Source organism: Marichromatium bheemlicum, assembly GCF_012276755.1.
Lineage (GTDB): Bacteria > Pseudomonadota > Gammaproteobacteria > Chromatiales > Chromatiaceae > Marichromatium > Marichromatium bheemlicum.
Genome location: NZ_JAAXKX010000002.1, coordinates 55501 through 112201, shown reverse-complemented (window position 1 = coordinate 112201; position 56701 = coordinate 55501). Strand labels below are relative to the sequence as shown.

The window sequence follows — 56701 nt, the reverse complement described above, 5'->3', positions numbered from 1 at the left end:
CATCACCTATGCGGTGATGGCCACCGGCGCCTTCGGTATCCTCATCATCCTTAGTCGCAAGGGCTTCGATGCCGAGCGCATCGAGGATCTCAAGGGGCTCAACGAGCGTGACTCCTGGTATGCGGCGATGATGGCCCTGGTGATGTTCTCGATGGCCGGGGTGCCGCCGCTGGTTGGCTTCATGGGTAAGCTGTTGGTACTCGAGGCGGTGGTACGCATCGGCTTCGTGTGGCTGGCGGTGGTGGCGGTGATCTTCTCGATCATCGGTGCCTTCTACTACCTGCGGGTGGTGCGCTACATCTACTTCGACAAGCCCGAGGAGGATGCGCCGGCGCTGGCCAGCAGCGGCGGGGTGCGGGTGGCGATGTCGCTCAACGGGTTGGCGTTGCTCGCGCTCGGGGTGTTCCCGGCGACCCTGCTGGCGTTGTGTCAGTCGGTCTTCGGCGCCTGATCCAGGCACGCCACGGCGATCGTCGTGGTGTGTCGCTCGGCATTCCTTGTCTCATGGTGATGACGCGCGGCGTGGCGGTTGTCTCGACGCGTTCGCGCAAGCTACCATGACCGCTTTGCTCTAATGGAGTCCACGCATGTTACGCGGCAGCATCGTTGCGTTGATCACGCCCATGCACGCCGATGGCACGGTCGATGAAGAAAGCCTAGGCGCGCTCATCGACTGGCATGTCGAGTCCGGGACCACGGCGATCGTCGCCGTCGGTACCACCGGCGAGTCGGCCACCCTCGACGAGGATGAGCACTGTGCGGTCATCCGCCGTTGTGTCGAGTTCGCCGCTGGGCGTATCCCCGTCATCGCCGGTACCGGCGCGAACTCGACGCGCGAGGCCATCGCGCTGACCCGTTGCGCCCAGTCGGCTGGGGCCGACGCCGCGCTGCTGGTCACCCCCTACTACAACAAACCGACGCAGGAAGGACTCTATCTGCACTTCAAGGCGATCGCCGAGGCCGTCGACCTGCCGCAGATCCTCTACAACGTCCCTGGACGGACCGCCTGCGACATGCACACCGAGACGGTGGTGCGACTGGCCACGATCGATAATATCGTCGGCATCAAGGACGCGACCGCAGATCTCGCCCGGTTGCCGGCGTTGCGCGCGGGTTGCGGGCCGGACTTCGCCCTCTACAGTGGTGACGACGCCACCGGCTGCGAGTTCATGCTGCGTGGCGGTGACGGGGTGATCTCGGTGACGACCAACGTCGCCCCGCGCCAGATGCAGGCGATGTGCGCTGCGGCGCTCGCCGGTGAGCGCGAGCAGGCGTTGGCCCTCGATCAGGCGCTCGCCGGCCTGCATACCGAGTTGTTCGTGCAGTCCAACCCGATCCCGGTAAAATGGGCCGTCTCCGAGCTGGGACGCAGCCCGCGCGGGATCCGGTTGCCGTTGACCTGGCTCTCCGATGAACATCACGGACGCGTCAGGGCCGCCATGGAGCGGGCTGGTCTCCTCTGATCCCCACGCCAGGCCCGGGGCGTGTCGTCTGCCGTGACGGCGTGTCCCGGTTGGCGCCCCACGCGTCCCCCAACTCCACTGAGAGGTTGCCGACGTTGAGAGCAAGTTTCTGGCTGCCCGGTGTCTGTGCCGTGGCGCTCCTGGTCCCCCTGATAGCCGGTTGCGGTATGTCCGCCATCAATGAGGCGCTACCCGATCAGCGTCTCGCCTACAAGCACCAGCGTGAGGCGGGTGAAAACCTCGAGATCCCACCGGATCTGGTCGGTAGCAGCTTCGACGACGCGCTCGATGTGCCTGGGGTCGTGGGCGGCACCACCACCTACTCCGAATACTCCGGTTCGCGCGCAGCGCGCTCTCGTATCGCCGCCTCGGGGTCGACCGAGGTCCTGCCCGAGGTCTCCAATGTCGATCTCGAGCGCCGGGGCGACGAGCGTTGGCTCGAGGTCGAGGGCTCGCCGCAGCAGGTGTGGTCGCGGGTCGTCGCCTTTTGGCGCGAGCAGGGCATCCTGCTGCTCGAACAGGACCCGACGGTCGGGGTGATGCGTACCGACTGGCTCGATAATCGTGCCGAGATCCGCAAGGACTTCGTCACCCGGATGCTGAGCAAGGTCGTCGAGGGCGTCTATGCTACCTCGACCCGCGACCAATATCGGGTGCGTATCGAGCGCGGGATCAAGGCGGGGACCACCGATATCCATCTCAGCCATCGCGGCATGGAAGAGAAGCTGGTCACCAATACCCTGGGCGACAGTGAGCGCACCGTCTGGGAGCCGAGCGGGCGTGATGCCGATAAGGAGGCCGAGATGCTGCGCCGGCTGATGGTCTATCTCGGGGCCTCGCAGCAGCGTGCCGCCACGGCACTCGCCGCCCGTGGTGGTGTGGCCGAACAGCCGCGAGCCCGGCTGCTCGATCGAGACGGTGTCCAGGTGTTGGCGATCGACGAAGAGTTCCGCCGCGCCTGGCGCCTGACCGGTTCGGCGCTTGATCGCGCCGGATTCGCCGTCGAGGATCGCGATCAGAGCAACGGTCTCTACTATGTCCGTTACGCCGGCGCGACCGGCGAGGGGCGTGGGTTGGCCGACGAACAGCCGGGGATGTTCTCGCGCCTGGCCTTCTGGCGCGACAAGGACAAGGATGGTGTTGGGGTGCAGCGCTATCAGATCCAGGTCGAGGGCGACACCCAGACCTCCCGCGTGCGGGTGCTCGACGACAAGGGGCGGATCGATGATTCGACCAGCGCTGAGCGTATCCTCGCACTGTTGCAGGCCGAGATCCGCTGACGCTATGACTGGCGGCCGAAGGGGCGCTGCGTGAGTGGGGTTACCGCCCTCGGCAACCCCTTAGCTGCCGCCATTGCGCCGACTGGTCTCTGAGCCGGCGGGCTCCGGGACCCTCGCCGCACCCCGGTCGCCCCGCCGGTCGATCGCGGGGTGTGGTGTTCGGACGGCCCAATCCAAGCCCCCAAGACCCAGTCGTCTTCCCGCCTTCCGGTGCCCTCGGGGCTAGGCCGGTGTGCGGTCTCGCTTAGTCCTCGGCCTCGGCCAGCCAGCCCTGCAACGCGTTGACCAGTGACTGTGCCTGGGCGCGGCTGGAGATATTGAACTTCGACTGCTGTCGATACTCGCCGCTGCGCTTCTGATAGCGGCGGATGGTGAACTTGTCCGGGCCATAGCTGTTCTTGGCGCGGTCCCAGTCGCGATAGCGGAAGACGATGGTCGTCCAGCTCCCCTTGGTGAGGATCACCTTGTCGAGCTCTTGGGTGGTTTCGATCCCGTCCTCGACATAGCGCACGGACAGGTCATCGACCGTTTCGGTCATTGCATGGATCTCCTTGATGATGATGGGCGGGCCGGGCTCAGTCGTCGCCGTGCGCGCCGTTGCGCAGCAGCAGTCGCTCGATGTTGCCGGCGTCCGCGCCGACCCCGGGCTGGCGTGCCAGCTCGAGGGGGAGGCGTCCGTTGCCATCGGCGCGGTTGACGTCCGCGCCATTGTCGATGAGTCTGGAGACGGCGTCGAGATGGCCGCCGGCGATGGCCAGGTGCAGCGCGTTGCGCCCTTGGTCGTCGGGCTGATCGATGGCGGCACCCTGCGTGAGCAGGAAGGCATGGACATCGCGGTCGGCGTTACCGGCGGCGGCCAGGTCGAGTAGCAGTTGTTGCGGCTCGAAGTTGGCGCCGGCCTCGATCAGCATCTCCGCGAATAGGATCTTGCCGTTGCCCAGCGCCACCTCGAGCGGGCTCTGGCCGGCGTGGTTGGGCCGTTCCGGATCAGCGCCGTACTCGAGCAGGACGCGCCCGATACTGACGCGGTTGGTGCGGGCGACGATATGGAGTGGATAATCGCCGGCCGCGTCGGGCTGGTCGTCGATCCCCTCCCAGTAGAGGTGGCGCTTGACCTGGTCGAGGTCGCCGACCTCGAGCGCACGGAATAGGTTGAGCGTCGGCGGTGGCGGTTCGCTACAGGCGCCGAGCAGGACAACGAGCAGGATGAACAGTAAACGATGCATCGGATGACGGGTGAAATCGCCGGCGACAAGGCTCGGTCGATGGTAAAGCCAGCCCTCGGGGCGGCGCAAGCCGCGCGTCGGCGCGCTGGAGGTGAGCGATGATCGGTAAGTTACTGCTGACCCTGGTGGTGATCGTCGGTGCCTCACTGGTGTTGCGCTCGCGTTGGCGGCGCGCTGCCGGGGTGTCGCAGGGGCGGGCGCCGGTGGTGCCGGCACGTGCACTGCGTTGGACGGCCGCTGGGCTGGTGGTGGTGATGGTCGGTGCCAGCACGGTCTATCTGCTGCGTGACTGGCACCAGGACCACGCGGTGGTCGAGGTGCGGGTGATCAATGTCGCCAGTGGTGCCGAGACCCGCTACCTGGCGCGGCGTGGGGCGGTCGAGGGTCGTCGCTTCCGCACCCTCGAGGGCATCGAGGTGCGGCTGGCTGACGTCGAACGCATGCTCCTGCTCCCGACGGCTCAGGTCGATGCCCCTGGGCCGTAGTGCTCGCCGCCGCTGGCGGCATAGTGTTCGAGCACGGCGATTGCGCGCGGGCGCAACAGGTCGCGGGTGACGGTGATGCCGCGTTGCGCATAGCCGGCCACCCAGTTCTCGGGCTTGTCGCCCTCGTCGAAGCCGATCGCGCGCACGTCGCTGTCACGTGCCCCACAGCACAGTGCCTCGACCCCGCTCCAGGGGATCGCCCCCATGCACATGGCACAGGGTTCGGCGCTACTCACCAGCACGCAACCGCCGGGACAGGCGCGCCCCAGGTCGTCGTCGCCGAGGCGTTGTTGTGCGCTCGCCAGGGCCAGCATCTCGGCATGGGCGAGCGAGCAGTGGCTGGGGCCGACCCGATTCACCGCGGCGCCGAGCAGTTGGCCATCGGCGCGTGTGAAGACCGCTGCGGCGAAGGGGCCGCCGCTGTGCTGGCGCACAGTCTCCTCGGCGAGGGTGAGTACCAGCGCCATCTGCGCAGTCGGGTCGGTGAGGGTCGAGGGCTGGTGCGCGAGCAGGGCGGGCAACCAGTCGGGGTGGGTGATGTGGATCGCTTGCATGATGATCGACTCGAACGGGTCAACGGACCCCTCGATACTGGCATGCGCCGCCCCCTTGGGGAAGGGGGCTTGAATTCCGCCTCTGACCCTTAACCTCTCTGACTGATCGCGCCGCCGGTGGCGGTGTCGGCACCCATGATCAGTTGGAAGGGAGATGATGATGCGTGATTCGATCCGTGCCCTGACCTGTGCCGGGCTGCTCGTCGCGACCCCGGTGCTGGCCGACTGGACGCTCGATCCTGAACGCTCGCGGCTGAGCTTCGTCTCGATCAAGTCCGGTGATGTCGGTGAGGTCAACACCTTCGAGGAGGTGCATGGCGTCGTCGGTGACCAGGGGGATGTCACCGTAACGCTGATGCTCGACAGCGTCGAGACGCTGATCCCGATCCGCAACGAGCGGATGCGCGAGCTGTTGTTCGAGACCACCGATTATCGCGAGGCGGTGCTCGAGGCCAAGGTCGATCCCGAGCTGCTAGCCGGGCTCGAGGTCGGGGCGATGATGCCGCTGACCGCCGAGGGGCGGCTGTCGCTGCACGGTGAGCGCCAGCCGATGACCATCAGCATGCAGGTTGCGCGACTCGACGAGACGACCTTGATGGTGGCCAGCACCAAGCCGCTGATCGTCGATGCCGAGAAGTTCGGGCTGAGTGATGGGGTGGAGCAGTTGCGTGAGATCGCTGGGCTCGAGCGCATCGCTCGGGCGGTGCCGGTGACCTTCGTGGTGACCTTTGTCGCCCAGCCTCAGGCGCCGGAGTGACTGGTGTCAGCGACCGACGACCATCCTGGCATCGCTTGACTTGTCTCGGCCGAGTTTGGACACTCGGCAGACGCGGCCGAGCCGCGTGGCGGTCTCGGCGACCGGCGCGCGGGGTCAGACCCCGGGGCATGGTGCCGTGGGGCGCGGTCGCGAGCGTGACGAGGTTCGTTTAGCCATGAAGTGGTATGCCATCCTGCTGGGTGCGGCGATCGGTGCGATCGGCGGCATCGCGGTGGGTTATTTCCTGATCCCGCACCTGCTGCCCAGCAACGACGCGACCCAGCCGCTCGAGGGCGCGTTGCCCAGTGCGCAGCCGGCCGTCGCTGTGATCGCGGCGATGCCCGTGCAGCAGGCAGCCTGATTCCGCCTGGTGCACCAACGCCGACCTCGGCCGGCGTTGGTGCACACCGTTCTCCACGTCCCCTCAGAATCCCTCGGTCGAGGTGAAGAGTCCCACGCGCAGATCCTTGGCGGTGTAGATGGTGCGACCGTCGACCTGGACGATGCCGTCACCGATCCCGAGTACCAGTTTGCGGGTGATCACCCGCTTCATGTCGATGTGATAAGTGACCTTGCTCGCCTGGGGCAGGACCTGGCCGGTGAACTTGACCTCGCCGACGCCGAGCGCGCGCCCGTGCCCCGGGTTGCCGATCCAGGCCAGGTAGAAGCCGACGAGCTGCCACAGTGCATCGAGCCCGAGACAGCCGGGCATCACCGGGTCGCCGGGGAAGTGACACTGGAAGAACCACAGGTCGGGATTGACGTCGAGTTCGGCGAGGATCTCGCCCTTGTCGTGGCTACCGCCGAAGTCGGCGATGCGCAGGATGCGGTCCATCATCAGCATGTTGGGGACCGGCAGCTGGGCATTGCCGGGCCCGAACATCTCACCGTGGCCACATGCGAGGAGTTCGTCCCGGTCGAAGGAGGCTTCTTTGGTCATGATCGTGATTCTGCTGTCAGGAATGGGCAGCGGCGGCGCCGTTGACGACGCCGCCACTCGAGGAACGGCGCCATGCTGGGCCGTCAGCGGGGCGGGGGGGGGGTTGCCGCCCCACCGCCGGGTCAGGCGGTCTGCTGCAGGCGCTCGCGCACGAAGTCGACGATGGCTTCGACCGCAACGAGCTGCATCTCGGCGTCACGACGGCCCTTGTACTCCACCATGCCCTGGTCGAGTCCCTTGTCACCGACGACGATGCGATGGGGGACGCCGATCAGCTCCATGTCGGCGAACATGAATCCGGGGCGGGCGTCGCGGTCGTCGAGCAGGACGTCGACACCGGCCTTGCGCAACGCGTCGTAGAGCTGCTCGACGGTCTCGCGCACCCGGTAGGACTTACCCATGCGCATCGGTACCAGGGCGACCTCGAAGGGGGCGATGGGCGCTGGCCAGCAGATGCCCTTGTCGTCGTGGTGCTGCTCGATGGCGGCGGCGACCACGCGCGAGACGCCGATACCATAGCAACCCATGGTCATCGCAGTGGCGCGTCCGTCCTCGCCGAGCACCGTGGCCTTCATCGCTTCGCTGTATTTGCGTCCGAGCTGGAAGATGTGACCGACCTCGATGCCTCGGGCGATGGTGAGGGTGCCCTGGCCGTCGGGGCTGGGGTCGCCCTCGACCACGTTGCGCAGGTCGGCGACCTCGGGCAGCGCCAGGTCGCGCTCCCAGTTGAGCCCGAACCAGTGCTTGCCGTCGCTGTTGGCGCCGGCGGCGAAGTCGGCGGCGACCGCCACGGCGCGGTCGACGATGCAGGGGAGCGGCAGTTCACGCGGGCCGAGCGAGCCGGGGCCAGCGCCGATTGCGGCGCGGATCTCGGCCTCGCTGGCCATGCGCAGCGGGCTGGCGACCTGGGGCAGCTTCTCGGCCTTGATGGCGTTGAGTTCGTGATCGCCACGCACCACCAGTGCGACCAGCTCGGCCTCGCAGTCCTCGGCGGCGGCGACCACCAGGGTCTTGACGGTGCGCTCGATCGGTACCCCGAAGCCTTCGACCAGATCGGCGATGGTGCGGGTGTCCGGGGTGTCGACCAGGCGCGCCTCCTCGCCCGGGGCGGGGCGCGCGGCGCGCGGCGCGACGGCCTCGGCCAGCTCGACGTTGGCGGCATAGTCGCTAGCATCGGAGAAGGCAATGGCGTCCTCCCCGGAGCTGGCGAGGACGTGGAACTCGTGCGAGGCGCTGCCGCCGATGCTGCCGTTGTCGGCCTGTACCGGGCGGAAGTCGAGTCCGCAGCGGGTGAAGATGCGGCTGTAGGTGGCGTGCATCTCGCGATAGGTCCGCTCGAGCGAGTCGTCGTCGAGATGGAAGGAGTAGGCGTCCTTCATCAGGAACTCGCGTGAGCGCATCACCCCGAAACGGGGGCGGATCTCGTCGCGGAACTTGGTCTGGATCTGGTAGAAGTTGATCGGCAGCTGTTTGTAGCTCTTGATCTCGTTGCGTGCCAGGTCGGTGATGATCTCCTCGTGGGTGGGGCCGAAGCAGAACTCGCGCTGGTGACGGTCACGCAGCCGCAGCAGCTCCGGGCCGTACTGTTCCCAGCGTCCCGACTCCTGCCACAGCTCGGCCGGCTGGATCGCGGGCATCGAGACCTCGAGCGCGCCGCTGCGGTCCATCTCCTCGCGCACGATGCGCTCGACCTTGCGCAGCACCCGCAGTCCCAGCGGCAGCCAGGTGTAGAGGCCGGCGGCGAGCTTGCGGATCATGCCGGCGCGCAGCATCAGCTGGTGACTGGCGATCTCGGCGTCGGCAGGGGTTTCTTTGACGGTGTGCAGTGGGAATTGGGATGTGCGCATTGGGGCAGGCGTGAGGACGTAAAATGCGAGAGTTTAGGGTGCAACGGGGGTGAGCACAACGGGCGTGCCGATAGCACGCTCGTCTTCGGATGCTTGCACCCAGGCGATACCTTCTTCATTGTGTTGCTCTGTGCGCGTTCCGCACAGGACGTGCAGTCTATAATGAAGGGATAATCATCATACGCGGAACCAGCCGGGCTCCGTGTAGTTGGCGCAATGTGATCCTCTCGATGAGCAAGCAAGCAGAGTCCAGTTACCACGAGCGGCGCACCCAGGCACGGATTCACGCCGAGATTCCCATCAAGGTTCGGCTGCCTGGACGTGATCGATCCGTCTCTGCGCTCAACCAGGATCTCTCCTGGGGTGGGGCGCGCTTCATCATCACCGACAAGGCGCTCAATGGTCAGCTGCCGAGCCGTGAGGGCGGTCCGCTGACGTTGTTGCTGCCCTGGACCGGCGGTGGCCAGATCACCGCCGAGGCCGATGTGGCCCGGGCGCAGCGTTTCGCCGACGGTCGCTGTCAGGTGGCGGTGCGCTTTCGCAGCCTGTCGCCGCGCAGTCAGGCGCGGCTCGAGAAGCTGCTCAACATGCTCTGTCCCCGCGACGGGGGGAATGGCCCGGCGTTGGTGCGTGAACTCAACATCACCATGGCTGATGCCAGCGACATGCGCCATACCCTCAAGCAGGTCGTCACCGGCGAGGTCGCGCTCAGCGCCTTCGAACGCTATGACGTCGACCAGAGCATCCGCCTAGTGATCCGAGGCGATGGCGACCTGCCGTCGCTGCGGCTGCGGGCCCGGGTGCTCGAGGTCGACGAGGCGCGTAGTGCCGATGCCAACTGGCCCGCCCTTTATTCCCTGCGCTTTGCCATCGAGCACCCGCGCCCGATGCTCAAGAAGCTCGTCGAGTTGCTGCTCGAGCAGCTGCCGAGCGATTGGAAGAGCCAGGAGTCGAGCTATGCCGAGGCCCCGGACTGGTTGCGCGGCGCGCATCTGGCCAGTCCCAGCGAGGTGGTGCCGGTCTCGGACGATGTCTGTTCGGCGCTCGAGGCACGTTATCCCGATGCCCTCAACTATCTGGCGCTGGTGTGGGGTGATCCTGAGGCCTTCGACCTGCGTTTCCAGGACCTGATCCTCGGTGAGTATGCCGAACCCGGTGGCTGGCCGGAGGATGCCTGGGAGGAGCTGGGTCTGCTTCAGGATGTCCACGATCTGGCCTTCGGGGTCCCGAGCGTGCGTGACAACCCGTTGCGTGGTGGGCGGGTGATCTGAACCTCGGCCTGGCTTGACCCCCGTGCTGGATGCCTGTAGTTTCGATCCTTTTTCAACCATTTTCACCTGTTTCCCCTGGCGCCGCCCTCGGCCCCGCGTGCTCGACCGTATCGTGGTCGAGGTGGTCGCTGTGGTTCGTCGAGCGTCGTGGTGTCGGGGTGGGTGATCGGAGGTCGTAGAGGTGACACTGTCAGTGGAGCCGGATGAGATGGGCGCGGACGCGGCCGAGGGGCTGTCTGGACCGCTGTTGAGTGGCGGCGAGATCGTCGTCCAGGCACTGGCCGACGAGGGCGTCGAGTGCGTATTCGGCTATCCTGGTGGCGCCGTTCTACACATCTACGATGCGCTCTTTCGGCATGGCGCGTTGCGTCATATCCTGGTGCGCCACGAGCAGGCTGCGGCCCATGCCGCCGATGGCTATGCCCGTTCCACCGGCAAGTGTGGTGTCTGCCTGGTCACCTCGGGACCCGGTGCGACCAATGTGGTCACCGGTATCGCCACCGCTTACATGGACTCGATCCCGATGGTGGTGCTCACCGGACAGGTCTCGACCCCGGTGATCGGCAGCGATGCCTTCCAAGAGGTTGACACCGTCGGCATCACCCGGCCCTGTGTCAAACACAACTTCCTCGTCAAGGATGTGCGCGACCTGGCGCTGACCATCCGCAAGGCCTTCTACATCGCGACCTCCGGACGTCCGGGACCGGTGGTGGTCGACATCCCCAAGGATGTTACCGACCCCGGTATCAAGGTCCCGTATCACTATCCGCGCGAGGTGCGGATGCGCTCCTACAGCCCCATCGAGAAGGGGCACTCGGGGCAGATTCGGCGCGCCGTGGAGCTGATGCGTGCGGCCAAGCGTCCGGTGTTCTACACCGGCGGCGGGGTGGTGCTTGGCGAGGCCTCGGGGTTGCTGACCGAGTTGGTGCGTGAGACCGGCTTCCCGATCACCAGCACGCTGATGGGGTTGGGGGCCTATCCGACGACCGATGAGCAGTTCCTCGGTATGCTCGGCATGCACGGGACCTACGAGGCGAACATGGCGATGCACGAGACCGATGTGCTGATCGCCATCGGGGCGCGCTTCGACGACCGTGTCACTGGCAAGATCGAGCACTTCTGCCCGAATGCCAAGATCATCCATGTCGACGTCGATCCCTCCTCGATCTCCAAGAACGTCAAGGTCGATGTGCCCATCGTCGGTCAGGTCGGCAAGGTGCTCGAGGAGATGCTGCGGCTCTATCGCGAGCATCCGGTCGGTGCCGAGGCCGACACCGCGCGTGCCGCCTGGTGGGAGCGGATCGGGCAGTGGCGCGCGCTCGAGTGCCTCCAGTACGACCGCACCAGCTCCGCGATCAAGCCGCAATTTGCCATCGAGACCCTGCACAAGGTCACCAAGGGGGATCTCTACCTGACCTCGGACGTCGGTCAGCACCAGATGTTCGCGGCCCAGTTCTACCCCTTCGAGAAGCCGCGGCGCTGGATCAATTCCGGCGGACTCGGCACCATGGGCTTTGGTCTGCCGGCGGCCATCGGCGTCCAGCTCGGCCATCCCGATGCGCAGGTCGCCTGCGTCTCCGGCGAGGCGAGTATCCTGATGTGTATCCAGGAGCTGGCCACCTGCATGCAGTACGGACTGCCGATCAAGGTGATCCTGCTCAACAACGGCTACATGGGCATGGTGCGGCAGTGGCAGGAGTTCTTCTACGATGGCCGCTACGCCCACTCCTACGTCGACGCGGTGCCCGACTTCGTCAAGCTCGCCGAGAGCTTCGGTCATGTCGGTATGCGTGTGGAGCGCCCAGAGGAGCTGGAGTCGGCGATGCAGGAGGCGTTCGCGATGACCGACAGGTTCGTGTTCCTCGACGTCGTGGTCGATCCCACGGAGAACGTCTATCCGATGATCGCCGCCGGCAAGGGCCAGCACGAGATGCAGCTCTCCCCGAGCCTGTCCGATCGAGAACTGGCCTGAGCGCTGCGCCGATACAAGACGAGAAGATCACATGAGACACATCATCGCCGTGTTGCTCGAGAACGAGGCGGGCGCGCTGTCGCGCGTCGCCGGGTTGTTCTCCGCCCGTGGCTACAATATTGAATCCCTGACCGTCGCCCCGACCGACGACCCCACGTTGTCGCGAATGACGCTGGTGACCACCGGCAACGACGACATCGTCGAGCAGATCAAGAAGCAGCTCAACAAGCTCGTCGACACCGTCAAGCTGCTCGATCTCTGCGAAGGGCCGCACATCGAGCGCGAGATGATGCTGATCAAGGTGCGAGCCGAGCGGCGTGACCGCGAGGAACTTAAGCGCCTGGTCGACATCTTCCGCGCCAAGATCATCGACGTCACCGACACCAGCTACGTCATCGAGCTGACCGGTGCGACCCACAAGCTCGACGCCTTCATCGATACCGTGCCCGAGGGGCTGATCATCGAGGTGGTGCGCTCCGGGCCGACCGGGATCTCCCGTGGCGAGAAGGGTCTGACCATCTAGCCCTGGCTTCATGCGGCGCTCGTACCACGGTGTCCGGGCGCCTTCTTCTTCCATATCCGTCGCCGCGCGGATATCACCATCCGATAGGATCCACACCCAATGAGCATCAACGTTTACTACGACAAAGACGCCGACCTGTCCCTCATCCAGGGCAAGCAGGTCGCCATCATCGGCTATGGCTCGCAGGGCCACGCCCATGCCAATAACCTCAAGGACTCTGGCGTCTCAGTGACCGTGGGCCTGCGCGAGGGTTCGTCCTCGGCGGTCAAGGCGACCAATGCCGGGTTGACCGTGAAGTCGATCGAGGAGGCCGTCGCTGGTGCCGACGTGGTGATGGTGCTCGCCCCCGACGAACACCAGGGCGCGCTCTACCGCGACCAGATCGCCCCTAACATCAAGCAGGGCGCAGCGCTCGCCTTCGCCCACGGCTTCAACGTCCACTTCGGCCAGATCGAGCCGCGTGCCGACCTCGACGTCATCATGATCGCCCCCAAGGGCCCCGGCCACCTGGTGCGCTCGACCTACACCCAGGGCGGCGGCGTGCCGAGCCTGATCGCCGTCTACCAGGACGCCACCGGCCAGGCCCGCGACATCGCCATGGCCTACGCCTCGGCCAACGGTGGTGGCCGTGCCGGCATCATCGAGACCAGCTTCCGTGAGGAGTGCGAGACCGACCTCTTCGGCGAGCAGGCAGTGCTCTGCGGCGGTCTGGTGTCGCTGATCCAGAACGGCTTCGAGACCCTGGTCGAGGCCGGCTATGCCCCTGAGATGGCCTACTTCGAGTGCCTCCACGAGGTCAAGCTGATCGTCGACCTGATCTACGAGGGCGGCATTGCCAACATGCGCTATTCGATCTCCAACACCGCCGAGTATGGTGATCTCACCCGTGGTCCGCGCGTCGTCAACGCCGAGTCCAAGGCCGAGATGAAGCGGGTGCTCGAGGAGATCCAGTCGGGTCAGTTCGCCAAGGAGTTCATCCTCGAGAACCAGGCCGGCGCGCCCTCGCTCAAGGCCCTGCGTCGCATCGGCGCCGAGCACCAGATCGAAGAGGTCGGCGAGCGTCTGCGCGAGATGATGCCCTGGATCCGCGAGCAGAAGCTGGTCGACAAGACCCGCAACTGATCGTCCCCGCTGGGGTGGTCGCGCGACCACCCCTCACCCGCGCCCTGCCGGGCGCGAGGTCCTCTCCCTCATCCCCCGCCGTCTTTGTCCCCGTCGGTGAGTGCCTGTGGTGGCAGCTCGACGCGGATGAGTTGACCGCCATCCTCCACCAGCAGGGTGCCTCCCAGCGCCTGTAGTCGCAGCTCGAGTAACTGGCCGAGCGTCGTCCCCGGGAGCGCGTTGGCCGTTGCTGGCGCAGCGATCACCAGGCTGATCTCCAATCCTCCTCGGGGCGCGTCGGTAAAGCGGATCCGTGCCAGCGGATAGTGCTCGAGCAGGGTGCTGAGCGTGTCGAACATCAGCAGCCGGGTGCGACGGGTCGTGATCGCAGGCCCGGCCTCGAGTTCGAGAGAGGGGGGGGGACGCCCTGCTGACGTTTCTACCAGGACCAGGCGTGAGAGCGCCTCGGCCAGACCGAACTCGTAGAGCAAGGGGGGGCTGAGTCGGGCACAGACCGCACGCATCGAGCCGATGGCGTCGTTGATCAGTTGATAGACGCGGTGCAGCGTTTGTTGGGAGGCGGTGTCGCTATCGCGCGCCAGGCGCTGGGTGGTGAGTGCTGCGGCGGTGAGTAGTTGCATCGGGTCATCATGGAGGGTGCGGGCGAGGCGATGGGCCTCCTCTCCCTGGGTGACCCGTTCGTGATCGAAGCGTCGCACCAGGTCACGCATCGTCTCGTTGGTTTCGCCGCGCAGGCGGACCTGCGCGACCGCCAGTGGTAATGCAATCCCGATCAGCACTAGCAGCACCTGATAGAGCGGGGTCAGCGTCGGGGTGCCGAGCAGCCCGATGGCGAACAGGGTCAGTAGCTCGAGGACGCACAGCAGCACCAGGGTGGTGCGTGGTCCGAGGGCGGCGCCGAGCACCACCGCCAGTGGCAGCGTCAGCAGCATCGCCGCTGGCGCCAGCGCGAGCAGGTCGTGCCCGGCCAGGGGGGTGGCCAGGAGTGCAAGCAATAGCGCCAATCCCAGGGTGGCCTGCATCGCCTCGCGTAGCGAGGGCAAGGGCTGGCGTGGGCTGCGGCGATGCTGGCGCAATGACAACAGCGCTGCGGTGACCAGCAAGGAGATGAAGATCGCCCCGGCCTCACCGGGTGGGCGGGCCTCGGTGTCGGGCAGGAACGGTGCCTGCACCGCAGTGGCCACGAGTGCGGTGGCGGCGATGGTCAGCAACGCGGTGATCGAGGGGGTGGGGGAGGAGCGCCCCTGGCTCAGCCAATAGCCGAGTGCACCATAGAGGGGTAGGGGGGCGAGTGTCGCGACCAGGTTGGTCTCCGCGCTGCTCAACAGCGCCGTCACCAGGGTGGCGAGCAACGGCAGTAGCAACGCCCGCACGCCGCCGAGCATGACTGCCGCCAAGGTGAGGGCCGCCTCGGGGGCGCAGAGTGGTCCTGCGGGCCAACCTGGGGTCTGCTGCAGCAGGATCCAAAGCGGGACGTAGCTCAGCGCCAGGAACAGCGCGCGCACGATCATCCTCCTGGAGACGCCAGGCGCCCTGGGGCGCTTCGGTATCCGTTCAGCCGCGCTCGCGGGCGCGGCCGACCGGGCACATGGAGCGGCTAGGATAGAAGAACGACCGGCAAAAGGCGATTGCGCGATCAGCGATTTCGAGGTCAATTCACCAACAGCGCGCCCTGGGCGCGCTCATGGCAGCGCTGTTCCCCCTGTGCGAGCAGCGCCTCCGGGGTGATCGCCTCCTCGGGGTAGCAGGCAAAGCCGACTCGGGGGTGGAACCGGTGGGCGGTGCCTGCCAACTCGATGGGGGTGGTCAAGGTGGCATGGATACGCTTGGCCACGCGCGCGACCTTGGTCTGGCCGGTGATGTCGCTGAGCAGGAGTGCCAGGCGGGTGGTGCCGATTCGGGCCAGATGGTCCTGGCGTCGGCGGCCGTGCTGCAGGCGTTGGACGCAGGTTAGCACCAGCGGCTCGATCCGTGCGGGATCGGTGCGGCGGCAGGCATGGTCGAGATCGATCACCAGCAGTGCGCAGGCGTGGTTGAGACGACGGTGCTGCTGCAGTAGGCGATCGAGCAGTTCAATGAAAAGGGGTTGCTCGAGCCGGGGGCAATGGCTGCGATCGGCATCGCGTCGTGGGACCTGGCGCAGCACCAGCGTGTAGCCGCTGGTGCCATCGGGTGCGGGGAGGATGCGACCGTCGATGGGGAACAGGGCGCCGTCGTGGTGCTGCCCGAGCAGTCCGGCATGGCTGAGGTCGATCCCGTCCGGATGAGGGCTGCTGTCGAGTTGTTGTAGCAGGTCGCTGAGGCGCTGCTGGCTCTGGCGTGCGACGAGGTGCTTCCAGGAGGCGCCGTGGAGTTGGGTCGGGGTGTGGCCGAACAGGTACTCGACACCGCGATCACAAAGCTCGATTCGTTCCTGTGCGTTGATGCAGACGAAGACCTCGGGCGTTGTCTGCGGTGGCGCATAGGGCGCGTGGTGTGAGGCATGCACCACCCTGGCGTAGGGTGGCGTGCCGACTTGCCCCGGATGATGGTCGGACTGGACGTCGGGCGAGTTCATGGGTGAATGGTGTCTTGCTGCAACTGGTTGGGCATTGGTCCCCGCTGGGCGGGGTGCTCGTGCGCCGCGCCGGCTCTCGGGGCGGGGCTGGACGAGCCAATGTATTCGAGTTTCATTGTCCCAGTGCGGCGATGACGCTAAGATCAGGGATCCCCTGATGCCGGCATCGGGGGATTATCTCGATCGAGTCCTCCTGTCTGGGGCGATCTTCACGAAACGTGTCTTGATCGGTGGCATACCTGCAAGTGAACGACCCCGTAAAACGTATTCTCATCGTGGATGACCATCCGCTGGTTCGGGCCGGTCTGGCGAGCCTGATCGCCGCCGAACCGGACCTCGAGGTCTGTGGTGAGGCCGAGACCCTGCGCGAGGGGCTGCGATTGGTGCGCGAGCTGACGCCCGACCTGACCATCGTCGACCTCTCGCTCGAGGATGGCAATGGTCTGGAGCTGATCAAGCGGCTCAAGGTCCACGATGCGGAGATCCGCATCCTGGTCTGCTCGGTGCACGAGGAGGCGCTGTTCGCCGAGCGCGCCATCAGCGCCGGTGCGCTCGGCTACATCAACAAACACAAGGGAATCGACGAGGTGATCGCCGCGGTGCGCCAGACCCTGGCCGGGCGGATCTATCTCAGTGCCGATATGCAGCAGCGCTTCGTCGAGGGGTTCGCCCAGAAGCGGGCGCCGGCGCAGTCGCCGGTGGAGCTACTCACTGACCGCGAGTTGCAGGTGTTCATCCTCATCGGTGAGGGGGTGTCGAACGCTCGCATGGCCGAGCGGTTGCATCTCAGCGTCAAGACCATCGAGACCCATCGCGAGAAGATCAAGCGCAAGCTGCAACTCTCCTCGGCCGCCGAGCTGGTGCGCTACGCGGTCCAGTGGCAGCTCGAGCAGGGGTGATCGAAGGGGCTGCATTAGCCACGCACGAAGGACATGAACTCGGCGCGGGTGCGCTGATCACTCTCGAAGGTGCCGCGCATCGCACTCGAGACCGTGGTGCTGCGCTGCTTCTGGACCCCGCGCATCATCATGCAGGTATGGCTGGCCTCCATCACCACCGCCACGCCGTGCGCGCCGAGATGTTCCATCAACGCGTCGGCGACCTGATTGGTCAGTCGTTCCTGGACCTGTAGCCGGCGCGCGAAGGCGTCGACGACGCGCGCGATCTTGCTCAAGCCCACCACCTTGCCGTTGGGCAGATAACCGACGTGCGCGTGCCCGAAGAAGGGCAGCATGTGGTGCTCGCACATCGAGTAGAACTCGATGTCGCGCACGATCACCATCTCCTTGGCATCCTCCTCGAACAGCGCCTTCTTGATGATCTCCTCGGCCGACATCTGGTAGCCGCTGGTGAGGAAATCGAGCGCCTTGGCCACGCGTAGCGGGGTGCGCTTGAGGCCCTCGCGCTCGGAGTCCTCGCCGAGTGCGTCGAGCATCTCGCGTACCAGTCCCTCCTTGCGCGGATCATAGACCTCTGTCTCCGATTCGGCCTCGAAGCTGGTGGCGTAGTGACTGTGGGTGACGATCTTCGGGGCGCTCGCTTGTTCTGCCATCTGATGCCTGGTCCATTGCTGATCTGAAAGACGTGACCGGGCCGGTCTCGGGGCTTCGGGACCGTGCTCGATCCAGCTCCGACAATGGGGATGGAAAGAAAAAACGGAATGGTCGCTGACCCTTGTTGTGGGTCGTACACGTCGCGTCGGTGGAAACACGTTTCGGTGTCGGTTACCATAACTGCCCGATTCTTCGCGAAATCCAAGATCTGCGGACGAAAGGCCATGAGTGCTCAGCCGATCGGTCCAGCCAGTCTCCCCACCCCCACCGCGTGTTGCGGTGCGGTCCGTTCCGGGGTCACGAGCCGTTGATTTTCAATGGCGTCGTGTCTACGCCCCTCGGTCATTGCGGGCCACCCCTCGTGGATTGGCCGTCCTCTCGTTTCGAGTCCGACCCCGGTCGGCTGCCGTGGATGTCTTCGCCCAATCCTAGGAGAACCTGACTATGTGTGGTTTCTGCGGTGAGATCCGCTTCGACGACCTCCCGGCGAACCTTGACGCCCTGAGTGCCATGAATGCGGCCATGACACCGCGGGGCCCCGACGGTCATGGGGTCTGGCAGCAGGGCGCGGTGGCGCTCGGTCATCGTCGGTTGTCGATCATCGATCTGAGCAACCATGCCGCGCAGCCGATGGTCGACAGCCAGCTTGGTCTCTCGATCGCTTTCAACGGGTGCATCTACAACTACCGTGAGCTGCGCAGCTCGCTCGAGGGCAAGGGCTATCGCTTCTTCTCCGAGGGTGACACCGAGGTGGTGCTCAAGGCTTTCCACGCCTGGGGCGATGCCTGTGTCGAGCGTTTCCACGGCATGTTCGCCTTCGCCATTGCCGAGCGTGACAGCGGGCGGTTGACCCTGGTGCGCGATCGGCTCGGCATCAAGCCGCTCTATCTCGCCGAGGTCGCCGGCGGGCTGCGCTTTGCCTCGACCCTGCCGGCGCTGCTCGCCGGCGGCGGCGTCGACACCGAGATCGATCCGGTGGCGCTGCACCACTACATGCACTTCCACTCGGTGGTGCCGGCGCCGCACACCATGCTCGCCGGGGTGCGCAAGCTCGCGCCGGCGACCATCCGCGTCGTCGAGCCCGATGGCCGTCAGCGCGATCGCTGCTACTGGTCGCCGAGCTTCGAGCCGTTGGCCGAGGAGCGTGGACTCGGCTACGAGGACTGGCAGGAGCGCGTCCTCGCGGCGCTGCGCACCGCCGTCGAGCGCCGTCTGGTGGCCGATGTCGACGTCGGTGTGCTGCTCTCCGGCGGGCTCGACTCGAGCCTCATCGTCGGCCTGCTCGCCGAGCACGGCCAGCGCGGACTCAACACCTTCTCGGTCGGCTTCGAGTCGGTCGGCGGCGAGGCCGGTGATGAGTTCCAGTACTCCGACATCATCGCCCGTCACTACGGCACTACCCATCACAAGATCCGTGTCGACTCGGCCGCGCGGCTGCTCCCGGAGCTGCCCAACTGCGTGCGGGCGATGTCCGAGCCGATGGTCAGCCATGATGTCATCGGCTTCTACCTGCTCTCGCAGGAGGTGGCCAAGCACGTCAAGGTGGTGCAGAGCGGGCAGGGGGCCGATGAGGTCTTCGCCGGCTATCACTGGTACCCGCCGATGGTCGGCAGCAGCGACCCGGTCGGTGACTATGCCCGCGCCTTCTGCGATCGTAGCCATGCCGAGTTCTGCGAGGCGGTCGATCCGCGCTTCCACGGCGCCGACCACAGCCGCGCCTTCATCGCCGCGCACTTCGCCGGCGCCGGCGCCAGCGATGCGCTCGACAAGGCACTGCGGCTCGATCAGCAGGTCATGCTGGTCGACGACCCGGTCAAGCGGGTCGACAACATGACCATGGCCTGGGGGCTGGAGGCGCGCGTGCCCTTCCTCGATCACGAGCTGGTCGAGCTGGCGGCGCGGATGCCCGGCGAGCACAAGCTCACCGACGACGGCAAGGGCGTGCTCAAGGCGATCGGGCGCAAGATCATCCCCAGCGAGGTGATCGATCGGCCTAAGGGCTATTTCCCGGTCCCGGCGCTGAAGTATCTGCGCGGCGAGGTGCTGGAGACGGTGACCGACCTGGTGCGCTCGCGCCGTGCCCGCGAGCGCGGGCTGTTCCGCTCGGAGTATGTCGAGCACCTGCTGGCCGCGCCGGACGAGCACATCACCCCGCTGCGCGGCTCGAAGCTGTGGCAGGTGGCGTTGCTCGAGCTGTGGCTGCAGGAGCACGGGATCTGAGCGCGGGTGGCGTCAGGGAAAGACACCTGCCGGGCCGCCCGGCATGCGTTGAATCATGCGCTCGCAGCCGCCGCGCGGTGACTGCGAGCGCTTGGCCAGGGGTTCGGCCGGATGTCTTCGAGCGGACCTCGCCCTGGCGCCCGAGCGACGTCATCCGATCCATGCCAGTGACGCAGACAGGACAGCCAGCATGACCATGAAAGAGCGCATCCACCACCGCCTCGAACGCAGCCGGGCCCCCTCGGTCAAGAACTGGGACCGCCAGCCACGGGCCGATCAGACCCTGGGGCAGTCGGCCAGTGTCGACTGTGGCTGGGGCCGGTTGCTGTTCGGGCAGACCTTCACCGACCCGGCCGAGATCGCGCGCGCGCTCCAGCAGGAGCGCCCCGGCACTCGCGATGTGGCCCTGTACCTCAATGAACCCCACGTGGTGTTGGCGCAGGCACCGCAAGACCTCTTCCTCGACCCTTCACACACCTTTCGGCTGTGGTTCGAGCGCTATCAGTCCTGTCATCGCCGACCCAAGGGCTTCCACATTCGCCTCTTGAACTGCCATGCCGACGCCGAGGCGATGCAGCGCCTCTACATCAGCCGTGGCATGGTGCCGCCAGGGGCAGACTTCATCTGGGCGCATCGCACCTCCAAGGTGCTGACCTACTGGATCGCCGAGGACGAACAGGACGGCTCGCTGCTCGGCGTGGTCAACGGTGTCGATCATGCCGCCGCCTTCGATGATCCCGAGAACGGTGCCAGCCTGTGGGCCCTGGCCGTCGACGCCCAGGCCCCCTATCCGGGGATCGGTGAGGCGCTGGTGCGTCAGGTCGCCGAGTCCTATCTAGCGCGTGGACGTGCCTTCCTCGATCTCTCGGTGATCCACGACAACAGTAACGCCATCCGGCTTTATCAGAAGCTCGGTTTCGAGCGTGTCCCGGCCTTCGCGGTCAAGAACAAGAATGCCTTCAACGAACCCCTGTTCATGGGGCGTCAGCCCGAGGTCGACCTCAATCCCTACGCCACCATCATCGTCAAGGAGGCGCGGCGGCGCGGTATCGGGGTCGAGGTGATCGATGCCGAGGCCGGTTACTTCGCGCTGACCCTCGGGGGGAGGCGGGTGGTGTGTCGCGAGAGCCTCAGCGAATTGACCAGTGCGGTGGCGATGAGCCGTTGCGACGACAAGGCCGTCACCCATCGGCTGTTGCGTCGGGCCGGGCTACGGGTGCCGGAGCAGACCCGCTTCCAGGCGCTCGACCAGGCCGAGGCGCTGCTCTCGCGGCTCGGCAGCCTGGTGGTCAAGCCGGCCCGCGGCGAGCAGGGGGCGGGGATCAGTGTCGACATCCGTGACCCGCAGGCGCTGGAGCTGGCGATCGCCGGGGCCAGGCGGGTCTGTGACACGGTGATCCTCGAGGAGTACGTCAAGGGTGACGACCTGCGCGTCATCGTCATCAATTATCAGGTGGTGGCTGCCGCCATCCGCCGCCCGGCACACGTCGTCGGTACCGGGCGGCACAGCATCCGCGACCTGATCCAGGCGCAGAGCCGGCGCCGACGCGCGGCCACCGGTGGCGAGAGCAGCATCCCCATGGATGACGAGACCGGCCGTTGTGTGCGCGAGGCCGGCTGGGTGCTCGACGACATCCTCCCCGAGGGGCGCGTATTGCAAGTGCGCAAGACCGCTAACCTACACACCGGCGGCACCATCCACGATGTCACCGCTGCGCTGCACCCGACGCTCGCCGAGGCGGCCGAGGCGGCGGCGCGCGCGCTCGATATCCCGGTGACTGGGCTCGACTTCATCGTGCCCTCGGTTTCCGAGCCCGAGTATGTGATCATCGAGGCCAACGAGCGCCCGGGGTTGGCCAACCACGAGCCACAGCCGACCGCAGAGCGCTTCGTCGACCTGTTGTTCCCGCAGACCGCGACCCGGGAGGAGTCCACTTGAAGCTACCTGCCATCGACTCGAGTTATCTGGTCGATATCCTGCTGAAGCTGTTGTTCACCCCCAGTCCCTCGGGCTATACCGACCGGGTGGTCCATCTGGTGTGCGAGGAACTCGAGCGCCTCGGCGTGCCCTTCGAGCTGACCCGGCGCGGTGCCATCCGCGCCACCCTCAAGGGCAAGGTCTCTCAGCCCGATCGCGCCGTGGTCGCCCATATCGACACCCTTGGCGCCATGGTCAAGGGACTCAAGGACAATGGCCGGTTGCAGTTGGTGCCGGTGGGACACTGGAACGCGCGTTTCGCCGAGGGCGCGCGCGCGACCTTGTTCACCGATACCGGCCAGCTGCGTGGCACCATCCTGCCGATGAAGGCCTCAGGGCACACCTTCGCCCCCGAGATCGATAACCAACCGGGCGGTTGGGACCATGTCGAGTTCCGGATCGATGCCCGGGTCTCGGACCTCAATGGGTTGTTGCGCCTGGGTGTCCATGTCGGCGACTTCCTCGCCATCGACACCTGTCCAGAGCTGACCGATACCGGTTTCATCAACGCCCGTCACCTCGACGACAAGGCCGGCGCCGCGGTGCTGCTGGGGGCGATCGAGGCGGTGCAGCGCGAGCGCCCCGAGCTGCCGGTCGACTGCCACCCGTTATTCACCATCTCCGAGGAGGTCGGCTCCGGCGCCTCGGCGGCGTTGCACCAGGATGTCGCCGAGATGCTCACCATCGACAACGGCACCACCGCGCCGGGACAGAACTCGAGCGAGTTCGGGGTGACCATCGCGATGGCCGACCAGAGCGGCCCCTTCGACTACCACCTCACCCACCGCGTCATCCAGCTCTGCCAGGAGTTCGCCATCTCTCACCAGCGCGACGTCTTCCGCTACTACCGCTCCGACAGCGCCGCCGCGCTCGAGGCCGGCAACGATGTGCGTACCGCGCTGGTGACCTTCGGCGTCGACGCCTCGCACGGTTACGAGCGCATCCATCTCGATGCCCTGGAATCGCTGGCGCGATTGGTCGGGGTCTACATGCAGGCACCGCCGCTCTTTAGTCGCGACCGCTACGAGATGGGGCCGCGCGCCGGCTTCCCGATCCAGCCGGGCTAGTCGTCGGGACCGCCGTAGACGACGCGGTTGCGTCCGGCGCGCTTGGCGCGATAGACGGCCTGGTCGGCACGATCCAGCACCATCTCGAGCGGTTCGTCGGCGCGTCCGCAACCGACCCCGATACTGGCGGTGGTAGGGACGTGGTGATCGCGGCCAATCGCCCGGCGCAGCTTCTCGGCGATACGCCGGGCATCCTTCGCTCCGGTCTGCGGTAGCACCACCAGGAATTCCTCGCCGCCCCAACGCACGCACAGATCACTCTTGCGGGTGTGGCGACACAGCACCTTGGCGAGCCCTTGCAGGGCCGCATCGCCGGCTTCGTGGCCGCAGCTGTCGTTGATGCGCTTGAAATGATCGAGATCGATGAACAGCACCGCATAGGCACAGGTGCGTCCATGGAGGTGTGCCATCGAGCGATCGAGGCCGCGGCGGTTGAGCAGCTGGGTCAGCGGGTCGCGTTCGGCCTGCTCGCGGGCACGACAGTGTGCCAGCTCGGCGTCGGTGATGTCGTGCAGGGTGAGCACGAATCCCCCCTCCTCGGGCAGGCGGCGACACTCGGCGAGCAGGTAGCCCGTCTGGCCCTGGTGATCGACCTGGAGCTTGACCGGTCCGGAGGTCGCCGCCGCCTCGATCCAGGCCGGCGAGGGAGTGAAGGGGTGACCGTTGAGGGTCTTGAAGTAGTGACAGATGCAGCCGCGCTCGCGCTGGAAGCGCTCGAGGTCGGTGATCCCGAAGTACTCACGCAACGCACTATTGGCCTGATGCAGCAGCTGGCCGTCGCTGATCCCGATCATCGCCGGGTTGAGATCGATGATCTGGGTGAGCAGCGCGCGCTCGCGCTCGAGCGCCTGGCGTAGCCGGACCTCCTCGGTGACGTCCTTCTGGTTGGAGAAGAAGTAGCGGATGGTGCCGTCGGGGGCCCGGATCGGGGTGATGTTCCAGGAGACCCAGTAGGGGGTGCCGTCCTTGCGATAGTTGACGGCCTGGCCGGAGAAGTCGTGGCCGTGCTCGAGATCGTGGCGGAGTCGGTCGAGTACCGCGCGTTCGGTGCGCTCGCCCTGGAGGATTCGCGGCGTGCGCCCGATCAGCTCGGCGCGGGTGTAGCCGGTCATGCGCTCGAAGGCCTTGTTGACGTAAAGGATCTGGGGGTGGTCGTCGTCGAGCTCGGCGGTGGTGATGATGACGCTGGTGAGTGCCGCGTCGAGGACCACGAGCAGTTCGTCGGAGGGGATCTCGCCGGCAGTGAGGTCGTGTTCGGCCATGGCTGGGCGTAGTGCGGACACGGGGTCGATCCTGACCGGGTATCCAGGTTCAAGGGTCGGAGTGGCCGTGTCTCCCTGGGCCGGACCTGTGCCGTTGCGCCACCCCTCTGCCGCCGTCGGCGTCAAGACGCCTCTGGTTGATGGTCGAGAATACGTGAGATCCGGGGTCGGTGCATCACCCGGATGTCGATGTTGTGCGCCCGCCCCCCAGGTCGGAGGCCGCCTGGGGGCGTGACCGGTGCTCAGTCCTTGGCGGCGGTGTTGATGCCGAAGGGCACATAGGCCGGGCACCAGCCGATCAGCGCGGTGGCCAGCGGCACCAGGCCGATGGCGCCGAGCCAGTTCTGGGCGATCAGGCCCCAGAGCAGCAGCACTGCGCCGATGGCCAGACGGATGTTGCGGTCGGTGGAGCCGATGTTCTTGGTCATGTCGTTACCTCGTCGATGGGTTGATGGTCGAGAGGTTAACGCGCGGCCTCGTGGCGCTCTGTGACTATGTCACCGAGCGGGGACGGCGAGCAGTCGCTCGACGCCGTGGAGCTGCCAGCGCGCGGCCAGCCGCTCGATGGCGAGTGCTGCGCGCACGCTGTTGCCCGCAGCGTCGAGCCGCGGCGAGTAGGCGGCGATCGCCCCCCAGCCGGGGACCACGGCGAGGATCGCGCCGCTCACCCCGCTCTTGGCCGGCAGCCCCACCCGCTGCCACCACCGACCGCTGTCCTCGTACATCCCGGCGATCGTCATCAGCGCCAGGACGTCGCGGGCATGAGCGGCGGTGATGATGCGCTCATCCCCGCCGGGCGCGATCCCGGCGTTGGCCAGGGTTGCGCCCATGTGGGCGAGCGTGGTGACATCGACGGCGACGATGCAGGCCTCGAGATAACGCGAGACGGCGTCCTCGACCTCGCCCTCGAGTCGCCCGGCCGCCTGCATCTGATAGGCCAGGGCATAGGTCTGGGCGCGTGGCGTGGCGCGCCATGCCGACTCGACGGCCAGTGGGCGGCCGGCCAGTCGCGCGTAGAACCCGAGCAGCCGGGCGCGCTTGGTCGCCGGATCGGGGCCGCGCAGATAGCTGTGGGTGGCGATGGCACCGGCGTTGACCAGCGGGTTCTGCGCCGTGCTCGGGCGGATCGCGCCGGCGGCCAGCGAGTTGTAAGGCAGGCCGGTGGCATTGGTGCCGATCCGCGCGCGCATGAACCCGGCGCCGCGTTGCTCCAGCGCCAGGGCGTAGGTGAAAGGCTTGGAGACCGACATCAGCGGAAAGTGCGCGGCGGTGGGGCCGACCCCCAGGGTGCGACCGTCGACCAGGGTCAGCGCGATCGCCAGGTCCTCGGCGCGGGTTCCCGCCACCGCCCCGGCGTAGACCTCGCCCGCATGGTTGTCGCGCAGCGCGGCGGCGACCGCGCGCAGGTCCGCGTCGAGTCGCCGCTGGGTCGGTGTCGGCGCACCCGGCGCTGGGGACATCTCCGGTGTCGCGGGCGGGGGCGCAGGCGCGGTGCAGCCACCGACCAACAGCGCGAGGACGAGGGCCGACAGTGCGCGCATCGATGACCTCCGTGGTCTCATCAGTCGATCCAACCGAGCAGGTCGCGCGCGATCGACCAGCGTTCGCGTGACTCGGCCACCCCGTGGCCGAGTACCCAGTAGTCGTAGAGGCGGGTGAGTGCGCCGCCCTGCTGTTGCAGCAGCAACCAGTTGTCGAGATAGGCCTTGAACAGGGTGTCGTCGCGGGCGAGCGCGAAGGCCAGCGGGATACGCGCCACTGGCTTGGGAACCACCAGGCTGTAGCGCGGGTGCAGCAGGGTGTGGCTGGAGCCGATCATCGCCAGGGTGACCAGGGCGTGGGCCTGCTCGGGTGTGTCGAAGAAGTCCTCGATGCGCTGCAGACGGACGATCTCGGCCCCGGGCAACAGCCGGCGGATGTGTGACTCGTAGAGCCCCAAGCCACTGAGTACGGCGATACGCAGCCCCGGCTGCTCGCGCAGCCGCTCGACGCTGGCGAACAGCTTGCGCTGCTGGTCCGGGACCACGAAGGCCAGCCCATCGGTGACATAGGGCGTGGTGAAGCTCGCCCGGCGCGCCCGCGCCGGGGTGATGGTCAGCCCGGTACCGATGAGATCGCACCAGCCGCTGTCGAGTCGCTCGACGAAGCGGGTGCGCTCGATTGCAATCAACTCGAGCTTGACCCCCAGGGTGGCGGCGAGACGGTGCATCAGCTCGATGTCGTGACCGATCAAGGTGCCCTCGGCGCCGCGATAGGACTGCGGCAGCAACTCGGGGACATAGCAGGCGCGCAGCAGTTGGCGTGCCTCGATGCGATCGAGCGTCGAACCGGTGCCGGTGGAGGGCGGTGGCGCGTCCGCCTCATCGCGCCCGAACACCTCGGTGCTCGGCCAGGGGGCCTCCATCAGGGTCATGGCGCGCACCGCGTCGTCCTTGGTGTAGCGGTTCTCGACGAAGTGGGTGAAGAACAGATTGATCGCCATCAGGGTGGCGCCCAGCAGCGCCGCCGTGGCGCCGAGAAAGAGCCCGAGCCGGCGCCAGCGGACCTTGAGGATGCCGACCACCGAGGCGGTCACCAACAGCGACAACGCCACCGTGTGGACACCGGCGAGCAGGGTGCCGAAACGCCCGGTGAAGACGTCGACGGTGACGAACAGGTTGAACATGTCCGCCGGGATCTGCATCAGATCGAGCAGGAAGGGCAGGGCGATGACCACCTCGCCGAAGAAGCTCACCAGCCCCGAGGCGAGGAACTCGGGGTATTGTCCCGGGGCGATGTCGTTGCCGGCGAACCAGCCGGCGAAGAGCACGAAGGAGAGCGCGATCAGTTTGCCGAGATTGGGGATGTTGAAGTTGATCGGGGTGATCACGTCGACTACCCCGGAGGCGCGCTCGCGATCGACCCCGGCGCGCTCGAGGATATCCTTGGTCGATTCGGCGAGCAGCGGCAGCACGATCAGCAGCGAGCCGGTGGCGAAGGCGGTCACCAGGGCGTCGCGGGTGCTGCGCAGGGTCTCGGCGAAACCGAACGGGGTCAGCGCCGAGACCAGTCCCGGCACCACCCACAGGCTCAGCAGCAGGGCCATGGCGACATAGGTGACGATATAGACCTGGAGGCGACCGAACTCCTCGACGCTGATGGTGCCGGCGGCGACCGCGGTTAGCGCGAACACCCCGATGGGCGCCAGGCGGGCGACGAACTGGGCGATCAGCATCAGCGCGTGGGCGTACTGCTCGAGGCTCTGTACCACCAGTTGCTTGTCGTCGAGCATCGCCGTGGCCAGCCCCATGGCGATGCTGAACAGCACGATCGCCGGGATCACCCCCTCGGCGAGCGAGGCGAAGGGGTTGGCAGGGATATAGAGCGCGAGCAGGTCGGTCGGTGGTGGCTCGGCGAGCAGGGCGGAGCTGTAGAAGGAGGCCGAGAGCCAATCGGGATAGCCCAGCGGCATCAGTGCCACCACCGCCAGGATCAGTCCCCAGAACACCAGGATCAGGCCGCCGCCCTTGAGCGCGAGCAGCCGGATCTGCGGCATGTGCAGATGACCGATGGCGGCGATCAGCGAGACCACGATGTAGGGGATCACGGTCATCTGCAGCAGGCCGATGAAGATGGTCCCGAGCGGCTCGACCACTGTCACCGACTCGCCGAAGAACAGCCCGGCGAGGAGGCCCGCCACCAGCCCGATGATCACCTGGGTGGAGAGCCCGAGCCGGGGGAGCCGGCGGCGTCGCCCCCGGCTCATCGCGCCACGTCCTCGGGGGTTGGCAGGGCGTTCCACAGACCACGGAATCCGGGGTTCTCGAGCAGCCGTTCGAGCACGGCCGGTGGGAGGCCGGGCTCGCCGCCGTCGGCAACGAGATGGCGCTTGAGCAGCGGGTTGAGCAACAGCGCGTGACGGCCCGCCGCGGCTGCCGCCGTGGGTGCCCCGCGGGCCGTCTCGATCATCGCCAGGGTGAGCCAGGCGGTGTCGTTGCGGGGGTCGAGCCGAGTCGCGCGCAGGGCCTCGGTACGGGCTCGGGCGAGGTCCCCGGCGGTGATCGCCTCGTCCCCGGCGAGGAGCGCCTGACAGCGCTCGAGGGCGAGCTGGGCGAGACGGATGTCGAGCAGGCGCGCGAGTTCGCGGATCGGTGCCGGGTGGTCGTCGACACGCAGGTCGATGAGCCGGTCGCTCTCGCCCTGATAGCCGGCCCCGGCACGCACCACCAGCAGTGCGGCGGACTGGCGTCCGCGCTGGTCGCCGCCAGCGGCCTGACCGGCGGCGAGCGCGGCGACCAGTCGTGAGGACAGGGCGCCCGGGGTCGACTCGAAGGCGGCGGCCATCGCCGCGACCACCTCGGGACCGGCGAGCAGATTGCCCTGGACGGCATAGTGTGCGCCGCTGCGCCCGCCCGACCACGGCAGGGTCTGGTCGCCGCTATGGGTCAGCGGCGCACCCTGGAGTGTGATGATGCCGAGCTGGCGCGCGTTGCGCAGCGGGTCGTCGGCGAGCAGTCGGCGCAGGGTCTCGGTCGGGCCGACCCCTTCGGCGAGCAGTGCCAGGCCACGGCGACCGTGCTCCAAGCTGCCCTGGGCTTGGGTGGCCAGGGCGCCGACCCCGGCGCGGGCGTGGGGGACGACGGTGCCGACGCCGAAGTATTTCGACTGCACCGCAACCCCGAGCGTCGCGGTCGTCGGGTCGCGGGCGACGATCGAGAAGGTGGCCTCGACCGGGGCGGCGATGCCGAGCCCCAGCGTCAGCGCTAGGAGCAAGAGACCGGCACGGGGCGGAGCGGGGAGGAATCGAGCCATGGGCGGCGCCTGTCCTGGCGTGTCAGCGTCGATGGAATCTCGATGGTAACTTTTTGTGTGCGATTTGCCGAGTGCCGATCCAGCCTGGCGCCTATCCCATCGCGTCGCGTGCCTCGAGCAGGCCGGGGTCGAGTAATTCGATACGACCGCGTCCGGTGCGCAGCGCGCCGCGGCCCTCGAGTTCACCGAGCAGCCGGGTGATCACCTCGCGCGAGCTGCCGAGTTCGACGGCCAGCGCCTGATGGGTGGTGTGCAGCATCGCCGGTCGTCCGGCGGCCTGCCAGCGATGCAGCAGCAAGGCCGCGAGGCGCTGATCGAGCGGCTTGAAGAGGATCGCGTCGAGCACCCCGAAGACTTCGCCGAGCCGGTCGGCGACCAGCCCGAAGACGAACTCGCGCCAGGGCGCCGATACGCCCATCCAACGGCGCACGTCGGCGGCGCCGACGACCACCGCCTCGATCGCCGTTTCGCACACCGCAAAGGCGGGGAAGGGCCGCGCGCTGAGGATGCAGGTGGCGGTGACCACACAGCTCTCGCCCGGGCCGATGCGATACAGGGTGACCTCGCGACCGTTCTCGCCGAGCTTGTAGATCCGCGCCGTGCCCGCTAGCGCCAGTGCCAATTGCGAACAGCGGCCACCGTCGTGGCAGATGATGTGTCCGGCCGGCAGCCGCGCGGTAACGGCGCTGGCGAAGAAGGCCGTGCGGAAGTCGTCCCCGGCGTCACGGAGGAAGGCGAAGCGTTCGAGCAGCCGTCTCTGCTGTAGGGGGTCCTGGATCATCTCGGGGTGTCGTGGCGCGGCGCGATGAGATGGAACAACAGCAGTGCGCCGAGCCCGCTGCTGGCCATGCCCAGTAGCAGTGGTGCCGGGCTGGTGGCCTGGGCCAGGCTGACCAGGGTGGCCGCCGTGGCGCCGGCGCCGAAGCGCGCCGCACCGGCGAGCGCCGAGGCGGTCCCGGCCAGACGCGGGAAGAAACTCATGAAACCGGCGGTGGCGTTGCCCAGCACCAGTCCCATCATCCCCAGATAGAGCGCGGTGGTCGGTGCCAGCAGCCAGATCGGTGGTGCGCCGTGGAGTGCCAGCCCCAGTGCCACGAGTGCTACCATCGCCTGGGTGGCGAGCCCGATGGCGAGCAGACGGTCAGCGCCGAGGCGGGGGATCAGTCGGGCATTGAGGGTCGCCGTCACCATGGTCAGGGCGACGTTGGCGGCGAACACCAGCCCAAACTGGCCGGCGCCGAGCCCGTAGTACTCGATATAGACATAGGGCGAGGCGACGATGAACACCATCATCCCGGAGAAGCTGGTGGCGCCGGCGAGCAGATAGGCGAGCGCGGCGCGGTGGCCGCACAGGCGCAGATAGTTGCGCAGGATGTGGCCGAGGTCGAGACGATGACGGTGCTGGTGGTGCAGGGTCTCGGGGACCAGCGTGAGGAATAACACCAGTGCCGCCGCGCCGATCGCCAACAGCGCGATGAACACCGCGCGCCAGCCACCGAGCCCGATCACCAGCGCGCCCAGGGTGGGGGCGATCAGCGGCGCGAAGGACATCACCAACATGATCAGTGCCATGACGCGGGCATAGTCCTCCTTGTCGAAGAGGTCGCGCACCAGCGCCGGCACCGTGACCGCCACCGCCGCGCCGCCGAGGGCCTGGAGCGCCCGCGCGCCGATCAGTACCGGCAGGCTCAGTGCCAGGGCGCAGCCGAGCGCGGCGGTCATGAACAGCCCCAGCCCGGCGCTGATCACCAGGCGCCGCCCGAGCACGTCGGAGAGCGGGCCGATGACCAGCTGGGCGAGGGCGAAGACACCGAGATAGATGGCCACGCTGAGCTGTGCCAACTCGATCGGCCCGTCGAGCGCGCGGGCGATCTCGGGCAGGCCGGGCAGGTACATGTCGATGGCGAAGGGGGTCAGCGCCGCGAGCAACGCCAGGGGGAGGACCAGGGCTGGGCTGGTCGGGGCGATGGCGCGTGTCATCGGGGTGTGAGTAGTGCCTCGAGCCGCGCCGGGGTCTCGAGCAGGGGATTGTGACCGGCGCCGGGGATGACGTGGAGCTGGAGTGTCGGGCGCAGCATCGCGACCCGACGCGCCAGGTCGAGGAACTTGGCATCGTCCGCGCCGACGATCCAGCGCAAGCGGCCGGGGTGGCGGGCGAGGGTGGTCCAGGTCGGCGGCATCTCGCCGAGCCCGAGCACGGCGAGCGCGGCGGCCAACCCCTCGGGGTCCTGGGCGAGGCGTTGCTGGCGCTGGCGGGTGAGTGCGGCGGGGGTGGCGCGGGCCTGGGTGGCGAACAGCGGCAGCTGCTCCCAGGCGTCGACGAAGGCGCCGATGCCCTGCTCGCGCAGCAGTTCGATCCAGCGCCGGTCGGCCGCGCGACGGCGCGCCCGCGCCGCCGCATCGACGAGCCCCGGATTGGCCGAGATCAGGGTGGCGCGCCGAAAGCGCTCGGGTGCGGCCTGCAGCAGCCCGAGCGCCACCCGGCCGCCGAGCGAGTAGCCGATCAGCTCGTCGATCGAGGGCGGTAGCTGGGCGAGCAGCGCGGCGATGGTGCTCGCGAAGTCGCCCCGTGGGGGCGGGGCAGCGCCGTGGCCGGGGAGGTCGATGGCCAACGCCGCAGGGTCGTGCGCGCACCGCGCCGCCCAGTCGGCGGCGGTGCCGGTGAAGCCGTGCAGCAGGAGCCGGCGTGGTGCGGTCGCGCTCACACCGGAACGATCAGAGCGAGGCCTCGGCGGTGCGCGCCTCGGCCTCCTTGTCGCGCTCGATCAGGGCGTAGGCCGAGTGGTTGTGGATCGACTCGAAGTTCTCCGCCTCGACCACGTAGTAGCGGATACGCTCGTCCTCGTTGAGTCGCTTGGCAACGTCGCGCACCATGTCCTCGACGAACTTGGGGTTGTCGTAGGCGTGCTCGGTGACGTACTTCTCGTCGGGGCGCTTGAGGAGACCGAAGAGTTCGGAAGAGGCCTCCGCCTCGACCATCTCGATCAGCTCCTCGATCCAGATGAAGTCGCGCATGCGCACCTGCAGGGTGACGTGCGAGCGCTGGTTGTGTGCGCCATAGGCGGAGATCTTCTTCGAGCAGGGGCACAGGCTGGTGACCGGGATCACCACCTTGACCTGCAGCGCCGGCTCGCCGTGACGGATCTCGCCGATCAGCGTCACCTCGTAGTCGAGCAGGCTCTCCACCCCCGAGACCGGGGCGCGCTTGCGCATGAAGAAGGGGAAGCGCATCTCGATGTGTCCGGCCTCGGACTCGAGCCGGGTCGACATCTCGGCGAGCATGTCCTGGAAGGAGGCGACGCTGATTTCCTGCTCGTGATTGTTGAGCACCTGCACGAAGCGCGACATGTGTGTTCCCTTGAAGTCGTGCGGCAGGTAGACGTACATGTTGAAGGTCGCCACCGTGTGCTGCTCGCTGCCATTGCGATCACGCACCCGTACCGGATGGCGGATGTCCTTGATCCCGACCTTGTCGATGGCGATATGACGGGTGTCGGCGCTCCCCTGAACGTCGGCGATATCGGCGGTCGCGGTGCAACGGTTGGACTCGAGCGCATGCTCCATGGGTTCGCTTCCTCGACGGATCGGCGGAAAAGAGGTATTGCCACAAACCCTGGGGGTGTTGCGGCGATAAGACAATGGGTCTGATTTCGATGCCTGCCCGGGTCGCCCCGGGCGGTGACGGGGCGCTCAGCTGCGCCGAGTGCTCAGCCCCTCGGCAATGGCGGTGAGCGCGGCGGCGCGTTCACCGAAGATGCTGATCGCCGAGAGTGCCTCGTCGGTGAGCTCACGGGCCATCGACTTGGCCTGGGCGAGACCGAGCAACGACGGGTAGGTGGCCTTCTCGAGCACCTGGTCGCGGCCGGCGGTCTTGCCGATGAGCGCGGTGTCGCCCTCGACGTCGAGCACGTCGTCCTGGATCTGGAAGGCCAGGCCGATGCACTTGGCATAGCGGTCGAGCCGCTCGCGCTGGTCGTCGGTGGTGTCGCTGCGGGCGAGCAGGGCCATCTGTACAGCGGCACGGATCAGTGCGCCGGTCTTGTGGATATGGATGTGCTCGAGCATGGCGACGTCGAGCTGGGTGCCCTCTCCCTCGGCGGCGAGGTCGAGCGCCTGGCCCCCGACCATGCCGCGCGACCCACTGGCGCGCGCCAGCGCGGCGACCATGCCCACGCGGCTCTCGGCGGAGAGCCCCGGGGCCTCGGCCAGCGCCTGGAAGGCGATCGTCTGCAGGGCGTCACCGGCGAGGATCGCGGTGGCCTCGTCGTAGGCACGGTGGCAGGTCGGTTGGCCACGGCGCAGGTCGTCGTCGTCCATCGCCGGGAGGTCGTCGTGGATCAACGAGTAGGCGTGGATCAGCTCCACCGCGCAGGCCGGCTGGTCGAGCAACTCAGGGTCGATGCCGAGCGCCTCGCCGGTGGCGTAGGTCAGCAGCGGGCGGATGCGCTTGCCGCCGCCGAGTACGGTGTAACGCAGTGCCTCGTGCAGGCGTGCCGGCTCGACGTTGGGGTTCGGCAGCAGTCGCTCGAGGGTGTGCTCGACGCGCGCCTGATAGCGCGAGCGGAAGGCGTCCAGATTGTTCTCAGTCATGGGTGTCGAAGGCTTCTGGCTCGGCGTCCGGCCGAGCGTCGGTGAGGATGCGTACCCGCTGCTCGGCCGCTTCCAGTGCCTGTTGACAGGTCCGGGTGAGGCCGATGCCGCGCTCGAAGGCGCCGAGCGACTGTTCGAGCGTCATCTCGTCCTGCTCGAGGGCGTCGACGATCGATTCCAGTTCGGCGAGGGCCTGCTCGAAGGTTGGCGGGGATTGGTCGGGGGCTTTCGTCATCGGGTTTGAACCGGTGTTTGCAGGTACGGTACCGTAGGTCGGTTGAGTGGTCAAACCAGCGCGTCTTGCGCGCCGCTCCCTCTCGTTCACCACCCCGCCACAGGAAGATCCAGCACGGCCATGACCGGCAACTACGACGCCTCAGCCATCGAGGTCCTCAGCGGTCTCGACCCGGTGCGCAAGCGCCCCGGGATGTACACCGACACCACCCGTCCCAACCACCTCGCCCAAGAGGTGATCGACAACAGCGTCGACGAGGCGCTCGCCGGTCACGCCAGGCGCATCGAGGTGGTGGTGTTCGCCGATGGCTCGTTGGTGGTTGCCGACGACGGTCGGGGCATGCCGGTCGATCTGCACCCCCAGCTCGGCCAGCCGGGCGTCGAGGTGATCCTCACCAAGCTCCATGCCGGTGGCAAGTTCGGCGGCGGCAGCTATCGCTTCTCCGGCGGGCTGCACGGGGTCGGTGTGTCGGTGGTCAACGCCCTCTCGACACGGCTCGAGGTGTGGGTGCGTCGTGGCGGCCAGGAGTCGCACATCGCCTTTGCCCATGGCGAGAAGATCAGCGAACTGAGCGTGGTCGGCAGCGTCGGGCGCAACAATACCGGTACCCGGTTGCGTTTCTGGCCTGATCCCAAGTACTTCGACAGCCCCAAGTTCGCGCTCCGCGCGCTGACCCATCTGTTGCGCGCCAAGGCCGTGCTCTGCCCCGGTCTGGAGGTGCGACTGCGCGACGAGACCACCGGCGAGCAACAGCAGTGGTGCTACCAGGACGGGCTCAAGGACTATCTGCTCCAGGCCCTCGGCGGCGCCGAGCGCCTTCCCGAGCAGCCCTTCGTGGGTGACATGCAGGGTCCGAACGAGGCGGCGAGCTGGGCGCTGGTGTGGTTGCCCGAGGGCGGCGAGCCGGTGGCCGAGAGCTATGTCAACTTGATCCCGACACTGCAGGGTGGCACTCACGTCAATGGTTTGCGCACCGGGCTGACCGAGGCGGTGCGCGAATTCTGCGAGTTCCGCAACCTGCTCCCGCGCGGCGTGCGACTGACCCCGGACGATGTCTGGGGCCGCATCGCCTACATCCTCTCGGTCAAGCTGATCGACCCTCAGTTCTCTGGCCAGACCAAGGAGCGGCTGTCCTCGCGCGAGTGCGCGGCCTTCGTCTCCGGGGTGGTCAAGGATGCCTTCAGTCTGTGGCTCAACCAGCACGTCGAGAGCGGCGAGCGCATCGCCGAGCTGGCCATCGGCGCGGCCCAGGCGCGGTTGCGCGCCGGGCGCACCGTCACCCGCAAGAAGGTCACCCAGGGGCCGGCGCTGCCGGGCAAGCTCGCCGACTGCACCGCCACCGACCCCGAGCGCAGCGAGCTGTTCCTGGTCGAGGGCGAGTCGGCCGGGGGGTCGGCCAAGCAGGCGCGCGATCGCGAGTTCCAGGCGATCCTGCCGCTGCGCGGCAAGATCCTCAACACCTGGGAGGTCGATCCGGCCGAGGTGCTCGCCTCGCAGGAGGTGCACGATATCGCCGTGGCGATCGGGGTCGATCCGGGCAGCGACGACCTCTCGCGGCTGCGCTTTGGCAAGATCTGCATCCTCGCCGACGCCGACTCCGACGGCGCCCATATCGCCACCCTGCTGTGCGCGCTCTTCCTGCGCCACTTCCCGCGACTGGTCGCTGAGGGACACGTTTATGTGGCGATGCCGCCGCTCTATCGCATCGATGTCGGCAAGCAGGTCTTCTACGCCCTCGACGAGGACGAGAAGCAGGGCGTGCTCGATCGCATCGCCGCCGAGGGGGTTCGGGGCAAGGTCGGCGTGCAGCGCTTCAAGGGGCTCGGTGAGATGAACCCGGCACAGTTGCGCGAGACCACCATCGCCCCGGATACCCGCCGTCTGGTGCAGCTCACTGTCGATCCCGAGGATGGTAGTGCCGAGCTGCTCGACATGCTGCTGGCCAAGCGGCGTTCTGCGGATCGACGCCGTTGGTTGCAGCGTAACGGTGATCTCGCCGAGGTTTGAGCCTTAGCGCGCCGCGCGCGTTTGCTCGGGGGACGTGGGTGCGAAGGCGGCGATGAGGTTGAAGCAGGCGCGCGCGTCCTCGGACATGTCGACGAAGTCGAGGGTGCGTGTGCGCCAGCGGGCGAAGTCGAAGTCGCGCTCGAGGTGTTCGAGATCGCGAAAGCCCATGCTCCAGTCGGTGAAGATGCGCTGCTGCAGTGCCCCCTCGTAGACCACCCGCACGCCGTGATGGCGTCGATCCTCGCGCAGGCGCTCGAGCAGGCGCAGCAGCCGGGGGCGGCTGCCCTCGAGCAGCTGCATGAAGCTGCCGTTGAGATAGAGCAGAAAGCCGGTAATGCCCTGGCGCCGATTGGCCTCGCGTGATTCCCCGAGCAACTGTTGGAGCTCCCGGGGATTCATGGGCTCGGTGGCCTCGCTGACATAGAGCAGGACATAGAGGTCGTGCTCGGCCAGTGGCGTGGCCGGCGCCGGTGCGCTGGTCTCGAGCAAAGCGCTCAGGGTCTCGGCCGGCAGCGGGCGATAGAAGTGGTAGCCCTGCACATAGTGGCAGCCGATATCGCGCAGATAGTCGAGCTGGTGTGTGTTCTCCACCCCCTCGGCGATCACCCCCAGGTCCATGGCGCGCGCCATGCTGCAGACGGCCGAGACAATGGCGCGGCTGTCGTTGCGCTTGTCGAGCCCGTCGACGAACTCGCGATCGATCTTGAGTGTGCTCACCGGCAGGCGCAGCAGCTGGGCGAGCGAGGAGTAACCGGTACCGAAGTCGTCGACCGCCACTCGCAGCCCGTGCTCGGCGAGCTGGCGCAACATGCCGAGGTTGAAGTTGACGTCGCTCATCAGCGAGGTCTCGGTGAGTTCGAGCAGGATGCGCGAGGGGTCGGCGCCGGTGTCAGCGAGAATGGCGGTGAAGTCATCGACCAGGCCGGCGTCGTTGAGCTGACGCGCCGAGACGTTGACGCTGATATAGGGGGCGTGGGCGGCACCGAAGCGTGTCCGCCACTCGGCCTCGGCCTGGCAGGCCTGGCGAAAGACCCACTTGCCGATGGGCACGATCGCCCCGTTCATCTCGGCGATGGGGATGAAGTGCGCGGGTGAGACCTCGCCGCTGTTCGGCGACCAGCGCAACAGCAGCTCGGCGCCGCGGATCCGTTGGGTGTCGACGCTGAGGATGGGCTGGAAGCGCACCGTCAACTCGTCGCGCTCGATTGCCTGACGTAAGCCGTTGCTGATGTCGAGCCGCCGCTTGGCCTGCTCGTGGATCTCCTCGCTGAACAGCCGCGCGTTGTCGCGTCCTTGCTCCTTGGCCGCATACATTGCGGTATCGGCGTTGCGTAGCAGGTCGTCGGCGTTGTGGGTGGTGCCGTGGCCGAGCGCCAGGCCGATGCTGGCGGTGGCGAACAGCTGGTGGCCGTCGAGCTGCAGCGGCTCGCGCAGCAGGTCGTTGATGCGCGTGGCCAGGGCGGTCAGCATGGGGGGGTGGTCGATGCGGTCGCAGAGTACCACGAACTCGTCCCCGCCGAGCCGCGCCACGGTGTCGCCGGGGCGCACATGGTTCATCAGTCGTTGGGCGTTGGCCTTGAGCAGGGCGTCGCCGGTGGCGTGGCCGTGGCTGTCGTTGATCAGCTTGAAGCCATCGAGGTCGATGAGCAAGACGCCGACGCCGTGGCCCTGGTTGCGCGAGCGGGTCAAGGCATGGGCCAGTCGCTCGCGGATCAGCGTACGGTTGGGCAGTCCGGTGAGGACGTCGTGCGAGGCGCGCCACTCCAGCTCTTCCTCGGCGATCTTGCGCTCGGTGATGTCGCGTAAGGTCACCACCAACACCCAATCGTCATCACCCCTGACCTTGGAGATCGAGACCTCGGCCGGAAAGGGGGAGCCGTCCTTACGATAGCCGCTGACCTCGGCCCGCATCCCCATCCGTCGCTCCTGTTCGGGGCCATTGAGGAAGTGTTCGATGAGCTGGGCGTGGCGCTGACGGTACTGGGGCGGGATGAGCTGTTCGACTGGCAGTCCGACCATCTCGTTACCGCGATAGCCGAACAGCTCGCTGGCGCGACGGTTGGCCTCGAGCACGACCGACTCGGTAGTGATCGCTAGGATCGCGACATCGGCCATCGACAGCATCTGCTCGGAGACCCGGCTGGCGCCGAGGTGGGGCGTCACGGTCTGCGGATCGATGCAGGCGAGGGTGTAACCCGGGTTGGTGTCGGCGCCCAGGCTCGGCTCGGCGGTCACGGTCATCTGGCAGCGTCGCCCGTCGCTCAGCCGTGCTTGCAGGACCCCATGCCATTCCTCGCGCTCGCGGAGGGCGGCGTGGATCTCGGCCAGTGGCGGGTCATCGTCGGCCCATAGCCGCGTGAGCGGTGCGCCGAGCAGGGCCAACTCGTCGGCGATACCCCAGAGCCGCAACAAGGCGCGATTAACGTACTCGATCCGATCCTCGGCATCGACCCCGGCGACGGCCACCTGTGGGACCTGGGCGCGGCGGTGAGTGGGGGCGTCGGGGGGCGTGGCCGGTGCCGGGCGCGGTAGGAGGTGACAGTAGCGTTCGGGGATCGTTGGTGCGGTGAGCCCGAACGACTCGATGATCTCGAAGCGGCCATCGAAACCGCAGCGGGCCAGGTGGCCGTTGACTGCCGCGTGGTGGGTGGCCGGGTCCATCCGTACCCTTCCCTGGGGGGCCTCGAGGTCGACCGCCTCGAGTGCCTCGATCACGGCCTCGGTGGCTACCGTGCCGGCGCGGGCGACGGCCTGGGCGAAGGCGTGGACACAGACATAGGTGCCCTCTCCGAAGTTGGTCAGCACCCCGCGTCCCTCGGGGTGGAGCGCGTCGACCTCGGGCAGGGCGCTGAGTGCGCGCAGATAGCGGTCATTGGTCGCGGTGTCGAGCGTCATGAAGTAGGTGTTGCTCGAATAGAAGCCCTCGCGTACCTCGGGGGCGAGGCGTGCGGCCATCGCCTCGTCGAAGTGGCCCATCACCACCGTCATGCGTGACTTCAGCCCGAGCTGGGTGAAGCGGGTGAGCAGCTCGATCTGGTCGACGCCGGCGAAATAGGGCACGAAGACATCGGCCCCGGAGCGGGCGACCCGATTGAGCAGGGCATCGATGCGCAGGCTGCCGAAGGGGAGGTAGTCCTCGCCGACGACCTCGCCGCCGCACTGCTTCAGCGCCCGTTTGGCGGCGTCGATCGAGCCGTGCGGCCACTCGTAGTTGTTGCCGGCGAAGAACATCTTGGGGCCGGCCAGCCGCGCCATGTAGGGGATCATGTGCTCGATCTGCTGGTTGGGCAGGGCGGCGAAATTGAAGAAGTAGCGGTGGTGGATGCTGCCTTCGTAGAAGGAGAAATTGAGGTAGGGGACGCGCCGCGGCAGCGAGACTTGGCCGGCCACGGCGATGCGCGCGTTCGATAGCAGGTTGCCGATCAGTGCTGCGCAGCCGTGTTCGTCGAGCAGGCGGGCGGCGGCGGGGACCGCGGTCTCCGGTTGACTGCCGTCGTCGACGATGACGAGTTCGAGTGGGCGACCGAGGACGCCGCCGGTGGCGTTGATCTCGGCGCAGGCGATGCGTCCGGCCCAGGAGATCTCCGGGCCGTAGAGTGAGACCAGGCCGGTGAGCGGCGGCATCAGTCCGAGTCGGATCGGGGCGATGTGAGACATGCGAGTCCTGATCGAGCTGGATTGGGCTGCACCGGGTCGAGCGGGGCTCGATCCGGTGCAGCGTTCTCGATGGACTAGATGTGGTCGCTTCTCAGCCGCTTCCAGGTGGTGTCATGCGCCCGGTGCCGGCTGGCGCAGGGCGCCTCGCTCAGAGCTGCTTGGTGCAGAAGTACCAGTCGGTGCACTCACAGTCACTGTCGGCGACACGCTGCTCGACGGCCTCGACGGTGGCCGGCGGGGGCACGATCACGGCCTCGCCCTGGTGCCAGTTCTCCGGGGTGGCGACTCCATGGGTGTCGGTGGTCTGCAGCGCGCGCAGCAGGCGCAGGATCTCATCGACCGAGCGGCCATTGCTCATCGGGTAGTAGAGCATGGCGCGCAGCACCCCCTGGGGGTCGATGACGAAGGTCGCGCGTACCGCCGAGGTGTCGCTGGCGCCCGGCTGGATCATGCCGTAGTCGTGGGCGACCCGCATCGACAGGTCGGCGATGATCGGGAAGCCGATCTCGACGCCGAAGCGCTCCTTGATGTTGCGCATCCAGGCAACATGGCTGAAGTGACTGTCGATCGACAGCCCCAGCAGCTCGCAATCGAGTGCCTGGAAGTCGGACTGGCGCTTGGCGAAGGCCATGAACTCGGTGGTGCACACCGGGGTGAAGTCCGCGGGGTGGGAGAACAACACCAGCCAGCGACCGCGATAGTCCTCCAGGGTGCGTCGACCGTGGGTGGTGACGGCGTCGAAGGCCGGTGCCGGCTCGTTGAGGCGCGGCATGGCGGGGGCGGTGGTGTTCTGGGTCTCGGTGGTCATGCGGTGATTCCTCTAAACATTGGGGGCTGATTCAGAGTCCCGGCTCGGTGCCGGTGGACAGGGACTAGCTTATTGACCCCGTTGATTAGAGGGAAATCGTTTGTGTGGATGATGGCGATCGGTCCTTCTGATTGAGGTTTGTCAATCGATCGTCATCGTGTATGGGGTGTCGAGTCGAGCAGCTGCGCGGCCGCGTCACGGACGCGCTCGATCAGGGCCTCACGACCGCTGGCCCGGTCGTACTCGATCAGCCGTGCGGGCGGCCGTAACTGCAGTGCGACGGCGACCAGTAACGAAGCCGCGTTCGGTTCGATCCGTCCTGCTCGCAGGGCGGCGGCGAGGCGGGCCCGCACCAATGCGGCCAGTGGGGCCAGACTGGCCTCGAGGGTGCGGTGGGCGGTGGCGAAGGCCATGAGTTCGGCGCCGTCCTCGGCGCTGTTGTCGGCGCCTGGGGGCAGCGCGGTGAGTAATGCCAGTGCGGTCCCGGGGGCGAGAGCGCACAACGGCCCGGCGAGCAGGACCCCGATCCGCGCACCGAGCCGGCGCTCGGCACGGATCACCAGCCGTTCACCCGCCGCCGAGCAGGCCGCGAGCAGCACCACTGCGTGTTCGCCGCTGGCGGCGTTGCGGCTGGTGCCGATCTGCGCCAGTCGCCAGCCCTGGCCGCGCCAGAAGGCGAGCAGCTCGGGGGTGGCGCCGAAGCTGGTGCCGACCAGATCGAGGCCCTCGGCGCGTGCCGCCGTCTGCAGGGTCGTCAGTAGCCGCGTGCCCAGTCCGTGCCGCCGCAGCGCCGGGTGGGTGGCGATGCGCACCACCCGCAGTGCGCGCAGCGCCGGGGCCTCGGCTAGCCCGGCATGGGCCGAGAGGGTCTGCGGCAGCAGATGGCCGCGCGGGCGCCGGCGCCCCTCGAAGATCGCCGCGCGCAGCGCCGGGTCGTCGATGCCGCCCTCGGCGCTGGCGATCAGGGTCGCCACCACCCGGCCCGCGAGCCGACAGGCATAGACTCGCACCCCGGGGCCGTCGAGCAGCATCCGCAGGTCCGCCGGGCGGGTCTGGTAGTGGGCCTGGACCAGCAGCCCGAACAGTGCCCCGAGCGTGGCCTCGTCCGCGGCCAGGGTGTCACGATCGAGGCGTTCGCAGGTGATGCCCGCGAGTCCCCCGCTGGTCGGTGGGTCGATCGCGGGGATGGCCGCATCGAGCAGCAGGGCGCGGAAGCCCAGCGCCTCGAGCGGGTCGTGCGCGGCCCAGCGGATCGGTTGTTCGAGCCGTTCGAGCCGCCACCCCGGGGTGTGGCGCTCGAGCGCATCGCGAAAGCGCAGCGCGAACCCCCGGCCGGTGCCCTCGTAGCCGTGGACGGTGGCGGCGAACACCAGTCGCCGGTAGCGGTGCAGCAGTCCCTCGAGCAGGGGCGCAGGGATCGCCGCGGCCTCGTCGACCAGCACCAGATCGGCAGCGGGGTGGCGGTCGAGCAGGTCGGCGGGGGCGACGAAGTCGAGCCCCGGGTGGCGGCCGGCGTGTCCGAGCAGGGTTGCTGCCGCGCCCCGGTTGGGGGCGGTGACGAGGATGCGATAGTCCTCGGCCTCGGCGAGCAGCCGCCGCGCGGCGATACCGAGCGCCGTGCTCTTGCCGCGCCCGCGATGGGCGCTGAGCACCAGTGGGCGATGAGCGCGCCCGCGCGCCACCCGCAGCACCGCCGCGATCGCCCGCGCCTGATCGGCGCTCGCCGCGCCCTCGGCGTCGGCGGTTGGCGCCAGGGCCGGGGCCGGCGCGGGGGTGTCGGGTTGCGGCCAGTGGGCAGGGGGCTGCGACTGGTCGATATGGACCAGCGCGGGGTCGCTCGCCAGCACCCGCGCCAGCCGCGCGATGAAGCGCCCGCCCGGTTGTGGCGGATGGGGCCAGGGGGCGAGGCGCGCGGTCTGCGGGTCGGTCAGGGTCGACCAGTCGGCCAGCGGTGGGGTCAGCAGCAGCAACAGCCCACCGCCGATCAGCGCGCCGGTGGCGGCGCCGAAGGCGTCGGGGTCGAAGCCGCCGTGGGCGTCGTAGACCAGCAGGGCGAGTTCGCGCCCGAGCAGCTTGCGGGCAGCGCCCAGCGGTTCAGCCTGGGGTGGGCTCGCGCGTGCCGAGAGCCAGGTCGTCGCCAGCCCCGGTAGCGCCGCGAGCACCGCCAGCGCCTGACGCTCACACCAGCCGACCTCGCCGCTGACCAGCAACATCCGGCGCTGTCGACACCCCAGCGCCTCGGCGCGTAGCGCCCGCGCCAGCGCGACGATGGCCGTTGCTTGTGGTGACGGGCTCGGCATGGTTCAGGCGTCAGCCTTCGCTCGCCAGCGGTTTGAACCGCAAAGACGCGATGCACACGAAGGGATGAAAGGCTGCTGGAGGAGAGGCGATCTGGCGATGATCACAACGCTTGTATACCGCCTCCCACGGCAAACAGTCGCTTTCTTTGCGCCCTTCGCGTCTTTGCGGTTCAACAGCTTGCAATTGTCCCCCGGCGGCGCTCAATCGCGTGCGGCCAGGCGCTCGCCCCAGGTGCGGGCGCGGGCGAAGGTGTCGGCGGCGTCGAGCTGGGTGGGGGCGCCGTCGCGCAGCACCTGGCGGCCGTTGATCCAGACCTGGCGGACCTGATGACTACTGGCGGCGTAGACCAGCTGTGAGGCGGGGTGGTAGACCGGCTGGGTGTGGGCGTCGCCGAGGTCGATGGCGACGATGTCGGCGGCCTTGCCGACCTCGAGCGAGCCGATCTCCTCATCGAGCCCGAGGGCGCGCGCGCCGTTGATGGTGGCCATGCGCAGCGCGGCGCTCGCCGGGACGGCGGCGGCCGAGCCGGAGACGCCCTTGGCGAGTAGCGCGGCGGTGCGCATTTCGCCGAGCATGCTGAGATCGTTGTTGCTGGCCGCGCCATCGGTGCCGAGGGCGACGTTGACCCCGGCCTCGAGCAGTTTGGCGAGCGGACAGAAGCCGCTGGCGAGCTTGAGGTTGGACTCGGGGCAGTGAACGACATGGGCGCCGGTGGCGACGAGCCGCTCAATCTCGGCGTCCTCGAGCTGGGTCATGTGCACCGCCAGCAGCGACGGGTCGAGCAGCCCGAGTCGGTCGAGCCGCGCCAGCGGTCGCTGGCCGTGATCGCGCAGCGACTGTGTGACCTCGTCGCGGGTCTCGTGGACATGGATGTGGATCGGGATCTCGAGCTGGTCGGCGAGGGTGCGCACCCGGCTCAACGGCGCGTCGGAGACGGTATAGGGCGAGTGCGGGGCGAAGGCGACGCGGATCAGCGGGTGGCCGCGATAGCGCTCGTGCAGTGCCAGCCCCTTGGCGATATAGCCGTCGGCGTCGGCGGCATAGCCGGTGGGGAAGTCGATCACGATCATGCCGATGACCGCGCGCATCCCCGCCTCTGCGGTGACCTGGGCGCTGACCTCGGGGTGGAAGTACATGTCGTTGTAGCAGGTCACGCCGCCGCGCAGCATCTCGAGTACCGCCAGGCGGGTGCCGTCGCCGACGAAGCCGGGTTCGACCCAGCGCTGCTCGGCCGGCCAGATGTGCTCGTGCAGCCAGGTCATCAGCGGCAGGTCATCGGCGAGCCCGCGCATCAGGCTCATCGCCGCGTGGGTGTGGGCATTGACCAGCCCCGGGGTGAGCACGTGGCCGGGGAGTTCGATCACCCGCTGCGCCTCGATGCTGGCGCGCGCCTCGGTCGAGGGCAGTAGTGCCTGGATACGCCCCTCGGACACCGCGATCGCATGGTCGTCGAGCTGGCTGTCGGCGGCGTCGACCGGGAGAATCCACGGGGCATGAATGAGGAGCTCGGCTTGCATCGATAGGGGTCCTTTGGTGACTGCGGCAAAATCGGGGACAATGCGCGCAAAATGCCACAAGGAGCCTTTGATGGAAACTGCAACCCCGTTCGTCCCTACCCCCGATGACGCCGTGCGCTGGCAGGATGATCGTCTCTATCTGCTCGACCAGCGGGTGCTGCCCGCGCGCATCGAGGTGCTGGCCTATGACGATGCCAGCGCCGTCGCCGAGGCGATCCGCGACATGGTGGTGCGGGGCGCGCCGGCGATCGGTGTGGCCGCGGCCTATGGTGTGGCGCTCGCCGGGCGCACCGCCTTCGCCGCCGCCGGGGCGGGTTGGAAGCAGGCCATCGAGGGTGATCTGGAGCGGCTCGCCGGGTCGCGTCCGACGGCGGTCAACCTATTCTGGGCGATCCGGCGGATGCGCGCGCTGATCGCCACCCTGGACGCCACCGACCCCTTTGCCGCGCTGCTCGCCGAGGCGCGCGCGGTGCACGAGGAGGATCGAGCGTCCAATCGGCGTATCGGTGAGCTGGGCGCGGCGCTGATCACCGCGCCGACCGAGATCATTACCCACTGCAACGCCGGCGCGCTGGCCACCGGCGGCTATGGCACCGCGCTCGGCGTGGTGCGCGCCGCGCACGCCGCGGGTAAGGTCGAGCGCGTCTATGCTGACGAGACCCGGCCGTGGATGCAGGGCGCGCGACTGACCGCCTGGGAGTTGATGCAGGACGACATCCCGGTCACCCTTCAGGCCGACTGCGCCGCCGCCAGCCTGATGGCGCAGGGGCGGGTCGGCTGGGTGGTGGTCGGCGCCGATCGCATCACCGCCAACGGCGACGTCGCCAACAAGATCGGCACCTATGGTCTGGCGGTGATGGCGCGTCATCACGGCATCCGTTTCATGGTCGCGGCGCCGACCTCGACCATCGACATGGGGCTGGCCACCGGCGCCGAGATCCCGATCGAGGAGCGCGATTCGGCCGAGCTGCTCGGCTGCGGTGGCAACCCGGTGGCGCCCGCGGGTTGCGCGGCGCGCAACCCGGTGTTCGACGTCACCCCGGCGGCGCTGGTCGATGCCATCGTCACCGAGCGCGGGGTGGTGCTCGAACCAACCCCCGAGCGGATGCGCGCGTTGATGGGCTGAGGCCGGCGTCGGATTGGACCTTGGGCCGCGCGCCTGTTATCCATAGATCAAGGGGGCGGCGCGCTGGGCCCCGGTTCCTGATCCGCGATCCTCACAGATGGAGACCCTCATGGCCTGTCCACGTTGCCAGACGCTGCCCCTGACGGCCTCGGCGCGGGGCGAGCTGTTGCTGACCTTCGCGGTACGCGAGCTGCGCGACAAGTGTCTCGACTATCTCGAGCAGGCGCTGCTGGTCCACCGGGTCGAGGGGATGGTGGTGCGCTTGCCCGACACCTGCCTGCTCGGCTTCCTCGAGCGGCTGCGGGTCGAGCAACCGTTCAACGCCCTGGAGCGCGAGGGCATCCTGGCGTTGTTGCTCCCCCCGGGCGAGGACCTGGATTTCCACGCCTTCACCCGTGCCCATTCGCTGGAGCGCTGGTTCTCCCTGCTGGCGGCGCGTCCGTTGCTCGAGATCCTCGAATATCAGCGCTTCGTCAGTTGGTTCCAGCCGATCGTCTCGATCGCCGACGGCGCCGTGGTCGGGCACGAGGCGCTGCTGCGCGGGCGGCTGCCGGACGGTGGGTTGATGTTCCCGGGCGAGATCTTCTCGCTGGCTGCGGCCAACGACCTGTTGTTCCAGGTCGACCGCCAGGCGCGCGCCGCGGCACTGCACTGCGCCGCCGCCCAGGGGCTCGACGGACTGCTGTTCATCAACTTCCTGCCGACGGCTATCTACGACCCGGTGCACTGTCTGCGCAGCACCGTCGGTTGGGCGCGCAAGCTCGGCATCGATCCCGGTCGGATCGTCTTCGAGGTGGTCGAGACCGAGCGCGTCGGCGACACCGAGCACCTCAAGCGTATCCTCGATTTCTATCGCGACGCCGGCTACCGGGTGGCGCTCGACGACGTCGGCAGCGGTTACGCCTCGCTCAACCTGCTCGCCCAGCTGCGCCCGGATATCATCAAGGTCGACATGGAGATCATCCGCGACATCGATCGCGATCCCGCTCGCCAATCGATCTACCGCGCCCTCGCCGGTATCGCCGCTGAACTCGACATCGAACTCCTCGCCGAGGGCATCGAGACCGAGGCCGAACTCGACTACGTTCGCCGCCATGGCGCCGACCTGGCCCAGGGCTATCTGTTCGGACGCCCCGGTCCCGGGGTGGCTGGGGGCTGAATGGAGGGTCGCTGCCAGCCGCCAGCCGCCAGCCGCCAGGAGATTGAACCGCAAAGCCGCAAAGTGCGCGAAGAAAGCGACCAGTCTTCAGCAAGCAGCCTCCAGTGTCGGTTTGCGGTCGACCGCGACGCGACGAGACAACCCAGCCCCTTCACTGGAAGCTGGCGGCTGGAAGCCTTTCTCCATCTTCGCGCCCTTCGCGCCTTGGCGGTTTGATCCTCTCGGCGGTTCGATCTTCCCTGGTCGCTGCTTCCCCGCCCAGCGGATCGTCTCCAGCGTGGCTTGGCGCGGCGTGGTAGAATCGACAGGTTCAGAACACGCATCAGGGGCCTCGCTCTGAGGTTCCCTCAAGCACGCTTACAGCCGGTTCACCACACCCATGCCAGAATTCGCCAGAGAAGTCCTGCCCATCAATCTCGAGGACGAGATGCGTCAGTCCTATCTTGATTACGCCATGAGCGTGATCGTGGGGCGCGCGCTGCCGGATGTCCGCGACGGTCTCAAGCCCGTGCACCGCCGGGTGCTCTTCTCGATGCACGAGCAGGGCAACGTGTGGAATCGCGCCTATCGCAAGTCGGCGCGCGTCGTCGGTGACGTCATGGGTAAGTATCACCCCCATGGCGATTCGGCCATCTACGACACCATGGTCCGCATGGCCCAGCCGTTCTCGATGCGCTGCCTGCTCGTCGACGGTCAGGGCAACTTCGGTTCGGTCGACGGCGATCCGCCGGCGGCAATGCGTTATACCGAGGTGCGGATGACCCGCATCGCCGACGCGCTGCTCGACGACCTCGACAAGGAGACGGTCGATTTCACCCCCAACTACGACAACACCGAGCAAGAACCCTCGGTGTTGCCGGCGCGTTTCCCGAACCTGTTGGTCAACGGCTCCTCGGGTATCGCTGTGGGCATGGCGACCAACATCCCGCCGCACAACCTCAACGAGGTGATCGACGCCTGTCTGGCGATCATCGACGACCCCCTGGTCGATCTTGAGCGCTTGATCGAACTGGTGCCCGGCCCGGATTTCCCCACCGGCGCCTTGATCAACGGGGTACGGGGCATCCGCGAGGCCTATCGCACCGGCCGAGGCCGGGTGGTGATGCGCGCGCGCGCCGACTTCGAGGAGCAGAGCCGCAGCGGTCGCGAGGCGATTGTGGTCACCGAGCTGCCCTATCAGGTCAACAAGGCGCGTCTGCTCGAGCGTATCGCAGAGCTGGTCAAGGAGAAGAAGATCGAGGGTATCGCCCAGGACGGGCTGCGTGACGAGTCCGACAAGGACGGTATGCGTATCGTCATCGAGCTCAAGCGCGACACCCACCCCGAGGTGCTGCTCAACAACCTCTACCAGCACACCCAGATGCAGCAGGTGTTCGGCATCAACATGGTGGCCCTGGTCGATGGTCAACCGCGCACCCTCAACCTCAAGCAGATCCTCGAGTACTTCCTGCGTCACCGTCGCGATGTGGTCACCCGGCGCACCCTCTACGAGCTGCGCAAGGCGCGCGATCGCGCCCACGTGCTCGAGGGCTACGCCATCGCCCTGGCCAACATCGACGAGGTGATCGCCACCATCAAGGCCTCGCCGAGCCCGGCCGAGGCGCGCGAGCGATTGATGGTGCGGGCCTGGGCGCCGGGCGCGGTCAGCGACATGCTGGCGCGCACCGGGGCCGAGCAGACCCGCCCGGAGACGCTCGATCCCGGCTTCGGCATGACCGAGGCGGGCTACCGACTGAGCGAGCGCCAGGCCAAGGCGATCCTCGACCTGCAGCTGCATCGGCTCACCGGGCTCGAGCAGGAGAAGATCCTCAAGGAGTTCGAGGAGATCCTCGCCCGTATCGGCGAGCTGCTGGCGATCCTCGGTGATCCCGAGCGCTTGATGGCGGTGATCCGCGAGGAGCTGGAGGCGGTTCGCGAGCAGTTCGGCAGCGCGCGTCGCACCGAGATCCAGGTCGACCACACCGACCTCACCCTCGAGGACCTGATCGCCCCCGAGGACCTGGTGGTGACGCTCTCCCACCAGGGCTACGTCAAGGCCCAGCCGCTCAGCGACTACCAGGCCCAGCACCGTGGAGGACGTGGCAAGAGCGCGACCTCCTTCCGCGAGGAGGACTTCATCGATCGGTTGTTCGTGGCCAATACCCACGACACCGTGCTCTGCTTCTCCAGTCGCGGCCGGGTCTACTGGATCAAGGTCTACGAGCTGCCCCAGGCCGGGCGTAGCGCGCGCGGTCGACCGATGGTCAACCTGTTGCCGCTCGAGCAGGGCGAGCGCATCACCGCGCTGTTGCCGGTGCGTGATTACGAGGACGGCTACTTCGTGTTCATGGCCACCAGCGCCGGCACGGTCAAGAAGACGCCGCTCAAGGACTTCTCGCGCCCGCTCTCGCGCGGGATCATCGCCATCGATCTGCACGAGGACGAGTACCTGGTCGGGGTGGCGATCACCGACGGCAACCAGGACCTGATGCTGTTCACCTCCGCCGGCAAGGCGGTGCGCTTCTCCGAGGAGCAGGTGCGGGCGATGGGGCGGACCGCGCACGGTGTGCGCGGGGTCAAACTCCAGCCCGAGCAGCGCGTCATCTCGCTGGTGGTCCCCGAGCCCGGCACCGTACTCAGCGTCACCGAAAACGGCTATGGTAAGCGCACCACCGTCGATCAGTTCCCGACCAAGGGGCGCGGGACCCAGGGCGTGATCGCCATCCGTACCTCGGAGCGCAACGGCGAGCAGGTCGGTGCGGTGCTGGTGCTGCCCGGTGACGAGATCATGCTGATCACCGAGCACGGTACCCTGATCCGGACCTCGGTCGATGAGGTCCCGGTGGTCGGGCGCGATGCCCAGGGCGTCAAGCTGATCAATCTCGACGAGGGTGAGCGGTTGGTCTATGTCGAGCGCGTGGTCGCGCTCGATGAGGACGAGGATGGCGCGGGTGACGCGTCCGAGGCCGCGCCCGAGGCGGGTGCGGATGCCGCGACGCACGACTGACAATCCTGATTCTGTGTTAGGGGAAGAGTGAGAATGGCTCGAGTGTACAATTTCAGCGCCGGGCCAGCGATGCTGCCCGAAGCGGTGCTGCAGCAGGCCCGCGAGGAGATGCTCGACTGGCAGGGCACGGGGACCAGCGTGGCCGAGATGAGCCACCGTGGCAAGGCCTTTGTCGCCATCGCCGAACGTGCCGAGGCCGACCTGCGCGAGCTGCTGGGCATCCCGGACAACTATCGGGTGCTGTTCCTTCAGGGGGGGGCCTCGAGCCAGTTCGCGATGGTGCCGATGAACCTGCTGCGCGGCAAGGGCGAGGCCGATTACGTCAACACCGGCACCTGGTCGAAGAAGGCGATCGCCGAGGCGCGGCGCTACTGCGCGGTCAATGTCGCCGCCAGCACCGTCGACGAGCCGCTCGGTCGGGCCCCGGCGCAGCACGAGCTGGCGCTCAGCGGCGAGCGTGCGGCCTATGTCCACTACACCCCTAACGAGACCATCGCCGGGGTCGAGTTCTCCTATGTCCCCGAGACCGGCGTGGTGCCGCTGATCGCCGACATGTCCTCGACCCTGCTGTCGCGTCCGATCGAGGTCTCGCGTTTCGGGTTGATCTATGCCGGCGCCCAGAAGAACATCGGCCCGGCCGGTCTGACCATCGTCATCGTTCGTGACGATCTGCTCGGTCAGCCCCTGGCGGCGACCCCGACCATGTTCGACTATAAGGTCCACGCCGACGCCGACTCCATGTACAACACCCCGCCGACCTATGCCTGGTACCTGGCCGGTCTGGTGTTCCAGTGGCTCAAGGCGCGCGGTGGCCTGGAGGCGATGGCCGAGGTCAACGCCCGCAAGGCGGCGTTGCTCTACGACACCATCGATGCCTCCGACTTCTATCGCAACCCGGTGGACCCGGGGTCGCGCTCGTGGATGAACATCCCCTTCACCCTGGCCGATCCGGCGCTCGATGCCCGTTTCCTTGAAGAGGCCGCGGCTGCGGGGCTGACCGCGCTCAAGGGGCATCGCTCGGCCGGCGGGATGCGCGCGAGCATCTACAACGCCATGCCCGAGTCCGGGGTCGAGGCGTTGGTCGCGTTCATGCGCGAGTTCGAGCGTCGTCACGGCTGAGGCCGCGCTCTGGCGCATTGCGGCGCCCTTTATCCCTGCAGGAGGCCGAGCGGGCATGTTCAGGATCCAGACCTTGAATCAGATCGCGGTGGCCGGGCTCGAGCGGCTGCCGCGCGAGCACTACGAGGTGGCCTCGGAGATCGTCCATCCGGATGCCATCCTGCTGCGCTCGGCGCCGTTGCAGGCGACGGCGGTGCCTGCCTCGGTGCGCGCCATCGGGCGTGCCGGCGCCGGCACCAACAACATCCCGGTGGCGGAGATGACCGCCCGTGGCGTGGCGGTGTTCAACACCCCGGGGGCCAATGCCAACGCAGTCAAGGAGCTGGTGCTTGCGGCGCTGTTGATCGGCTCGCGCAACATCGCCCAGGCGCTGCGCTTCGTCGACGGTCTTGACGGCGATGACGCCACCATCCAGCAGGCGGTGGAGCAGGGCAAGCGCGCCTTCGTCGGCTTCGAGCTGCCGGGGCGTACCCTCGGGGTGATCGGGCTCGGTGCGATCGGGGTCAAGGTGGCCAACGCCGCGCGCGCATTGGGGATGCGGGTGATCGGCTACGATCCCACCATCACCGTGGCCCGCGCCTGGCAGCTCGAACACGATGTCGAGGCCGCGCACAGCATCGACGAGGTGCTCGCCCGTGCCGATTGCGTCACCCTGCATGTGCCGCTGACCGACGACACCCGTCATCTGATCGATGCTGCACGTATCCGCGGCATGCGCCAGGGGGCGTTGCTGCTGAACTTCTCGCGCCGCGGCATCGTTGACGATGCCGCGGTGCTCGCGGCGCTCGACGCCGGGCGCCTCCACGGCTACTGCTGCGACTTTCCCAACAACCAGCTCAAGGCCCACCCGCAGGTGGTGGTGCTGCCGCACCTGGGTGCCTCGACCCGGGAGGCGGAGGACAACTGTGCAGTGATGGTCGCCGAACAGCTGCGCGACTATCTGGAGAACGGCAACGTGACCCATTCGGTCAACTTCCCCGAGATCGTGCTGCCACGCAACGGCGGCGCACGTATCTCCATCGTCAACAACAACGTCCCCAACATGGTCGGCCAGATCTCGACGCACCTCGGTACCGCCGGACTCAACATCCTCGATATGCTCAACCGCTCGCGTGAGACCATCGCGGTGACCCTGATCGATGTCGATCGCCCCTGTCCGCCGGAGACGCTCGCCGCGCTGGCGGCGATCGATGGGGTGTGCTCGGCGCGCGTGCTCGAACCGCTGCCGGAGGCGTGCTGACCATGGCCGATCATGCGCACGATCAGGACGGGCTCGATCGGGTCCGGGGGCGCATCGACGCCATCGACCAGGAACTGCTCGATCTGATCAGCGAGCGGGCACGCTGTGCCCAGCGCGTCGCCCAGATCAAGACCGAGACCGACGGTCGGGCGGTGCAGTTCTACCGCCCCGAGCGCGAGGTGGCGATCCTGCGCCGGGTCAAGGGCGCCAACCCGGGGCCGCTCGACGGCGAGGAGGTGGCGCGGCTGTTTCGCGAGATCATGTCCGCCTGCCTGGCGCTCGAGCGCCCGCTGCAGGCCGCCTTCCTCGGTCCCGAGGGCACCTTCACCCAGGCCGCGGCGATCAAGCACTTCGGCCACTCGGTGGTGACCCGGGCGATGGCCACCATCGATGAGATCTTTCGCGAGGTCGAGGCCGGTTCCTGCGACTTCGGTGTGGTGCCGGTGGAGAACTCCACCGAGGGCGTGGTCAGCCATACCCTCGATCTGTTCATGGCCTCGCCACTGGCGATCACCGGCGAGGTCTCGCTGCGTATCCACCATCATTTGATGAGCGCCGAGACCGAACTCGGTGCGATCCGTACCGTCTACTCCCACCAGCAATCGCTCGCGCAGTGTCGCGAGTGGCTCGATCGCTATCTGCCGCACGCCGAGCGGGTGGCCGTCGGCAGTAACGCCGACGCCGCGCGCACCGCCGCCAAGGAGTCGGGCGCCGCGGCGGTGGCCGGCTATCAGGCCGCCGAGATCTATGGGCTGGAGCTGCTCGCCGAGCGTATCGAGGACGAGCCGGGCAATACCACCCGCTTTCTCGTCATCGGCAAGCAGGACGCACCGCCGAGCGGTCAGGACAAGACCAGCCTGCTGCTCTCGTGTCGTAACGAGGCCGGGGGCTTGCATGCCCTGTTGATGCCGCTGGCCGCCCATGGCATCAGCATGACCCGGATCGAGTCGCGGCCCTCGCGGCGTGGTATCTGGGACTATGTCTTCTTCGTCGACATCATGGGGCACCGTGACGACCTGCCGGTCGCCGCAGCGCTCGAGCACTTGGAACGCCAGGCGCTGTTGTTCAAGGTGCTGGGTTCCTATCCGGTCGCGGTGCTGTAGGGCCGGATAGCACCGCGACCGGTTCGGTCGCAGCCATCCTCTCCGACCCCACGGGGCGGTCGCGCCGGCGACGGGCCGCGGGGTCGATCATCTTCAAGGACGTTCCGCCCCTCGCCGGGGACGGACAAGATCATCGCGAGTCTGCATCATGCCCAATCAAGAGAACCCCTTCCTCGAGATCGCCGCGCCCTGGGTCGCCGGTCTCTCACCCTATGTCCCGGGCAAGCCGATGGCCGAGCTCGAGCGCGAACTCGGCATCACCGATGCGGTCAAGCTCGCCTCCAACGAGAACCCGCTCGGCCCCGGTCCCAAGGCGCGCGCGGCGATCGCCGAGGCCTGTGGCGACCTCGGGCGCTATCCCGACGGCGGTGGCTTCGAGTTGCGCATGGCGATCGCCGCGCATCACGACGTCTCGCCGAGCACGGTGACCCTCGGTAACGGCTCCAACGACGTGCTCGACCTGATCGCGCGCGCCTTCCTCCAGCCCGGCACCGAGTCGGTGATCTCCGAGCACGCCTTCGCCGTCTATGCCATCTCCACCCAGGCGGTGGGCGCGACCGCCCGCATCGCCCCGGCGCGTGATTACGGGCACGACCTCGAGGCGATGACCGCGCTGGTCAACGAGCGCACCCGGGTGGTGTGGATCGCCAACCCCAACAATCCGAGCGGCACCTGGCTCGATGCCGCCACGCTCAAGTCCTTCATCGAGGCGCTGCCGCGCACCTGCCTGGTGGTGATCGACGAGGCCTATACCGACTACGTCAACGAGCCCGATTTCCCCGACGCCACCCTGTGGCTGGAGAATCACCCCAACCTGATCGTCACCCGCACCTTCGCCAAGGTCCACGGCCTGGCGGCGTTGCGCGTCGGCTACGGCCTGAGCCACCCCAAGGTCGCCGACCTGCTCAATCGGGTGCGCCAGCCGTTCAACGTCAATGCCCTGGCTCAGGCCGCGGCGGTCGCCGCGCTCGATGACCGCGAGCACGTGCGTGCCTCGGTCGAGCTCAACCGCGCCGGGATGCGCCAGTACACTGCGGCCTTCGCGCGCCTGGGGCTCGACTTCATCCCCTCGGTGGGCAACTTCATCACCGTCGACCTCGGTCGCCCGGCCGCGCCGATCAACGATGCCTTGTTGCGTCTGGGCGTGATCGTGCGACCGGTGGCCAATTACGGGCTGCCCAATCACCTGCGCATCAGCATCGGCCTGGAGGCGGAGAACGCCCGCTGCATCGCCGCGCTCGAGCAGGTGCTGGGACGATGATCGCGCGGCTCGCGGTCATTGGTGTCGGGTTGATCGGCGGCTCGCTCGCCCAGGCGCTGCGCGAGGCCGGGGCGGTTGGCGAGGTGGTCGGTTGTGGGCGTTCGCGGCCCAACCTCGAACGGGCCCGCGAGCTGGGGGTGATCGATCGCTTCTGCCATGACCCGGCCGAGGCGGTCGTCGGCGCCGACATGGTCTTTCTCGCCGTGCCCATGGGGGCGATGCGCGGGGTGCTCACGGCCATCGCCCCAGCGCTCGCGCCGGGGGCGGTGGTCACTGACGGCGGCAGCGTCAAGGGCAGCGTGGTGGCCGATGCCGGCGCGGTGTTTGGCGCGCCGCCACCGTTCCTGGTGCCGGGGCACCCGATCGCCGGCACCGAGCGCAGTGGGGTCGAGGCCGCCTTTCCCTCGCTCTACCGCGATCGTCGGGTGATCCTCACCCCGGTGGAGCAGACCGCGTCGGCGGCGGTCGATCGGGTCGAGGCGATGTGGCGGGCCTGTGGTGCCGAGGTGATGCGGATGAGCGTGGCCCACCACGACGAGGTGCTGGCCGCGACCAGTCATCTGCCGCACATGCTCGCCTTCGGTCTGGTCGATACCCTGGCGCGGATGCGCGAGAACGATGAGATCTTCCGCTATGCGGCGAGCGGTTTCCGCGACTTCACCCGTATCGCCTCGAGCAGCCCGGAGATGTGGCGCGACATCTGTCTGGCCAACCGCGAGGCGTTGAGCGCGATGCTCGCGCGCTTCAGCATCGAGCTGGCCGATCTCGCGCGGCTGATCCGCGAGGAGGACGGCGACGAGTTGCTGGCGTTGTTCGCGCGCGCCCGCGAGGCACGCGACCGTTACGTCGACGGCGTGCGCTGATCGGTCGCGTGCGCCTCGAGCGGCGCGAGCAGGGTCTCGAAGGCCGCTGGCGCGACGTACTGGATGACGGTCTCGCCATCGGCGGCGAGGGCGACGTCGATGCCGTGTTCTGGATAGAGATGATGGACGACGCCGCTCTCGGGCTCGACGAGTTGCTGCGCCGGTTGGCCGAAGCGGCGTTCGATCAGTGCCGGATCGAGCCGTGCTTGGGGCAGATAGGTGATGGCGCGGATCGGCGCGGTGGCGAACGCGGCCTCGTCCTCGGGGGCGAGACGGACCTTCTTGTCGCCGCTCGGCAGCTGGCTGATGCGCAGCCCGCGGGCATAGGCTGCGGCCAGCTGCTCGGTCGCGATCTCCAGGGTGAGGACGAAGTCGGCGCGTAGTCGGTGTAGGTGCAGGCGTGAGAAATAGGCCTCGACGCTCAGACGGGGTGCCTGCGCGTCGCCGGCACGGAACAGGTTCAACTCGCCCGACTCGCCGAACAGGGCGCGGGCCTCGGCCAGGGTGCTGGCGCCGAGGGTGAGCCCGAACACCCGGGTGGTCCCGTCGGTGGTGAGATCGACCTGCCAGGGCAGGCGTGCGCCACCAGGGGGTGTTGGATCGGGCATCAACAGTGCGAGCCCGAGGACGGCGAGCAGGGCGGCGAGGAGGATCCCGGGGACCAGGGCGCGATCCATGGCGTGTGCTCCAGGCTCAGTAGGGCAGCAGTCCCGCGACCACTCGTCGGTCCTCATCGAGCAGGATGTTGAAGGTACGGCAGGCGGCGCCGGTATCCATGAACTCGATGCCGACCCCGCGTGCGATCGCCTCGCGATAGACCGCAGCGGCGGGGAAGACCTGACGCGCCCCGGTGCCGATGATGATCACCTGGGGGTGGTCCTCGAGCAGCGCGGCGATGTGCTCGGAGGTGAGTTCCTCGGCGCGCGCCGGTCCCCAGTCCGGATCCAGTCGCTCGGCCGACACCAGCAGGGCGTGGGTGTAGGCGTGGTCACGGATCCGTGTCCCCTCGGGGCCATAGCCCTGGACCCGATTGCTGCCAGCGTCTTCTGTTTCGGTGAATTTCATGGTCCCGACCATACCCCAGGGCCTGGGAGCGGACAAGCCGGGCGGGCGTCGGTAAGATCGAGCCTCGACCTGTCGGCCGCCGGGTGTGCGTGCCGACCTCCGCCGGTAGGATCTGTTCGTCAGGTCAGGTCAGGTCAGGTCAGGTCAGGTCAGGTCAGGTCAGGTCAGGTCAGGTCAGGTCAGGTGCGCGGGCGCGGGCGCGGGCGCGGGCCGCGTGTTGTCTCCCCCCTGGTCCTGTGTGCTCGCGTGGCTCAACCTGACGACGGTGGACCGGCACCGTTCATCACTGGAGTCCTTGCCATGCTCGTTCACTTCCAGACCAGCGCCTATGCCACCATCACCATGTTCGGCGAGGTCGCCGTACCCCTGATCAAGTTGATGGGGCACAGCGGCAGTGTCCCTGGCGCGCTGCTCGCCGCAGATGTCCCCCAGGCGCTGGAGCGGTTGCGTACCGCGGTCACCGACCATCCCGGGTTGACCCTCGATGCGCCGCATCATGGCGAGGACGATGCGCCGCGTCACGTCAGTCTGGCTCACCGGGCCCTGCCGCTGATCGAACTGCTCGAGGCCGCGGCCGCCGCCGAGGTCAATGTGATGTGGGACCACTGATCCGGTCCCGTGAGGCGACCACGCCGGGGGCCGCGATGGCCCCTGGCGTGGGGTCGGGTGAGTGCGATCAGGGTCAGTCGGATGCGGCCTCGCGCGCGGCGATGTAGGCCAGCGCCTTGTCGATGCGGCGCAGGGTCGCCTCCTTGCCGACCAGCATCAGTGTCTCCTCGATCCCCGGTGAGGCGGC

The 56701-nt window shown here is 67.8% G+C and carries 50 protein-coding genes (2 of these 50 running past the window's edge); 24 read left to right on the top strand and 26 right to left on the bottom strand.

Going from position 1 to position 56701, the window contains the following annotated elements; genetic code table 11:
* The 3 genes from nuoN to bamC all read left to right on the top strand — a co-directional run.
* Positions 1-451, top strand: partial view of an NADH-quinone oxidoreductase subunit NuoN gene (gene nuoN / locus HF203_RS02080; protein WP_168666123.1) — the end only. It extends 992 nt beyond the left edge of the window; the window shows 451 of its 1443 coding nt (coding positions 993-1443); its start codon lies off the left edge, out of view; its stop codon occupies positions 449-451.
* Positions 452-587: 136 nt separating this feature from the next.
* Positions 588-1463 carry a 4-hydroxy-tetrahydrodipicolinate synthase gene (dapA, locus tag HF203_RS02075; RefSeq protein ID WP_168666121.1) on the top strand — a complete coding sequence of 292 codons (876 nt, stop codon included), beginning with the start codon at positions 588-590 and terminating at the stop codon, positions 1461-1463.
* 167 nt (positions 1464-1630) lie between these two features.
* Entirely contained in the window at positions 1631-2743 is a 1113-nt protein-coding gene (gene bamC, locus HF203_RS02070; RefSeq protein ID WP_246221614.1) for an outer membrane protein assembly factor BamC, read from the top strand.
* 244 nt (positions 2744-2987) lie between these two features.
* On the opposite strand, the gene HF203_RS02065 is transcribed toward bamC, so the two are convergent.
* Together HF203_RS02065 and HF203_RS02060 are read right to left on the bottom strand one after the other, a co-directional pair.
* Positions 2988-3281 (bottom strand): hypothetical protein, encoded by a 294-nt coding sequence (locus tag HF203_RS02065; protein ID WP_168666117.1) that lies wholly within the window; start codon positions 3279-3281, stop codon positions 2988-2990.
* Positions 3282-3318: 37 nt separating this feature from the next.
* Complete coding sequence (locus tag HF203_RS02060) at positions 3319-3969, bottom strand: ankyrin repeat domain-containing protein (RefSeq protein ID WP_168666115.1); 651 nt, start codon at positions 3967-3969, stop codon at positions 3319-3321.
* A 98-nt stretch (positions 3970-4067) separates the two neighbouring features.
* On the opposite strand from HF203_RS02060, the gene HF203_RS02055 reads away from it, so the two are divergent.
* A complete protein-coding gene (locus HF203_RS02055; RefSeq protein WP_168666113.1) occupies positions 4068-4454 on the top strand; it encodes a hypothetical protein in 387 nt (128 codons plus the stop codon).
* Here HF203_RS02055 and HF203_RS02050 read toward each other — a convergent pair.
* Positions 4430-5008, bottom strand: a complete 579-nt coding sequence (locus HF203_RS02050; RefSeq protein WP_168666111.1) for a nucleoside deaminase — start codon at positions 5006-5008, stop codon at positions 4430-4432. The two genes, HF203_RS02055 and HF203_RS02050, sit on opposite strands and share 25 nt — an antisense overlap.
* Positions 5009-5168: 160 nt before the next feature.
* Between HF203_RS02050 and HF203_RS02045 the strand changes: the two genes are divergently transcribed.
* Positions 5169-5765, top strand: a complete 597-nt coding sequence (locus HF203_RS02045; RefSeq protein ID WP_168666109.1) for a YceI family protein — start codon at positions 5169-5171, stop codon at positions 5763-5765.
* A 175-nt stretch (positions 5766-5940) separates the two neighbouring features.
* Positions 5941-6126 carry a hypothetical protein gene (locus HF203_RS02040; RefSeq protein ID WP_168666107.1) on the top strand — a complete coding sequence of 62 codons (186 nt, stop codon included), beginning with the start codon at positions 5941-5943 and terminating at the stop codon, positions 6124-6126.
* Positions 6127-6189: 63 nt separating this feature from the next.
* Here the strand turns inward: HF203_RS02040 and fabA are convergent, their stop codons facing one another.
* Together fabA and HF203_RS02030 are read right to left on the bottom strand one after the other, a co-directional pair.
* Positions 6190-6705: a 3-hydroxyacyl-[acyl-carrier-protein] dehydratase FabA gene (gene fabA / locus HF203_RS02035; RefSeq protein WP_168666105.1), complete on the bottom strand. Its 516-nt coding sequence runs from the start codon at positions 6703-6705 to the stop codon at positions 6190-6192.
* A 122-nt stretch (positions 6706-6827) separates the two neighbouring features.
* Positions 6828-8552 carry a proline--tRNA ligase gene (locus HF203_RS02030; protein ID WP_168666103.1) on the bottom strand — a complete coding sequence of 575 codons (1725 nt, stop codon included), beginning with the start codon at positions 8550-8552 and terminating at the stop codon, positions 6828-6830.
* Positions 8553-8782: 230 nt separating this feature from the next.
* Here HF203_RS02030 and HF203_RS02025 point away from each other — a divergent pair, with 230 nt between their 5' ends.
* The 4 genes from HF203_RS02025 to ilvC all read left to right on the top strand — a co-directional run bounded on the left by HF203_RS02025 (position 8783) and on the right by ilvC (position 13440).
* A complete protein-coding gene (locus HF203_RS02025) occupies positions 8783-9823 on the top strand; it encodes a PilZ domain-containing protein (RefSeq protein WP_168666101.1) in 1041 nt (346 codons plus the stop codon).
* A 208-nt stretch (positions 9824-10031) separates the two neighbouring features.
* Positions 10032-11795 carry a biosynthetic-type acetolactate synthase large subunit gene (gene ilvB / locus HF203_RS02020; protein WP_168666502.1) on the top strand — a complete coding sequence of 588 codons (1764 nt, stop codon included), beginning with the start codon at positions 10032-10034 and terminating at the stop codon, positions 11793-11795.
* A 31-nt stretch (positions 11796-11826) separates the two neighbouring features.
* Complete coding sequence (gene ilvN, locus HF203_RS02015) at positions 11827-12318, top strand: acetolactate synthase small subunit (RefSeq protein WP_168666099.1); 492 nt, start codon at positions 11827-11829, stop codon at positions 12316-12318.
* A 105-nt stretch (positions 12319-12423) separates the two neighbouring features.
* A complete protein-coding gene (ilvC, locus tag HF203_RS02010; RefSeq protein ID WP_343043871.1) occupies positions 12424-13440 on the top strand; it encodes a ketol-acid reductoisomerase in 1017 nt (338 codons plus the stop codon).
* A 68-nt stretch (positions 13441-13508) separates the two neighbouring features.
* Here ilvC and HF203_RS02005 read toward each other — a convergent pair whose 3' ends face one another.
* Positions 13509-14945, bottom strand: coding sequence for a histidine kinase (locus HF203_RS02005; protein WP_168666088.1), 1437 nt, complete (start codon positions 14943-14945; stop codon positions 13509-13511).
* 146 nt (positions 14946-15091) lie between these two features.
* Positions 15092-15997, bottom strand: coding sequence for a diguanylate cyclase domain-containing protein (locus tag HF203_RS02000; RefSeq protein ID WP_168666085.1), 906 nt, complete (start codon positions 15995-15997; stop codon positions 15092-15094).
* A 275-nt stretch (positions 15998-16272) separates the two neighbouring features.
* Here HF203_RS02000 and HF203_RS01995 point away from each other — a divergent pair, with 275 nt between their 5' ends.
* The gene (locus tag HF203_RS01995) at positions 16273-16896 is read left to right on the top strand and encodes a response regulator (RefSeq protein ID WP_343043862.1); all 624 of its coding nucleotides are present in this window, start codon (positions 16273-16275) and stop codon (positions 16894-16896) included.
* A gap of 14 nt (positions 16897-16910) precedes the next feature.
* Here HF203_RS01995 and folE read toward each other — a convergent pair whose 3' ends face one another.
* Positions 16911-17549 (bottom strand): GTP cyclohydrolase I FolE, encoded by a 639-nt coding sequence (gene folE / locus HF203_RS01990; RefSeq protein WP_168666075.1) that lies wholly within the window; start codon positions 17547-17549, stop codon positions 16911-16913.
* Between the two features lie 445 nt (positions 17550-17994).
* Between folE and HF203_RS01985 the strand changes: the two genes are divergently transcribed.
* The 3 genes from HF203_RS01985 to HF203_RS01975 all read left to right on the top strand — a co-directional run bounded on the left by HF203_RS01985 (position 17995) and on the right by HF203_RS01975 (position 22815).
* Positions 17995-19770, top strand: a complete 1776-nt coding sequence (locus HF203_RS01985) for an N-acetylglutaminylglutamine amidotransferase (RefSeq protein ID WP_168666073.1) — start codon at positions 17995-17997, stop codon at positions 19768-19770.
* Positions 19771-19960: 190 nt separating this feature from the next.
* Positions 19961-21709 carry an N-acetylglutaminylglutamine synthetase gene (gene ngg / locus HF203_RS01980; RefSeq protein ID WP_168666071.1) on the top strand — a complete coding sequence of 583 codons (1749 nt, stop codon included), beginning with the start codon at positions 19961-19963 and terminating at the stop codon, positions 21707-21709.
* Positions 21706-22815, top strand: coding sequence for an osmoprotectant NAGGN system M42 family peptidase (locus HF203_RS01975; protein ID WP_168666069.1), 1110 nt, complete (start codon positions 21706-21708; stop codon positions 22813-22815). Before ngg ends, HF203_RS01975 begins: the two co-directional genes overlap by 4 nt.
* Here the strand turns inward: HF203_RS01975 and HF203_RS01970 are convergent.
* The 11 genes from HF203_RS01970 to HF203_RS01920 form a co-directional block, all read right to left on the bottom strand.
* On the bottom strand, positions 22812-24098 hold the full coding sequence (locus tag HF203_RS01970) for a diguanylate cyclase (RefSeq protein ID WP_168666067.1): 1287 nt from the start codon (positions 24096-24098) through the stop codon (positions 22812-22814). The two genes, HF203_RS01975 and HF203_RS01970, sit on opposite strands and share 4 nt — an antisense overlap.
* Positions 24099-24319: 221 nt before the next feature.
* Complete coding sequence (locus HF203_RS01965) at positions 24320-24505, bottom strand: YgaP family membrane protein (RefSeq protein ID WP_062276659.1); 186 nt, start codon at positions 24503-24505, stop codon at positions 24320-24322.
* A 69-nt stretch (positions 24506-24574) separates the two neighbouring features.
* The gene (locus tag HF203_RS01960; protein ID WP_168666065.1) at positions 24575-25618 is read right to left on the bottom strand and encodes a glutaminase; all 1044 of its coding nucleotides are present in this window, start codon (positions 25616-25618) and stop codon (positions 24575-24577) included.
* Between the two features lie 20 nt (positions 25619-25638).
* Positions 25639-27822 (bottom strand): cation:dicarboxylate symporter family transporter, encoded by a 2184-nt coding sequence (locus tag HF203_RS01955; protein WP_168666063.1) that lies wholly within the window; start codon positions 27820-27822, stop codon positions 25639-25641.
* Positions 27819-28868: a DUF1028 domain-containing protein gene (locus HF203_RS01950; protein ID WP_168666061.1), complete on the bottom strand. Its 1050-nt coding sequence runs from the start codon at positions 28866-28868 to the stop codon at positions 27819-27821. Before HF203_RS01950 ends, HF203_RS01955 begins: the two co-directional genes overlap by 4 nt.
* A gap of 91 nt (positions 28869-28959) precedes the next feature.
* The gene (locus tag HF203_RS01945; protein ID WP_168666059.1) at positions 28960-29649 is read right to left on the bottom strand and encodes a Crp/Fnr family transcriptional regulator; all 690 of its coding nucleotides are present in this window, start codon (positions 29647-29649) and stop codon (positions 28960-28962) included.
* On the bottom strand, positions 29646-30848 hold the full coding sequence (locus HF203_RS01940) for a Bcr/CflA family multidrug efflux MFS transporter (RefSeq protein ID WP_168666057.1): 1203 nt from the start codon (positions 30846-30848) through the stop codon (positions 29646-29648). The genes HF203_RS01945 and HF203_RS01940 overlap by 4 nt, the downstream gene beginning before the upstream one ends.
* A complete protein-coding gene (locus HF203_RS01935) occupies positions 30845-31573 on the bottom strand; it encodes an alpha/beta fold hydrolase (RefSeq protein WP_343043861.1) in 729 nt (242 codons plus the stop codon). Before HF203_RS01935 ends, HF203_RS01940 begins: the two co-directional genes overlap by 4 nt.
* Before the next feature lie 10 nt (positions 31574-31583).
* Positions 31584-32432, bottom strand: a complete 849-nt coding sequence (gene folE2 / locus HF203_RS01930; protein ID WP_168666055.1) for a GTP cyclohydrolase FolE2 — start codon at positions 32430-32432, stop codon at positions 31584-31586.
* Between the two features lie 126 nt (positions 32433-32558).
* Positions 32559-33458, bottom strand: coding sequence for a (2E,6E)-farnesyl diphosphate synthase (gene ispA / locus HF203_RS01925; protein ID WP_168666053.1), 900 nt, complete (start codon positions 33456-33458; stop codon positions 32559-32561).
* Positions 33451-33693, bottom strand: coding sequence for an exodeoxyribonuclease VII small subunit (locus HF203_RS01920; RefSeq protein ID WP_168666051.1), 243 nt, complete (start codon positions 33691-33693; stop codon positions 33451-33453). Before HF203_RS01920 ends, ispA begins: the two co-directional genes overlap by 8 nt.
* Before the next feature lie 120 nt (positions 33694-33813).
* Here HF203_RS01920 and parE point away from each other — a divergent pair, with 120 nt between their 5' ends.
* Positions 33814-35700, top strand: coding sequence for a DNA topoisomerase IV subunit B (gene parE / locus HF203_RS01915; RefSeq protein ID WP_168666049.1), 1887 nt, complete (start codon positions 33814-33816; stop codon positions 35698-35700).
* Positions 35701-35703: 3 nt separating this feature from the next.
* Here parE and HF203_RS01910 read toward each other — a convergent pair whose 3' ends face one another.
* From HF203_RS01910 to HF203_RS01895, 4 genes are all read right to left on the bottom strand, one after another.
* Positions 35704-39357 carry an EAL domain-containing protein gene (locus HF203_RS01910; protein ID WP_168666047.1) on the bottom strand — a complete coding sequence of 1218 codons (3654 nt, stop codon included), beginning with the start codon at positions 39355-39357 and terminating at the stop codon, positions 35704-35706.
* 148 nt (positions 39358-39505) lie between these two features.
* Entirely contained in the window at positions 39506-40165 is a 660-nt protein-coding gene (locus HF203_RS01905; RefSeq protein WP_168666046.1) for a peroxiredoxin, read from the bottom strand.
* A gap of 152 nt (positions 40166-40317) precedes the next feature.
* Complete coding sequence (locus tag HF203_RS01900; RefSeq protein ID WP_168666045.1) at positions 40318-42465, bottom strand: tRNA(Met) cytidine acetyltransferase TmcA; 2148 nt, start codon at positions 42463-42465, stop codon at positions 40318-40320.
* Between the two features lie 201 nt (positions 42466-42666).
* On the bottom strand, positions 42667-43983 hold the full coding sequence (locus HF203_RS01895) for a TRZ/ATZ family hydrolase (RefSeq protein ID WP_168666044.1): 1317 nt from the start codon (positions 43981-43983) through the stop codon (positions 42667-42669).
* Positions 43984-44053: 70 nt separating this feature from the next.
* On the opposite strand from HF203_RS01895, the gene mtnA reads away from it, so the two are divergent.
* The 8 genes from mtnA to HF203_RS01855 all read left to right on the top strand — a co-directional run bounded on the left by mtnA (position 44054) and on the right by HF203_RS01855 (position 54840).
* Positions 44054-45109 carry an S-methyl-5-thioribose-1-phosphate isomerase gene (mtnA, locus tag HF203_RS01890; protein ID WP_168666043.1) on the top strand — a complete coding sequence of 352 codons (1056 nt, stop codon included), beginning with the start codon at positions 44054-44056 and terminating at the stop codon, positions 45107-45109.
* Positions 45110-45218: 109 nt separating this feature from the next.
* Entirely contained in the window at positions 45219-46268 is a 1050-nt protein-coding gene (locus HF203_RS01885; protein WP_168666042.1) for an EAL domain-containing protein, read from the top strand.
* A gap of 379 nt (positions 46269-46647) precedes the next feature.
* A complete protein-coding gene (gene gyrA / locus HF203_RS01880) occupies positions 46648-49254 on the top strand; it encodes a DNA gyrase subunit A (protein WP_168666041.1) in 2607 nt (868 codons plus the stop codon).
* Positions 49255-49287: 33 nt separating this feature from the next.
* Positions 49288-50373 carry a 3-phosphoserine/phosphohydroxythreonine transaminase gene (gene serC, locus HF203_RS01875; protein ID WP_168666040.1) on the top strand — a complete coding sequence of 362 codons (1086 nt, stop codon included), beginning with the start codon at positions 49288-49290 and terminating at the stop codon, positions 50371-50373.
* A gap of 55 nt (positions 50374-50428) precedes the next feature.
* Positions 50429-51613 carry a 3-phosphoglycerate dehydrogenase family protein gene (locus tag HF203_RS01870; RefSeq protein WP_168666039.1) on the top strand — a complete coding sequence of 395 codons (1185 nt, stop codon included), beginning with the start codon at positions 50429-50431 and terminating at the stop codon, positions 51611-51613.
* Positions 51614-51615: 2 nt separating this feature from the next.
* On the top strand, positions 51616-52716 hold the full coding sequence (gene pheA, locus HF203_RS01865; RefSeq protein ID WP_168666038.1) for a prephenate dehydratase: 1101 nt from the start codon (positions 51616-51618) through the stop codon (positions 52714-52716).
* 148 nt (positions 52717-52864) lie between these two features.
* On the top strand, positions 52865-53977 hold the full coding sequence (gene hisC, locus HF203_RS01860) for a histidinol-phosphate transaminase (RefSeq protein ID WP_168666037.1): 1113 nt from the start codon (positions 52865-52867) through the stop codon (positions 53975-53977).
* Positions 53974-54840, top strand: coding sequence for a prephenate dehydrogenase (locus HF203_RS01855; RefSeq protein ID WP_168666036.1), 867 nt, complete (start codon positions 53974-53976; stop codon positions 54838-54840). Before hisC ends, HF203_RS01855 begins: the two co-directional genes overlap by 4 nt.
* Here HF203_RS01855 and HF203_RS01850 read toward each other — a convergent pair.
* Entirely contained in the window at positions 54819-55517 is a 699-nt protein-coding gene (locus tag HF203_RS01850) for a hypothetical protein (protein WP_168666035.1), read from the bottom strand. The two genes, HF203_RS01855 and HF203_RS01850, sit on opposite strands and share 22 nt — an antisense overlap.
* A gap of 16 nt (positions 55518-55533) precedes the next feature.
* Positions 55534-55905 (bottom strand): Mth938-like domain-containing protein, encoded by a 372-nt coding sequence (locus HF203_RS01845; RefSeq protein ID WP_246221613.1) that lies wholly within the window; start codon positions 55903-55905, stop codon positions 55534-55536.
* Between the two features lie 300 nt (positions 55906-56205).
* On the opposite strand from HF203_RS01845, the gene HF203_RS01840 reads away from it, so the two are divergent.
* Positions 56206-56514 (top strand): DUF1840 domain-containing protein, encoded by a 309-nt coding sequence (locus tag HF203_RS01840; RefSeq protein WP_168666033.1) that lies wholly within the window; start codon positions 56206-56208, stop codon positions 56512-56514.
* Between the two features lie 73 nt (positions 56515-56587).
* Here HF203_RS01840 and gltX read toward each other — a convergent pair whose 3' ends face one another.
* Positions 56588-56701, bottom strand: the end of a protein-coding gene (gene gltX / locus HF203_RS01835) for a glutamate--tRNA ligase (protein WP_168666031.1). The gene runs 1305 nt beyond the window's last position; 114 of the gene's 1419 nt are visible here — the last part of the coding sequence; its start codon lies beyond the right edge, outside the window — the gene reads right to left on this strand; it ends in the stop codon at positions 56588-56590.

What these genes read in the sequence shown, in the direction of transcription:
- ilvB (WP_168666502.1), top strand. Translation starts at nt 10,032, where the DNA reads ATGGGCGCGGACGCGGCCGAGGGGCTGTCTGGACCGCTGTTGAGTGGC.
- HF203_RS02050 (WP_168666111.1), bottom strand. Translation starts at nt 5,008, where the DNA reads ATGCAAGCGATCCACATCACCCACCCCGACTGGTTGCCCGCCCTGCTC.
- HF203_RS01855 (WP_168666036.1), top strand. Translation starts at nt 53,974, where the DNA reads ATGATCGCGCGGCTCGCGGTCATTGGTGTCGGGTTGATCGGCGGCTCG.
- HF203_RS01885 (WP_168666042.1), top strand. Translation starts at nt 45,219, where the DNA reads ATGGCCTGTCCACGTTGCCAGACGCTGCCCCTGACGGCCTCGGCGCGG.
- HF203_RS02000 (WP_168666085.1), bottom strand. Translation starts at nt 15,997, where the DNA reads ATGAACTCGCCCGACGTCCAGTCCGACCATCATCCGGGGCAAGTCGGC.
- HF203_RS01950 (WP_168666061.1), bottom strand. Translation starts at nt 28,868, where the DNA reads ATGGCTCGATTCCTCCCCGCTCCGCCCCGTGCCGGTCTCTTGCTCCTA.
- hisC (WP_168666037.1), top strand. Translation starts at nt 52,865, where the DNA reads ATGCCCAATCAAGAGAACCCCTTCCTCGAGATCGCCGCGCCCTGGGTC.
- HF203_RS01940 (WP_168666057.1), bottom strand. Translation starts at nt 30,848, where the DNA reads ATGACACGCGCCATCGCCCCGACCAGCCCAGCCCTGGTCCTCCCCCTG.
- folE2 (WP_168666055.1), bottom strand. Translation starts at nt 32,432, where the DNA reads ATGGAGCATGCGCTCGAGTCCAACCGTTGCACCGCGACCGCCGATATC.
- HF203_RS02060 (WP_168666115.1), bottom strand. Translation starts at nt 3,969, where the DNA reads ATGCATCGTTTACTGTTCATCCTGCTCGTTGTCCTGCTCGGCGCCTGT.
- folE (WP_168666075.1), bottom strand. Translation starts at nt 17,549, where the DNA reads ATGGCAGAACAAGCGAGCGCCCCGAAGATCGTCACCCACAGTCACTAC.
- HF203_RS01945 (WP_168666059.1), bottom strand. Translation starts at nt 29,649, where the DNA reads ATGATCCAGGACCCCCTACAGCAGAGACGGCTGCTCGAACGCTTCGCC.
- HF203_RS01840 (WP_168666033.1), top strand. Translation starts at nt 56,206, where the DNA reads ATGCTCGTTCACTTCCAGACCAGCGCCTATGCCACCATCACCATGTTC.
- pheA (WP_168666038.1), top strand. Translation starts at nt 51,616, where the DNA reads ATGGCCGATCATGCGCACGATCAGGACGGGCTCGATCGGGTCCGGGGG.
- HF203_RS01955 (WP_168666063.1), bottom strand. Translation starts at nt 27,822, where the DNA reads ATGAGCCGGGGGCGACGCCGCCGGCTCCCCCGGCTCGGGCTCTCCACC.
- HF203_RS02065 (WP_168666117.1), bottom strand. Translation starts at nt 3,281, where the DNA reads ATGACCGAAACGGTCGATGACCTGTCCGTGCGCTATGTCGAGGACGGG.
- HF203_RS02055 (WP_168666113.1), top strand. Translation starts at nt 4,068, where the DNA reads ATGATCGGTAAGTTACTGCTGACCCTGGTGGTGATCGTCGGTGCCTCA.
- HF203_RS02040 (WP_168666107.1), top strand. Translation starts at nt 5,941, where the DNA reads ATGAAGTGGTATGCCATCCTGCTGGGTGCGGCGATCGGTGCGATCGGC.
- HF203_RS01965 (WP_062276659.1), bottom strand. Translation starts at nt 24,505, where the DNA reads ATGACCAAGAACATCGGCTCCACCGACCGCAACATCCGTCTGGCCATC.
- HF203_RS01895 (WP_168666044.1), bottom strand. Translation starts at nt 43,983, where the DNA reads ATGCAAGCCGAGCTCCTCATTCATGCCCCGTGGATTCTCCCGGTCGAC.
- HF203_RS01960 (WP_168666065.1), bottom strand. Translation starts at nt 25,618, where the DNA reads ATGCGCGCACTGTCGGCCCTCGTCCTCGCGCTGTTGGTCGGTGGCTGC.
- gyrA (WP_168666041.1), top strand. Translation starts at nt 46,648, where the DNA reads ATGCCAGAATTCGCCAGAGAAGTCCTGCCCATCAATCTCGAGGACGAG.
- dapA (WP_168666121.1), top strand. Translation starts at nt 588, where the DNA reads ATGTTACGCGGCAGCATCGTTGCGTTGATCACGCCCATGCACGCCGAT.
- HF203_RS01920 (WP_168666051.1), bottom strand. Translation starts at nt 33,693, where the DNA reads ATGACGAAAGCCCCCGACCAATCCCCGCCAACCTTCGAGCAGGCCCTC.
- HF203_RS02030 (WP_168666103.1), bottom strand. Translation starts at nt 8,552, where the DNA reads ATGCGCACATCCCAATTCCCACTGCACACCGTCAAAGAAACCCCTGCC.
- HF203_RS01870 (WP_168666039.1), top strand. Translation starts at nt 50,429, where the DNA reads ATGTTCAGGATCCAGACCTTGAATCAGATCGCGGTGGCCGGGCTCGAG.
- HF203_RS02045 (WP_168666109.1), top strand. Translation starts at nt 5,169, where the DNA reads ATGCGTGATTCGATCCGTGCCCTGACCTGTGCCGGGCTGCTCGTCGCG.
- ispA (WP_168666053.1), bottom strand. Translation starts at nt 33,458, where the DNA reads ATGACTGAGAACAATCTGGACGCCTTCCGCTCGCGCTATCAGGCGCGC.
- parE (WP_168666049.1), top strand. Translation starts at nt 33,814, where the DNA reads ATGACCGGCAACTACGACGCCTCAGCCATCGAGGTCCTCAGCGGTCTC.
- ngg (WP_168666071.1), top strand. Translation starts at nt 19,961, where the DNA reads ATGACCATGAAAGAGCGCATCCACCACCGCCTCGAACGCAGCCGGGCC.
- HF203_RS01985 (WP_168666073.1), top strand. Translation starts at nt 17,995, where the DNA reads ATGTGTGGTTTCTGCGGTGAGATCCGCTTCGACGACCTCCCGGCGAAC.
- HF203_RS01910 (WP_168666047.1), bottom strand. Translation starts at nt 39,357, where the DNA reads ATGTCTCACATCGCCCCGATCCGACTCGGACTGATGCCGCCGCTCACC.
- bamC (WP_246221614.1), top strand. Translation starts at nt 1,631, where the DNA reads ATGTCCGCCATCAATGAGGCGCTACCCGATCAGCGTCTCGCCTACAAG.
- ilvN (WP_168666099.1), top strand. Translation starts at nt 11,827, where the DNA reads ATGAGACACATCATCGCCGTGTTGCTCGAGAACGAGGCGGGCGCGCTG.
- HF203_RS01850 (WP_168666035.1), bottom strand. Translation starts at nt 55,517, where the DNA reads ATGGATCGCGCCCTGGTCCCCGGGATCCTCCTCGCCGCCCTGCTCGCC.
- fabA (WP_168666105.1), bottom strand. Translation starts at nt 6,705, where the DNA reads ATGACCAAAGAAGCCTCCTTCGACCGGGACGAACTCCTCGCATGTGGC.
- HF203_RS02025 (WP_168666101.1), top strand. Translation starts at nt 8,783, where the DNA reads ATGAGCAAGCAAGCAGAGTCCAGTTACCACGAGCGGCGCACCCAGGCA.
- mtnA (WP_168666043.1), top strand. Translation starts at nt 44,054, where the DNA reads ATGGAAACTGCAACCCCGTTCGTCCCTACCCCCGATGACGCCGTGCGC.
- serC (WP_168666040.1), top strand. Translation starts at nt 49,288, where the DNA reads ATGGCTCGAGTGTACAATTTCAGCGCCGGGCCAGCGATGCTGCCCGAA.
- HF203_RS01900 (WP_168666045.1), bottom strand. Translation starts at nt 42,465, where the DNA reads ATGCCGAGCCCGTCACCACAAGCAACGGCCATCGTCGCGCTGGCGCGG.
- HF203_RS01905 (WP_168666046.1), bottom strand. Translation starts at nt 40,165, where the DNA reads ATGACCACCGAGACCCAGAACACCACCGCCCCCGCCATGCCGCGCCTC.
- HF203_RS01845 (WP_246221613.1), bottom strand. Translation starts at nt 55,905, where the DNA reads ATGAAATTCACCGAAACAGAAGACGCTGGCAGCAATCGGGTCCAGGGC.